This window comes from Puniceibacterium antarcticum, assembly GCF_002760615.1.
GTDB lineage: Bacteria > Pseudomonadota > Alphaproteobacteria > Rhodobacterales > Rhodobacteraceae > Puniceibacterium > Puniceibacterium antarcticum.
Genome location: NZ_AWWI01000121.1, coordinates 340,605 through 381,057, shown reverse-complemented (window position 1 = coordinate 381,057; position 40,453 = coordinate 340,605). Strand labels below are relative to the sequence as shown.

General features: G+C 61.7%; 34 protein-coding genes, 1 tRNA gene, 1 other RNA gene and 1 pseudogene (1 of these 37 running past the window's edge). 11 read left to right on the top strand and 26 right to left on the bottom strand.

Annotated elements, in window-relative coordinates; translation table 11 throughout:
• The 14 genes and pseudogenes from P775_RS18905 to acuI all read right to left on the bottom strand — a co-directional run.
• Positions 1 to 620, bottom strand: a 620-nt coding sequence (locus tag P775_RS18905; RefSeq protein WP_143520947.1) for a hypothetical protein, incomplete at its 3' end; no start/stop codon positions are given.
• Positions 621 to 660: 40 nt separating this feature from the next.
• On the bottom strand, positions 661 to 1,194 hold the full coding sequence (locus P775_RS28575; RefSeq protein WP_218967726.1) for a M91 family zinc metallopeptidase: 534 nt from the start codon (positions 1,192 to 1,194) through the stop codon (positions 661 to 663).
• 57 nt (positions 1,195 to 1,251) lie between these two features.
• Positions 1,252 to 2,112 carry an RHS repeat-associated core domain-containing protein gene (locus P775_RS28570; RefSeq protein ID WP_245875759.1) on the bottom strand — a complete coding sequence of 287 codons (861 nt, stop codon included), beginning with the start codon at positions 2,110 to 2,112 and terminating at the stop codon, positions 1,252 to 1,254.
• A gap of 66 nt (positions 2,113 to 2,178) precedes the next feature.
• Entirely contained in the window at positions 2,179 to 2,649 is a 471-nt protein-coding gene (locus tag P775_RS28180) for a hypothetical protein (protein ID WP_180287482.1), read from the bottom strand.
• 97 nt (positions 2,650 to 2,746) lie between these two features.
• Positions 2,747 to 3,010, bottom strand: a pseudogene (locus tag P775_RS29015) (Arm DNA-binding domain-containing protein); the annotation flags it as partial.
• A gap of 149 nt (positions 3,011 to 3,159) precedes the next feature.
• Positions 3,160 to 3,249: transfer RNA gene (locus P775_RS18890), tRNA-Ser, on the bottom strand.
• 143 nt (positions 3,250 to 3,392) lie between these two features.
• Entirely contained in the window at positions 3,393 to 4,115 is a 723-nt protein-coding gene (locus P775_RS18885; protein ID WP_099912428.1) for an alanyl-tRNA editing protein, read from the bottom strand.
• Positions 4,112 to 6,580 (bottom strand): DUF3772 domain-containing protein, encoded by a 2,469-nt coding sequence (locus P775_RS18880; protein ID WP_099912427.1) that lies wholly within the window; start codon positions 6,578 to 6,580, stop codon positions 4,112 to 4,114. Before P775_RS18880 ends, P775_RS18885 begins: the two co-directional genes overlap by 4 nt.
• A complete protein-coding gene (locus P775_RS18875) occupies positions 6,580 to 7,614 on the bottom strand; it encodes a cysteine synthase A (protein WP_099912426.1) in 1,035 nt (344 codons plus the stop codon). Before P775_RS18875 ends, P775_RS18880 begins: the two co-directional genes overlap by 1 nt.
• Before the next feature lie 54 nt (positions 7,615 to 7,668).
• On the bottom strand, positions 7,669 to 8,796 hold the full coding sequence (locus P775_RS18870) for an NUDIX domain-containing protein (RefSeq protein WP_099912425.1): 1,128 nt from the start codon (positions 8,794 to 8,796) through the stop codon (positions 7,669 to 7,671).
• A gap of 59 nt (positions 8,797 to 8,855) precedes the next feature.
• On the bottom strand, positions 8,856 to 10,064 hold the full coding sequence (locus P775_RS18865) for an SAM-dependent methyltransferase (RefSeq protein WP_099912462.1): 1,209 nt from the start codon (positions 10,062 to 10,064) through the stop codon (positions 8,856 to 8,858).
• Between the two features lie 81 nt (positions 10,065 to 10,145).
• The gene (locus P775_RS18860; protein WP_099912424.1) at positions 10,146 to 11,567 is read right to left on the bottom strand and encodes a cryptochrome/photolyase family protein; all 1,422 of its coding nucleotides are present in this window, start codon (positions 11,565 to 11,567) and stop codon (positions 10,146 to 10,148) included.
• A 276-nt stretch (positions 11,568 to 11,843) separates the two neighbouring features.
• Positions 11,844 to 13,487 carry a BCCT family transporter gene (locus tag P775_RS18855; protein WP_099912423.1) on the bottom strand — a complete coding sequence of 548 codons (1,644 nt, stop codon included), beginning with the start codon at positions 13,485 to 13,487 and terminating at the stop codon, positions 11,844 to 11,846.
• Between the two features lie 397 nt (positions 13,488 to 13,884).
• Positions 13,885 to 14,877, bottom strand: a complete 993-nt coding sequence (gene acuI / locus P775_RS18850) for an acryloyl-CoA reductase (protein WP_099912422.1) — start codon at positions 14,875 to 14,877, stop codon at positions 13,885 to 13,887.
• Positions 14,878 to 15,058: 181 nt separating this feature from the next.
• Between acuI and P775_RS18845 the strand changes: the two genes are divergently transcribed.
• The 9 genes from P775_RS18845 (at position 15,059) to P775_RS29595 (ending at position 21,137) form a co-directional block, all read left to right on the top strand.
• Positions 15,059 to 15,793, top strand: a complete 735-nt coding sequence (locus P775_RS18845; RefSeq protein WP_099912421.1) for a FadR/GntR family transcriptional regulator — start codon at positions 15,059 to 15,061, stop codon at positions 15,791 to 15,793.
• A gap of 163 nt (positions 15,794 to 15,956) precedes the next feature.
• Positions 15,957 to 16,307 carry a DUF4345 family protein gene (locus P775_RS18840; RefSeq protein ID WP_099912420.1) on the top strand — a complete coding sequence of 117 codons (351 nt, stop codon included), beginning with the start codon at positions 15,957 to 15,959 and terminating at the stop codon, positions 16,305 to 16,307.
• Between the two features lie 49 nt (positions 16,308 to 16,356).
• Positions 16,357 to 16,711: a transfer-messenger RNA gene (gene ssrA / locus P775_RS18835) on the top strand.
• A gap of 293 nt (positions 16,712 to 17,004) precedes the next feature.
• A complete protein-coding gene (chrA, locus tag P775_RS18830; protein ID WP_099912419.1) occupies positions 17,005 to 18,255 on the top strand; it encodes a chromate efflux transporter in 1,251 nt (416 codons plus the stop codon).
• A 120-nt stretch (positions 18,256 to 18,375) separates the two neighbouring features.
• Positions 18,376 to 18,867, top strand: a complete 492-nt coding sequence (locus P775_RS18825) for an SspB family protein (RefSeq protein WP_099912418.1) — start codon at positions 18,376 to 18,378, stop codon at positions 18,865 to 18,867.
• 86 nt (positions 18,868 to 18,953) lie between these two features.
• Positions 18,954 to 20,357: a class II fumarate hydratase gene (fumC, locus tag P775_RS18820; RefSeq protein WP_099912417.1), complete on the top strand. Its 1,404-nt coding sequence runs from the start codon at positions 18,954 to 18,956 to the stop codon at positions 20,355 to 20,357.
• Positions 20,354 to 20,539, top strand: coding sequence for a DUF4169 family protein (locus P775_RS18815; protein ID WP_099912416.1), 186 nt, complete (start codon positions 20,354 to 20,356; stop codon positions 20,537 to 20,539). Before fumC ends, P775_RS18815 begins: the two co-directional genes overlap by 4 nt.
• The gene (locus P775_RS18810; RefSeq protein ID WP_099912415.1) at positions 20,536 to 20,754 is read left to right on the top strand and encodes a ribbon-helix-helix domain-containing protein; all 219 of its coding nucleotides are present in this window, start codon (positions 20,536 to 20,538) and stop codon (positions 20,752 to 20,754) included. The genes P775_RS18815 and P775_RS18810 overlap by 4 nt, the downstream gene beginning before the upstream one ends.
• Positions 20,755 to 20,777: 23 nt before the next feature.
• On the top strand, positions 20,778 to 21,137 hold the full coding sequence (locus P775_RS29595) for an aspartate aminotransferase (RefSeq protein WP_342749669.1): 360 nt from the start codon (positions 20,778 to 20,780) through the stop codon (positions 21,135 to 21,137).
• Here P775_RS29595 and P775_RS18800 read toward each other — a convergent pair.
• Positions 21,122 to 22,024 (bottom strand): fructose bisphosphate aldolase, encoded by a 903-nt coding sequence (locus P775_RS18800; RefSeq protein ID WP_099912414.1) that lies wholly within the window; start codon positions 22,022 to 22,024, stop codon positions 21,122 to 21,124. The two genes, P775_RS29595 and P775_RS18800, sit on opposite strands and share 16 nt — an antisense overlap.
• Before the next feature lie 148 nt (positions 22,025 to 22,172).
• Entirely contained in the window at positions 22,173 to 22,925 is a 753-nt protein-coding gene (locus tag P775_RS18795) for a cytochrome c biogenesis CcdA family protein (RefSeq protein ID WP_099912461.1), read from the bottom strand.
• A 93-nt stretch (positions 22,926 to 23,018) separates the two neighbouring features.
• On the opposite strand from P775_RS18795, the gene P775_RS18790 reads away from it, so the two are divergent.
• The gene (locus tag P775_RS18790; RefSeq protein WP_099912413.1) at positions 23,019 to 23,243 is read left to right on the top strand and encodes a sulfurtransferase TusA family protein; all 225 of its coding nucleotides are present in this window, start codon (positions 23,019 to 23,021) and stop codon (positions 23,241 to 23,243) included.
• 101 nt (positions 23,244 to 23,344) lie between these two features.
• Here P775_RS18790 and P775_RS18785 read toward each other — a convergent pair whose 3' ends face one another.
• Together P775_RS18785 and P775_RS18780 are read right to left on the bottom strand one after the other, a co-directional pair.
• Positions 23,345 to 26,200 carry an Rne/Rng family ribonuclease gene (locus tag P775_RS18785; RefSeq protein ID WP_099912412.1) on the bottom strand — a complete coding sequence of 952 codons (2,856 nt, stop codon included), beginning with the start codon at positions 26,198 to 26,200 and terminating at the stop codon, positions 23,345 to 23,347.
• A 596-nt stretch (positions 26,201 to 26,796) separates the two neighbouring features.
• Entirely contained in the window at positions 26,797 to 27,732 is a 936-nt protein-coding gene (locus tag P775_RS18780; protein ID WP_281256106.1) for an NAD(P)-dependent oxidoreductase, read from the bottom strand.
• Positions 27,733 to 27,793: 61 nt separating this feature from the next.
• Here P775_RS18780 and P775_RS18775 point away from each other — a divergent pair, with 61 nt between their 5' ends.
• Positions 27,794 to 30,256 (top strand): penicillin acylase family protein, encoded by a 2,463-nt coding sequence (locus tag P775_RS18775; protein WP_099912410.1) that lies wholly within the window; start codon positions 27,794 to 27,796, stop codon positions 30,254 to 30,256.
• A gap of 244 nt (positions 30,257 to 30,500) precedes the next feature.
• Here the strand turns inward: P775_RS18775 and hflX are convergent, their stop codons facing one another.
• The 8 genes from hflX to P775_RS18735 all read right to left on the bottom strand — a co-directional run.
• Complete coding sequence (hflX, locus tag P775_RS18770; RefSeq protein WP_099912409.1) at positions 30,501 to 31,775, bottom strand: GTPase HflX; 1,275 nt, start codon at positions 31,773 to 31,775, stop codon at positions 30,501 to 30,503.
• A complete protein-coding gene (gene hfq, locus P775_RS18765; protein ID WP_089272563.1) occupies positions 31,772 to 32,011 on the bottom strand; it encodes an RNA chaperone Hfq in 240 nt (79 codons plus the stop codon). Before hfq ends, hflX begins: the two co-directional genes overlap by 4 nt.
• A gap of 137 nt (positions 32,012 to 32,148) precedes the next feature.
• Positions 32,149 to 33,663 (bottom strand): TrkH family potassium uptake protein, encoded by a 1,515-nt coding sequence (locus tag P775_RS18760; RefSeq protein WP_099912460.1) that lies wholly within the window; start codon positions 33,661 to 33,663, stop codon positions 32,149 to 32,151.
• Between the two features lie 3 nt (positions 33,664 to 33,666).
• On the bottom strand, positions 33,667 to 35,043 hold the full coding sequence (gene trkA / locus P775_RS18755; RefSeq protein WP_099912408.1) for a Trk system potassium transporter TrkA: 1,377 nt from the start codon (positions 35,041 to 35,043) through the stop codon (positions 33,667 to 33,669).
• A gap of 238 nt (positions 35,044 to 35,281) precedes the next feature.
• On the bottom strand, positions 35,282 to 36,691 hold the full coding sequence (gene ntrX / locus P775_RS18750; RefSeq protein WP_099912407.1) for a nitrogen assimilation response regulator NtrX: 1,410 nt from the start codon (positions 36,689 to 36,691) through the stop codon (positions 35,282 to 35,284).
• A 20-nt stretch (positions 36,692 to 36,711) separates the two neighbouring features.
• Positions 36,712 to 38,931 carry a sensor histidine kinase NtrY-like gene (locus P775_RS18745; RefSeq protein WP_245875762.1) on the bottom strand — a complete coding sequence of 740 codons (2,220 nt, stop codon included), beginning with the start codon at positions 38,929 to 38,931 and terminating at the stop codon, positions 36,712 to 36,714.
• 145 nt (positions 38,932 to 39,076) lie between these two features.
• The gene (locus tag P775_RS18740; protein WP_099912405.1) at positions 39,077 to 40,447 is read right to left on the bottom strand and encodes a response regulator; all 1,371 of its coding nucleotides are present in this window, start codon (positions 40,445 to 40,447) and stop codon (positions 39,077 to 39,079) included.
• On the bottom strand, positions 40,447 to 40,453 hold the 3' end of the coding sequence (locus P775_RS18735; RefSeq protein WP_099912404.1) for a two-component system sensor histidine kinase NtrB. The gene runs 1,076 nt beyond the window's last position; 7 of the gene's 1,083 nt are visible here — the last part of the coding sequence; its start codon lies off the right edge, out of view; its stop codon occupies positions 40,447 to 40,449. Before P775_RS18735 ends, P775_RS18740 begins: the two co-directional genes overlap by 1 nt.

Here is a 40,453-nt window from a genome sequence, read left to right as displayed (position 1 = left end):
AAGCCGTGATCGAAGGCCGTGGCGATAAAACCGGTGTCGGAGTTCAGCGACGACAAACCATCCCGCAGGTTGCCGTTCGCATCGAAGTAGCGTTCGCGGAAGGCCTCGCGGTCGAGCGCGGCATATTCCTTCTGGCGCGCGGGATCGACCCGGCGCTGGTCGAGCAGCGCCGCGTCGGTCGGCGCCGCGTCGGTCGGCGCCGCCGGGAAGCTCTCGCGCGAAAAATCCATGGCGGTGATCGAGGGGACGATGTTGGCGGGAAACAGTGTGACGCAGCGCACCGGTGCCTCGCCGGGCGGCACGACCACCAGATCGAGGTAGGGTGACTTGAGGCTCTGCGCCGCAAGATAGGCAAAAGCTCGGATCCGGTTGACGGCCTTCAGCGCGGGCAGGGTCTGCACCTCGAGTCCTTCCTTCGTCATCGCGACCTCGGCCCCGAACCCCATCCGCGCGAGCTCCGCGCCAAGCCACTCCGCGTCCTTGCCGGATCGCCGCAGAAAGTCGAGCGGCACGACCGCGGGGCGCGTGAGCCCGGGGCCTGTCATCTGCGCTGCCGCGGGGGTGGCGAGCAGACCCGCCACCAGAAGCGCGCGCAGTATCCCGTTGAGTGTCGGTCTCATGGTCGTGTTCCTTGCTGCATGGGGAAAGGGCTCGGCACCGTCACGGCACCGCGTAGTCGCTGTAGTTGTTGCGCAGGTCGATCCCGTTCTGCCGGCGCAGGTCGTTTTCGGTGATGTCATCGGCGCGCGGCGAGCCGCCGACCCCCACGGTCCGGGCCTCTTCATCGAACTTGGCCCGGTGCGGCGTGCCGTCAACCCCGGTGTAGTTCACCGGGCTGAGGCCAGAGATCTGCCCGGCCATGATATGCGTCGCATGGATCAGCTCATGCCCTATCGCGATCCCGGGATCGACCGCGACGTCGTTCACCTTGCCCGTCGCCGGGTTGAACTCGGGCAGCGACGGCGTGAACGCGGGGTCATAGGCCACCGTTGCATCGCCCTTGGTCGCCATCCAGTTCACCGAGGGATCGGCCCGGTCCGCCCCTGCCTGACCGGCCTCGAAGCTGATCGTCGTCTTCTGGGTGTCCGAGACCACGCGGTTCACGAGTTCGCGCCCGGTGTCGAAGCCTGTGCCGGGAACGAAGAAGCTCTTCACATCAAGAAAGACACCGTGCAGCCAGTTCTGCGAGATCACCCCCGTCTCCTCGTCCACCCGTGCGGTCGGGTCGATCCGCTGGAGGCTCTGCTCGACCTAGCGGCGATAGGCCTCGTCCCCTGCCACGACGCCCTCAAGCCCAGTCGGGTCGATAAAGGCCATTGGGTTGTTGTTCGCGTAGGCGAACAGGTTGCAAGCAACCGTATTGGTCGAGCAGCGTTCGGGGTCGCCCATGTAGAGCGGGTCGGGGGTGATGAAGCGCCCGAGCGCCGGGTCGTAGTAGGGCGCGCCGTAATAGTAGAGCCCGGTGCTGTCATCGAGATACTTGCCGGTAAAGCGGTGGTGCGTCCGCTCGCGCGGCAGGTCGGCCGCGACCACTGCGGCATGGGTGCCCCAGGCGGGGTTCAGCACCTCGGGAGCATGCTCGGTGCCATAGGCGGGGTAGAGCATCTGCTCGACCGGCACACCGTCCGAGGTCATCACGTAGTCGCTGCTGTCGAGATGGTCGCGCAGGTAGTAGAACCATCTGCCGGTGCCGTGCTCCATCCGCACCAGCCGGGCGGTGCCGATGTGCACGAAGCTTTCCTCGACCTTCGGCCCGACCTCGAAGCTCTGCATCGGAAAGAGCGAAAGCGCAGGCTCGCCGTCGGCCACCGGCCGGGTCTGCTTGTAGAGCCGCCGCCCGGTCTGGTCGTAGCCGAAGAACACGTCCTCGGTCGCGGTCTTCGCGCGGATCAGCCGCCCGTGCGCGTCATAGACGGTGCCGGTCAGCCGCGGCGACCTTGCAAGCTGCCCGAACCCGTCGAACGCATAGGGCTTGTCCGCGGTGCCCGCCGGGATCAGCCCCGTCGAGGCACCCGGCGGCGGGGCGATCGGGCCCGCCGCGAACTCGTCGTTGCGAATGAAGGCGCCGGCGGCAGAATAGTCGAAGGCCGCTGTCTCGCCGTAGCGCGTCATCTTGCGCACCCACCGTGTCCGCCGCGATCCGCCCACCCGACACGTAGAGATCCGAAAGGCACAGGTTCACACCGCGCTGCACCGGCCCGGCGGCACCGCACCCTCGCCGGGGGGCTGGTAGCGGGCGACATAGAGCGTGTCGCCGGTGCTGTTCTCGGTCAGGAACACCTCGAACCGATGAAGGCTCCAGGCACCGGGGCCACCCGCCACGGCGTCGGGCTCTGCCGGGGCCGCGGTACCACTGCCGCAGCCCAGTACGACCCGCGGCCTGCCGAGATCCGGCGGCGGCGCCATCGCCTGAAGCACGCCGGGCAGTTGCAGCCGCTCGCGGATCGCCAGCGCCGACTTCAGCGCGGTGCAGGCGGCGGGGAGCGCGTCGTAGCCGGTGCCGTCCGGTGCGGCCAGGTAGTAAAGTCCCGATCCTGCAACATCCGCCCAGATCGGCATCGTGGCGGGCCAGTCGGCGTCGAAGCCCGCCGCGGCACAGGGAAGCCCCGGGTGCATACTCAGCCAGCGTGTTGATCCACTGCTGAGCATGCTTTGGGTTCTTCCAGGTTGGCAGCCGTTCGACGTGAACGGTCCTGGCCACCTCCTCGAAGCAGGGCACCACCACCTCCTGATTGAACTTTGGATTGATGCCTTGCCGCGCGAGCCTTCGATATTCCAGAGCCCGGTCTCTGGCGACGTTCAGGGTGACGACATCCGCGCCCCCCAGCCCGAAGTCTGTCCGCAGGGGCTTCCCCATGCGATTGCGCTGACCTTTGACGGTCACGCGCACGATCCAACGTCGTGCGCCGGAAGGATCGACGATCAAGTAGAGGCCGTTTCCGTCACCATGACGGCCCGACCTCAGCGAGCGGACGAGATTCTTCGTCAGCCTGCCGCTGCTATAAGTCATGCTAGATACCTCATTTCGTACCACGGAATGAATAGCACCGAGCAAAACCGAATTTAGACGGTTGCAAACGATATTAGACGAAACGGTGCGTCTGTTCAGTACCTTAGAGGTTAGAACAGCACCGACGCTCAATCAACAAAAATGGTATGTGGCGGAGAGGAAGGGATTCGAACCCTCGAGACGGTTCCCCGCCTACACACTTTCCAGGCGTGCGCCTTCGACCACTCGGCCACCTCTCCGTCGACCGCTTTAGCGTGAGGCAACGGGGGGGTGCAAGGGGCAAGCTGGAGAATTCTTATAAAAAGCGATCAGATTTTCTCGACAAGCGGGTGAAATTCCACAAGCAAGAGGGGGGACGCAACGTCAACGACCCCAAAACGCCTCAAAGATCGAGGGCGATGTTCACGCGGCGGTTCTGCTGACCCTTGTTTTCGATCTTGCCAAGGCTCAGATGACCGATCTCGCCGGTGCGGGCCACATGGGTGCCGCCGCAGGGCTGCAGATCGACCTGCTCGGCCCCCTGCCCGATCCGCACAAGGCGGATGGGCCCGCTGCCGCGCGGGGGTGCAACCGACAGCGTCTTGATAAGGTTTGGGCTGGCATCCAGCTCGGCCTCGGTGATCCAGTCCTCGCTCACCGGCAGATCGCGGTCCACAAGGGCATTCAGCGCCGCCTCGATGCCATCCCGGTCCTCGGGTGGCTCTGGCATCAGGAAATCCAGCCGCCCCTTGCCCGCGCCGATCGCACCCCCCGTCACCGGCAGCGCAATCACAACCGTCAGCAGGTGCAGAGCGGTGTGCATCCGCATCATCCTGTGGCGCCGCTCCCAGTCCAGCTCCTGACGCACCAGACTCCCCAGCGGCGGCAGAGAGGCGGCTTCGGACGGGACAAGCACGCAGCTGTCACCCATGCCCTTCAGGGCGGTGGCAATGCCAAGCCGCTGACCACCCCAGCTGATCCAGCCGCTGTCGCCCGGCTGACCACCACCCGCCGGGTAAAACACCGAGGCATCGCAGATGACCCCGCCTTCGGGCGTGTGGGACAGGACGCGCGCCTCAGCTTCGCGCCGATAGGGATGGGTGAGGTACACCGGATTCGTATTCATCTGCCGCCGTCCCCTCCGTCTGCCCCGTCCGCATCGGACATGTCCCCCACACCATGCAGGGCCGCCCGCGCAGCGCCCTTGTCACGCGTGGGGCGTGGTGGCGTCGGCTCTGGCCGTGCCTGCGTCGTGTGATGCCGGTCCACCGCATTCTGATCGTGCAGCATTTCGGGATTGCGCAGCCAGATGTCGCGCTGCGCGAACGGGATCTGGATGCCCGCCGCCTTGAAGCGTTCGGCGATCTGGTGGTTCATCTCGGTGCGGATATCCAGCACAAGGTTGATGTCGATCAGAATCGCGCGGATCTCGAATTCCATCGCATTCTCGCCGAATCCCTTGAAGTAGATATAGGGTGCAGGGTTCATCATCACCTGCGGATGTTCGCGCGCAATGCCCAGCAGCACCGATTCCACCTGCCGCGTGTCCGTACCATAAGCCACACCCACCTGGACGATTATGCGGCCCAGCGAATTGCCCCGGGTGAAGTTGGTCACGTTGCCGGTGATCAGATCGGCATTGGGCACGATCACGTCGGTACGATCAAACGTCTCGATCCGCGTCGCGCGGACCGAGATATCCTTGACATAGCCCATCTCGTCGCCGACCTGAATCCAGTCGCCTTCGGAAATCGGACGCTCGATCAGCAGGATGATGCCGGATACAAAGTTCTGCACGATGGTCTGCAGACCGAAACCAACCCCCAGCGACAGACCACCCGCAACAAAGGCAAGCGATGTCAGATCCAGCCCAGCGGACGAGATGGCGAGCAACGCCGAGCCGATGATGCCGGTATAGCCCAGCCCAGCCACGATCGCATTGCGCCCACCGATGTCCAGCCGCGTCTTGGGCAGCACGGAACTGCGCAGCGCACCCTGCACGAGACGCGTGACGGCATAGCCTACGACAAAGACCATGATCACGCCCACAAAATCCATGGGCGCAACGCGCGTCTCGCCCACGGTGAACCCGGCACTGAAACGTGTCCAAAGTTCGGTTAGGTCTGCCACCCGTGCGCCCCAGATCAGCGACAGCAGCGGCATCAACGACAGGATCAGCAAAAAGCCCAGCAGCACCGGGATCAGGCTTTGGGACTCTTCGACCGTTTTGCGGGTGATCAGTTCGAACGCATCCGCGATGAAGCGCTGAATCACCATGCCCGTGCCGATCAGCAGTAGGGTCGCAATCGCCTGGAATACCAAAGCATCCGCAAGGTTGGCATAGCCGATCGCCGCCAGCACCGGTGCGGCCAGCGCCAGCAGCAGAATCAGCTTGCCAAAGATGCGCACGATGCGCAGCCGGAAATGCGTCTCGTCCTGCGGCTCTTCCCCTTCGGACACGCCCTTCAGCGACGCCACCCGCAGGATCTGCCCCACCCGGAACAGCAAAAGCGCGCTCAACACGATGATCGGAAAATTCAGAACTGCCTCGGTCTCAAGCCCGTAATCGTCCATGCGCCCCAGAAAGGTCAGCGCGGTCTTCAGCACCAGCATCAGCCCGATCAGCGTCACGTAATAGCGCGCCTGGGTGCGCAGCTTGCGCTCCATCGGCAGGGTCGCCACATCATCGTTGCGCGAAAAGGTCTGTTCCGCCAGCCAGCGCACGAACAGCGCCACACCGATCCAGATCGGCAGCTGCACCATCACGGTCTCGGCGCGGTCACCAACCAGGCCGCTGATCCGCACCGCTGTGGCAAAGGCATAGACACCCAGCAGCGGCAGGATGATCTGGCCCAGCGACAGCATGAACTGCCACACGCCGGTGCCCCGCCGCGTGCGCCGCCGCAACACGTTGACCGCCGCATGCACCCAGCGTGGCCCACGCAGGGTCAGCAGCAGCGACAGGAACATCAGCATCAGAAAGGATGGAAGCCTTGATATGAAATCCGTGCGCGCCCCGTCCGTGGTCAGCGCCGTTGCAGTATCGGACATCAGCCGCGTGGCCGAACGCACCAGATCCTGCGCCGCCCCGCCCCAATAGAGCGGCACCAGCGGGCTGGGCCCCAGGGCCAGCGCCTTTTCGGCGGCGCGGCTGCGAATGGTGTTGTCAATCTCGCGTATCAGCCCGTCCGCGCGGGTATAGGCCTCTTCTGCGGCCACCACCGGGGCGCGCTGCTGCGCCAGCTGATCGGTCAGCTCCTTGCGCCGCGCGGCGATGTCGGGCGCCTCGCTCTGCCCCTCCGCGGGGGCCGCCCCCAGCGTGTCCAACTGGGCCTGCAGGGTAGAGATACGCTCATTCTGGTCGGATTGGGCGGACTGGAACCGCTGGCGATAGCCCGCGATTTCACTGCGCAGTGAATCAAGCGCCCGGTCGGACGCCTGCCCACCGGCAAGCGCGGTTTCCGCACGCACCGCCGTGCTTTCCCAGCGCTGAGAATCCACATCGCGCGGCGGATCCGCCTGCGCGACAGCCGCGCAGGCGAACATCAGTAGAACCGTCAGCGCAAGACAGAGCCGGCGGATCAGAAACATCAGGCGTCCTCAAACACCCCGGGTATGCTGGCCGGAGCACGATCCAGCCAGCTTGGCACTGGCAGGCCCTTTGCGGTCAGGAACTCGGGGTTGAACAGTTTGGACTGATAGCGGTTGCCGTAGTCACACAGAATGGTGACGATCGTATGACCCGGACCCATTTCCTTGGCCATGCGGATCGCCCCGGCGACGTTGATGCCGGTCGAACCACCCATGACCAGACCCTCTTCGCTCAGCAGATCGAACACGATGGGCAGCGCCTCGTGATCGGAAATCTGATAGCTGAAATCGGGTGTGAACCCTTCTAGGTTGGCAGTGATGCGCCCCTGCCCGATGCCCTCGGTGATCGAATCCCCCTCGGATTTGAACTCACCCGTGGTGTAGAAGCTGTGCAGGGCCGCGCCCATCGGATCGGCCAGGCCGACCTTCACGCCCTTGGGCTGCAGCGCCATGCCGACGCCCGCAACAGTCCCGCCAGAGCCGGCCGCGCAGATAAAGCCATCGACCTTGCCGCCGGTCTGTTCCCAGATCTCGGGGCCGGTGGTTTCGATATGGGCCTGACGGTTGGCGGTGTTGTCGAACTGGTTGGCCCAGATCACACCCTTGTCCGACGTCCGCGCCATCTCCTCGGCCAGACGGCCGGAGTAGCGCACATAGTTGTTGGGATTCTTGTAAGGCGCCGCCGGAACCTGCACCAACTCGGCGCCAGCCAGACGGATCATGTCCTTTTTCTCCTGGCTCTGGGTCTCGGGGATGACAATGACCGTCTTGAAACCCATCGACGCCCCCACCAGTGCCAGACCAATGCCGGTATTGCCCGCAGTGCCCTCGACAATCGTGCCGCCGGGTTTCAGCAGGCCCCTTTTCACGGCATCCTGAATGATGAACAGCGCCGCGCGGTCCTTGACCGACTGACCGGGGTTCATGAACTCGGCCTTGCCCAGAATCTCGCAGCCCGTCAGTTCACTGGCTTTTCTCAGCCGGATCAGCGGTGTGTTTCCGACCGCACTGGCCAGATCGCGTGCAATGCGCATGAGGGTCCCCTTCCAGACATGTTTGCACCGATGTAGGCGTCACCGGGTGCGAACTCAAGTCGGCGCGCGCAACGCAGCGCGATGCCGCCCGAGCCAGAGCAGCATCATCACCAACGGGCCGACATTGATCTCTCCGCTGTCGACCAGCGCCATGGCGGTGTCGAACGGGATCACATGACTGCGGATATCCTCGTTCTCTTCGTCCAGACCGTTGATCCCCTCATCGCGTTTTTCCAGCGGGCACAGCCCCAGAAAGCAGTGAAAGAACTCCGTGGTATAGCCGGGTGAGGCATAGACCTTTGTCATTGCGCGCAGATCCCCCAGCGTCAGCCCCGCCTCTTCCACCGCCTCGCGCCGGGCGCAATCCGCCGGGTTTTCGCCCGCATCAACAAGCCCTGCGATCGGCTCCAGAACCCAGGGCGCCGGATCGCCGCGATGCACCGGCCCGTACCGCAGCTGTTCGATCAGCATGACCTGATCGCTCACCGGATCATAGGGCAGCACCAGCGCCGCATCATAGGCCACAAACGCCTCGCGCGTCACCACATCGCCCTGAGTGCCGTCAAAGCGTTTCCGCTGCACATCATATGTCCTGAGACGGAAAAATCCATCATATCCAGCATGATAGCGCAGGATCTTCACGTCATCCCGGGTCATCGAACTGCGCAGGGTCTGCGGTGCGCCCTCTGCTGCCAGCTCTTGCGCCCAGCCCCGCGCGCAGAAAAACGGCCAAAGCCCCTGCACCGCGTCCACCGGTTTCACCCCGAACTGCACCATCACCTCGGACGCCGCGCTCAGCGTCATTGCCGCCCAGCGCCCAGCCCAGTCGTTCAGATCCCAGCGCGCCCCGGCCTGCCAGCGGTCATTCGCCGGGAAATAGACCTGCGCCGGGGCCTGCCTATCGTCACACGTCACAACAACATCCCGCAGGGCATAATCGAACCCGCCTTCGTAATAGCTCAGCCGCGCCACATCCGTCTCACTCAGGCCGCGCACAAGCAAACCCTCTGCCTGCGCGCCCTCTTCCTCAGCGATCATCGGAAAGGCATGACCCGCAACCCACCAGACGCCATGCTGCCCCAGCACCGCCGGAACAGCATCTATCTCAGCCGCAGGCCGGGCCAGCACGACCTCAAGCAGCGGCGCATGGCACAGGGTGCCGTAGAAAAACACATCTGCCATGATGTCAGCCCCCCGGCACAGAGTCGGAGGAGCGGTACACGGCAGAGATGAACATCGGCTTATCCTGGTCTGGTAATAGTGATCTGAGTCACGTCGCAGTTACCGCTCTGGAACGTGGCTGCACAAGAGGTGAGGTAGAAATTCCACATCCGCCGGAACCGGTCGTCAAAGCCCATCTGCGCCACCTCGTCCCACCTCTCGTTGAACGTGTCATGCCAGCGCAGCAAGGTCTCGCTATAGCTCAATCCGAACTCAATGGATTTCGCCACCGCCAGCCCCGCTTTCAGCACCTCTTCGCGCAGAACCACCGGGCTGGGCAGCATCCCACCCGGAAAGATGTACTTCTGGATAAAATCAGGCCCCCGCCGGTACATATCCCAGCGTTTGTGTTGCACGGTGATGATCTGCAGCGTTGCCTGTTTTCCCGGCTTCAGCCGCTCGCGCACCGTCTTGAAATAAACCGGCCAGTATTTCTCGCCCACCGCCTCGAACATCTCGATGCTGGCAATCCCGTCATAGGTGCCCTTCTCGTCGCGGTAATCCTGCAGCTTGAACGTCACCTTGTCAGACAAGCCCGCCTTGGCGATCCGCTCCACCGCATATTTGTACTGTTCCTCGGAAATCGTCAGCCCCGTCACCGTCAGCCCGCGCTCCTTGGCGGCATATTCGGCAAAGCCACCCCAGCCACAGCCGATCTCAAGCACGTGATCCCCGGGCTGCACCCCCATCTGATCCACCATGCTGGCATATTTGGCGATCTGCGCCTTTTCCATGCTTTCCTGCCCGGTCTCGAACAGAGCGCTGGAATAGGTCATCGTCTCGTCCAGCCACAGCCCGTAAAATTCATTGCCGAGATCATAATGGTGGCTGATGTTCTTGCGCGCCTGCCGCTTGGAGTTGCTCTGCAGCCAGAACCGCAGATTTTCATAGGCCCGCACCAGCCCCGCCCCCGGAAAGCCGTCATAGATGTCGTCATTGTCCGCATGCACAAGCTGCATGAACGCCAGCAGATCCGGCGAGCTCCACCACTTGTCGAGATAGGCATCACAGAACCCCAGATCCCCCTCGCGGATCAGCCGGGCAAAGATATCCTTGTTGTGGATCTGCAGCTCTGCCACCGGCCCCGGATTGCGCCCCTCCGCCCGGAACACCCGACCATCCGGCAACACAAAGTCGATCCGCCCCTTGTTCATGTTCCGCGACATCTCGAACACCCGCGCGAAATAGCGCGGCAGGTCTTTCTGGTCCTTGGTGTCTGTCAGGATCATGCTTGCATCCCTGTCGGAAAATACATCGGCAAGGCTACAGCCTGCGGTGTCGACTCCACAAGCGTTAACGATTTTGTTCATTCAGAAGTCCCTGTTTTCATAGGCGTTCAATGCTCTCTTGCGCCCTTCAGCGGCATCCACGACCGGGTCGGGATATGGATCATCGGGCGATATGGTCCAGCTTTTCGGGATAGCCTCAAAGTAACGCAGCGCATCCCGCGATAGTTTCAATGTGCCCTCCGCGATCCAGCGGTGCATATAGGCATGGTCGGGGTCGAACTTCTCAAGCTGGCTCACCGGATTGAACACCCGGAAATAGGGCGCCGCATCCGGCCCGGACCCCGCCGCCCATTGCCAGCCCATGGCATTGCTCGCCGGGTCCCAGTCGATCAGCGTGTCCTCGAACCAGCGCAAGCCGATCCGCCAGTGACACATCAAATGCTTGGTCAGGTAGGACGCAACAATCATCCGTCCGCGGTTGTGCATCCGTCCGGTAACGTACAACTCCCGCATCGCCGCATCGACAAACGGAATGCCCGTGCGCCCTTGCTTCCAGGCGATCACCTCGGCGCGCTCTTCATCCTCGTTCCAGGGAAAGGCATCCCAGTCTTCCTTCCAGTTGTCGCTCAGGATGCGCGGCGTGTGCCACATCAGATGATAGGCAAACTCGCGCCAGACCAGCTCCTTCAGGAAGGTCTCCGCCCCCGCCTTGCCCGCCTCACGTGCCCTCAGACCCGCGTGCCAGCACTGGCGCGGCGTGATCTCTCCCAGGCTCAGGTTTTCGGACAGGCCCGAGGTGCCATCGACCGCAGGCAGATTGCGCGCCTCCACATAATCGGCCACCCCCTGCGCCATGAACGCCCCAAGCCGCCCCAATGCCGCCTCTTCGCCCAGCCGCACAAAGGGGCGCACCACCTCAGCCCCGCGCCGCATCTCCGCGCCCAACGCCCAGACGTCAAGGCTCTCACTCTCGGGCCAGTCCTGCGGTGCCGGGATCTGCGCAGGGCGCGCCAGCGGCTCTGCCACGATGCGATCCTTCACCGCCTTCCAGAACGGTGTGTAGACCTTGTAAAACCCACCGGTCTTGGTCTCGACAGTCCAAGGCTCGAACATCAGATGCCCTTCGAAACTCCGCGCCTCGACGCCACGATCCTTCAGCGCGGCCTTCACCTGCGTGTCGCGCTCCACCCCCTCGGGGTCATAGGCACGCATCCAGTAAACCGCCCCGGCGCCCACCTCCTCGACCAGCGCTTCCAGCACCTCTCGCGCAGGCCCCGACCGCAGAATCAGCCGACTGCCCGCAGCGCACAGCGCCGCCGCGTGATGTTCCAGCCCCAGCCCCAGACGCCACTTCGGCGCCGCCCCCAGACGGTCCACCGACGCATCTTGCACAAACACCGGAATCACCGGACAGCCGCTCTGCACAGCCGCCTCAAGCGCCGGATGATCACTCAACCTCAGATCCCGCCTGACCCACACCAGGACCGGTCTTTTCCCTGCCATTTCTCTCGCCATACCCCCGTTAACCTTTTGTCACATAGCGCGCCGAAACTGAGGTCAAACGTACAAAACCACTTTCCGGCTTCTTCTCTTCAAAAATACGCACAGACCACCTTGTAGCCAGCACCCCGGCCGGGTGCAGGCCGTTGCGCCTCAACACGCACCAGACACCAGCGCGCGCGGCACTCGCGCTCCGCAGGATCAAGCCATGAACATCCACCCCATGCAAAAGGCCCCGGACTCTCCCCCGGGGCCTTTCTACGTCACAAAGCAACGTACTTACATCGCGCGGCGTTCCGCCAGCAGGCCCTTGAAGATCGCCCAGCACATCACCAGCAACACCACCGTGAACGGCAGCCCGGTGGAAATCACCATGCTCTGCAGGGATTTCAGCCCCCCAGCGGACAGCAGCAGCACAATCGCCACAGCGCCTTCAAAGATGCACCAGAACACCCGCTGCGGCACGGGCGCATCGACCTTGCCCCCCGCCGTGATGGTGTCGATCACAAGTGAGCCGGAATCAGACGAGGTCACAAAGAACACGATGACCAGCACGATGCCGATAAAGCTTGTGATACTCGCCAGCGGCAATGCCGCCAACATCTTGAACAGCTGCAGCTCCAGCGCCGCGTCCTGTGCCACGGTATAGCCATCGGCCACCACCTGATGCACCGCAACGCCACCAAAGACCGCCATCCACAGCACGCAGACAAGGCTCGGGATCAGCAGCACGCAGGTCAGGAATTCCCGCACCGTGCGTCCGCGCGACACCCGCGCGATGAACATGCCCACAAAGGGTGACCAGCTGATCCACCACGCCCAGTAGAAGGATGTCCACCCCTGCACAAAGTTCACATCCGTCCGTCCGATCGGATTGGCCAGTGCAGGCAGATATTCCAGATAGGCACCCAGTGCGTCGACAAATCCGGTCAGGATCAGCATGGTCGGCCCCACGAACAGCACAAACACCAGCAGCAACGCCGCCAGCCCCATGTTGATCTCGGACAGGATCTTGACCCCACCGTCCAGACCGCGCAGCACCGAAATCAGCGCAATCGCCGTGATCCCGGAAATCAGCAGCACCTCGGTGGTCTCACCCACCGGAACGCCGAACAGCTCATTCAGACCGGCATTGGCTTGCGTGGCACCAAAGCCCAGCGACGTGGCCAGACCGAACAGCGTCGCAAACACCGCCAGAATGTCGATCAGATGCCCGGGCCAGCCCCAGACACGTTCCCCCAGAATCGGATAAAACGCCGACCGGATGGTCAGCGGCAGACCCTTGTTATAGCTGAACAGCGCCAGCGCCAGCGCCACAACCGCATAGATCGCCCAAGGGTGCAGACCCCAGTGAAAGATCGTCGCCGCCATGCCCAGACGTGCCGCAGCCTCCGCGTCACCTGCGGCCCCGCTCAGCGGTGCCCAGTCCGTGCGCACGCCATTCTCAAGGCTCGTGCCGCCCATCGACGTGGAAAAATGTGTCAGCGGCTCGGACACGCCGTAAAACATCAGGCCGATGCCCATGCCAGCCGCAAACAGCATCGCAAACCAGCCGATATAGGTGTAATCCGGGGTTGCATCCTTGCCGCCCAGCCGCACCTTGCCCAGCGGGCTCACGATCAGCACAAGGCAGAAGATCACAAACAGATTGGCCGCCGTGATGAAGAACCAGTCAAACCCCTGCGTCACAGAGTTGAACAGCCAGGTGAACACTGCCCCGGACTGTTCCGGCAGCGCCAGCGTGTAGAACACAAAGACGATGATGCTCAGCCCGGAAATCATGAAAACCGGGTTGTGAATGTCGAACCCGATGGGCCCGATCTTGCTTTCGATATTGTCCTGACCGATCTCGTAATCCGTGTCGATCAGAGCAGAGCGCCCCTCGGGGGCGGGTATGCCCTCGGCGCCTGTGGCATCTGTCATAGACTGTCCCCTTATCCTTGTTTTCTGCCGCGCTGCGCGGCTGCACAGGGCGCAACCCTGCGACCCCCCTGACTTGCACCAGCGCACCTCACACCGGGGTCGATCCCGACGGCATTTCTTAAAAACGACATGTTCAAAACAGAAAAGCCGCGCCAATTTCCGGTTTAAAAGGGAATTGCGCAGCACATCTTCAGAATATGTCGGTTCTGGAACAGTAGCTGAATAAGCAGGGCATGGCCACCCCACCCCCGGAACACCATCACAAGGCGGTCTGAAACACCGTCATCGCCTGCCGCATGCGTGACGCATCCGACAGGCAGACAACCAGCGATTTCCCCAAAGGGCGGAACGCCGCGAGCAGCAGACACAGCCCCCGGCTTGCCCGCTGCCGCAAGGCTCAGGCGTTCACATCAACCACAACCCGGCCCTTCACCTGCCCCTTGAGGATATCGGCCCCCAGCCCCGGCAGATCACTCAGCGTGGCGGGCTGCACCATGGCCTCAAGCTTGTCCATCGGCAGATCGCGCGCCACCCGCTCCCAGGCGCGCAGCCGGTTGTCATAGGGCTGCATCACGGAATCGATCCCCAGCAGGTTCACACCGCGCAAAAGAAACGGCACCACCGTCGCAGGCAGCGCCGCGCCCCCGGCCAGACCCACCGCCGCAACCGAAGCGCCATATTTCATCTGCCCCAGCACCCGCGCCAGCATCGCGCCCCCCACGGCGTCCACGCAACCCGCCCAGGTCTCGGCCTCCAGCGGCCGCTTCACCGTTTCCGCAATCTCTTCGCGCGCCACGATCCGCGTCGCCCCCAGCGATTTCAGATAGTCTTCCGTCTCGGGTCGCCCGGTCACCGCGGCCACGTCATAGCCCAGCGCCGACAGGATCGCCGTCGCCACCGACCCGACACCACCCGCCGCGCCCGTCACCAGCACCTCACCCTTCTCAGGCCTCAGTCCGTGATCCTCCAACGCCATCACCGCCAGCATCGCGGTAAAGCCCGCCGTGCCCACCGCCATCGCCTGACGCGTGTCCAGCCCCTCGGGCAGCGGCACCAGCCAGTCGGCCTTGACACGCGCCTTCTGGGCATAGCCGCCCCAATGGGCCTCACCCACACGCCAGCCGGTCAGAACAACCTTGTCCCCGGCTTTGTAGCGCGAATCCAAAGACTCCTCGACCACACCGGCAAAATCGATCCCCGGCACATGCGGATAATTACGTACCAGCCCGCCACCGGGGCCAACGCACAAGCCGTCCTTGTAATTCACCGTCGAATAGTCGACCGCGACCAGAACCTCGCCTTCTGGCAGATCCTCAACACCAATCTCCTTCACCGCCGCCGCAGTCTTGCCCGTCTCCGCATCCTTCTCGACCACAAGTGCCTTGAACATCGCATATCCTTTCCTGCGCAGGTCGCCCTGCTTCATCTGCCCTCAAATATCCCGGGGATCGTGAGGGGCTGGCCCCTCACTCCGTCTCTCACCCCCCGCGCAATCACCAGAAATCCGGCAGCGCCTTGACCACAGGAATGTCAGACAATTAAATAGCGATCAAATCCTAATTGTCAGACATATGAAAAACACCCCCGCAAACAGCTCAACCGACCTTTCGGCCCGGATCGCGCACTCCCTGCGCGACGCCATCCTTGACGGAAGCCTTATCGTGGGGGACCGCCTGCCCTCGGAATCCGACCTCTCAGAACAGTTCTCGGTCTCGCGCTCCACAGTGCGCGAGGCGCTGAAGCGTCTGGCCGCCCAGAACCTGATCCGCACCCAGCGCGGCGCCACCGGCGGCGCCTTCGTCAACCATCTCTCCTATGCAGAGGCGCACAACCAGCAGATCACCACCTCCACCCTTCTGCTGTCGATGAACGCCATCAGCTTTGATACCGCCTGCGAGGCGCGCTATGCGCTGGAACGTGCTTGCGCGCCCCTCGCCGCCCGGCGGCGCACAGCAGGTCAGCTGGACATCCTGCGCGCAGAAATCACCCGCCAGGGACAGCCGGATCTGACGGACGAAGCCTTCTGCGCCTCGGATGTCGCTTTTCACCGCGCGCTGGTCGATGCGGCGGGCAATCCGGTGCTGTCTTATCAGCTGGCCGGTGCGGTCGAGGCGATGCAGCCGCTGATGAACATGATCACCTTCACCGCCCGCTCACGTGTGCAAATCATCGCCCTGCACGGCCAGATCGCCGATGCGCTGGAACGTTCCGACGCCGCCGGAACCGATGCCGCCCTGGTGGGGCTGGAAAATTACACCCGCGATCTTGCCCGCACCGTGCTTGCCGCGCGCGCCGCTGCGCTCTGATCCAGACGCCATATCGTCAGCCATACGAAAACCAGACGCTTTCCATACGGGCTCCATATCGCGATCTTGCCAAAAATATCCTTGACCCTGCTAAGGAGTTTCCCGCCCTTTCCGGGGATCAGGACGGCGCTATGTCTGTTGAATCCCGCTTTGGAGCCTTCGCATGACCGATATTCTCAACCTCGCCTGTGCCCTGCTGACCGCCGCTTTCGGCCTCTTCGGCTTTCTCGCGCCGCGCTACACGGCGCAGGTGCTCGACCTCGCCCCGACAAGGACCAATATGGGGCTGAGCGAGATGCGCGCCTCTGCTGGGGGCCTGTTCCTCGCCCTCGGGCTGGGCTGCATCCTCATCGCCACCCCCATGGCCTATGCCATGATGGGGGTCGCCTATGCGGGCGCCGCCGCAGGACGCGCCCTGTCAATGACACTCGATAACCCGCCGCAGCCAAAGGCTTTTCTTTACTTCGCGTTCGAGGCGATCTTTGCCGTCTGGCTGCTTTACGCCAACCTCTGAACCGCGCCCTCGGTGCAGAACGTGCCTTTGCAACATCCCGCCAACCTTGCCCATTGAATTGCGCTGCGAACCCGCCTATATTGCGACTGTCTGGCAACAGACTATGGACATAAACGCGCTCGTAATACGCGGATCGGACCCGGGGGCGGTACCCGGCCACTCCACCATTACCCCCGTTCATTTGGCGGTCATGGGGTGGAAATAGGATCGACGAACGTCTAAAGGGGTTTTGCTTTGTCTCGGTGAGGTACCACCGTTATCGGTCCGAAAAGTACAATTGCAAATGACAATCGTGCTCCGATGGCTGTTGCCGCGTAAGCGGTACCAAACATCGAAAACTTAAGCCCTTGCGCTTAGCAGCGTAAGGCGGGGTTCGCAGGCACCTGGCAACAGAAGCCTGCACTTACCCCCAAATTTTCGACGACACGACGGCAGGATATGCGCCCGAGCCCAAGCCCGCATTACGCTTTTACTCTGCCGTCAAAATATACATAAGTATATGATATTATTATACATAAAACCCAATTCTCGAAACCCGTCCAGCCTCAATGCCCCCATCACACCCCAACAGACCTCACGCTCCTGCGCGCCAGCGGCGGACAAACATACTCTGGCGTTGACAGCCCCATGTGTCCTGCGCATTCCTTACGCCAAAGCCAACTTTGCTCCTTGATGATCCGCCTTACGGAGGCCCGGAATGACCCCGCCCCCCACATGGCCAGAGATGCTGCGCGTCTTTGGACGCATCGGCCTGCTGTCCTTTGGCGGTCCGGCGGCCCAGATCGGCGTGATGCACCGCGAACTGGTGGATGAACGCCCCTGGCTCAGCGAACAGCATTTCCTCAACTCACTCGGATTTTGCATGCTCCTGCCAGGACCCGAGGCGATGCAGCTTGCCACCTATGCCGGCTGGCGTTTGCGCGGAACCTGGGGCGGCCTTCTGGCGGGGCTGCTGTTTGTCATTCCAGGGGCCTTGGTCATTGCTGCGCTGGCGCTGCTCTATGCGCAATATGGCACCCTGCCGCAAACCGAGGCGCTGTTGCTGGGCATCAAAGCCGCGGTCATCGTAATCGTTTTTCAGGCCCTGCGCCGCCTTATGCGCAAGGGGCTGACCGGACCGGCCATGACCTGGGTTGCAGGATTAAGTTTTGCCGCGATCTTCCTGTTTCAAATTCCATTCCCTCTGCTGATCCTTGTCGCTGCCCTGTTCGGCGCCACCCGCGCCGCGCCCGGTGCGCCTCAGCCCGGCCTGCCGACCGGAACCTTCCAGCCGGGTGTCATCGCACTCTGGACCGCGCTCTGGCTGCTGCCGCTGCCGGTGCTGGCGCTGATGGGCCAAAGCCTGCTCTTTGTCCTTGCCGCGTTTTTTGCCAAGCTCGCCGTCGTGACCTTTGGCGGCGCCTATGCTGTGCTGGCCTATATGGCGCAGGAAGTGGTGACCGCGCGCGGTTGGCTAGACCCGCTGCAGATGATCGACGCCCTCGGCATGGCGGAAACCACCCCGGGTCCGCTGATTCTTGTTACACAATTTGTCGGCATGCTCACGGGATATGCCGCCGGTGGCCCGATGCTCGCACTGATCGCCGGGGCGCTGACGCTCTGGATGACTTTTGTGCCCTGTTTTTTATGGATATTTGCCGGGGCGCCCTATGTCGAACACCTGCAGACCCGCCCCCGCCTGCAAGCCGCGCTCGGGGCGATCACCGCCGCCGTGGTGGGTGTCATCCTCAACCTGTCGCTCTGGTTCGCACTGCATGTGGTGTTCGCCCGGGTCACACAGCAGCACCTCGGTCCGATGTCCCTGCCCCTGCCGGATCCGGCCAGCCTGCGCCCGGATGCGCTGATTCTGATCGCGCTCGCGGCCGTCCTCCTCCTTGTCTTGCGCCGGGGCCCGCTGATCACCCTGCCGCTGATGGCCCTTGCAGGCTGGGCTTTGTCGCAAGTCTGACCCGCCGGGACAGGTCTCTTGAGGAAGTTCCAAAAAAGACGTCGCAAAAATGCACTGGAGTCCTCTTTTGTTTCGCGGCAAATAGAATATGCTGACCTCACAACCATAAGGGATTGCGGCATGTCCCGCGGGATCGACTACGGAAACTTGATGCATCGGGCGATGCGTGGCCTCATTCAAGAGGTTCTGACATCTGTTCAGGCCAATGGCCTGCCCGGAGAACATCACTTTTTTATCACCTTCGACACGGCCCATCCGGACGTGGAAATCGCCGACTGGCTATCGGACCGCTATCCGGGCGAAATGACTGTGGTGATGCAGCACTGGTACGACAACCTTGATGTCACCGACGAAGGGTTCTCCGTTTCGCTGAACTTTGGCGATGCGCCTGAACTGCTATATATCCCCTATGACGCCATCAAGACCTTTGTGGATCCCTCTGTCGAATTTGGCCTGCGTTTTGAAACGCATGAGGAAGAAGACGAAGGCGAAGACGCCCCCACTGCCGCCATCAAGCCAACCGAACCCGCGGCGCGTCCCAAGCTTGGCAAATCCAGCCCGGCCGACAAAAAGGACGCTGATGTGGTCAGTCTGGACAGTTTTCGCAAATAAGCCGGACCCGATTCCGATCTTGACGATTGCCCCCTGACGTTGCGGGCGGTAAACCCGCGCGTATTGCACAGGACAGGAACGTTTTCATGGCCCCGACATCCTCAACCCGCACCGAAACCGACAGCTTTGGCCCCCTTGAGGTGCCGGGTGACAAGTACTGGGGCGCACAGACCCAGCGCTCGATCATGAACTTCCCCATCGGTTGGGAACGTCAGCCAGTCGCCATCATCCGCGCCCTCGGCGTGATCAAGAAGGCCTGCGCGACCGTCAACATGGCGCAGGGCGACATGCCCGCCGAGATCGGCAATGCCATCACAGCCGCCGCTCAGGAAGTCATCGAGGGCAAGTTTGACGACAATTTCCCGCTGGTGGTCTGGCAGACCGGGTCCGGCACCCAGTCCAACATGAACGCGAACGAGGTCATCTCGAACCGCGCCATCGAAATGCTCGGCGGCGAAATGGGCAGCAAAACGCCCGTTCACCCCAATGATCACTGCAACATGGGTCAGTCGTCGAACGACACCTTTCCGACCGCAATGCATGTCGCCATCGGGATGAGCGCGCGTGACACCCTGCTGCCTGGCCTGCGCAAACTGCAGGCCGCCCTCGCCGCGAAGTCCGAAGAGTTCAAGGACATCATCAAGATCGGCCGCACCCACACGCAGGACGCCACCCCCCTGACCCTGGGTCAGGAATTCGGCGGCTATGCGCATCAGGTGGCCAAGGGCATCGCGCGCGTGGAAATGTGCCTGCCCGACATCTATGAACTGGCGCAGGGCGGCACCGCCGTCGGCACCGGGCTGAACACAAAAAAGGGCTGGGACACCCGGGTCGCGGCAGAAATCGCCGCCGTCACCGACCTGCCCTTTGTCACCGCACCGAACAAGTTCGAAGCACTCGCCGCCCATGACGCCATGGTGATGTTCTCGGGCGCGCTGAAAACCGTGGCGGCCAGCCTGTTCAAGATCGCCAATGACATGCGTCTGCTCGGCTCTGGTCCGCGCTCTGGTCTGGGCGAATTGATCCTGCCGGAAAACGAACCCGGCTCGTCGATCATGCCGGGCAAGGTCAACCCGACCCAGGCCGAGGCGCTGACCATGGTCTGCGCACAGGTGATGGGCAATGACGCGGCTGTGGGCTTTGCCGGCTCTCAGGGTCACTTTGAATTGAACGTCTACAACCCGATGATGTCCTATAACGTGCTGCAAAGCATGCAACTGCTGGGCGACGCAGCGGGCAGCTTTACTGACAATATGGTCGCAGGCACCCAAGCCAACGTAGCGCGGATCGACCAGCTGATGAAGGAATCTCTGATGCTGGTGACGGCCCTCGCGCCGACCATCGGTTATGACAATGCCACCAAGGTGGCCAAGACCGCCCACAAGAACGGCACGACCCTCAAGGAAGAGGCGATCGCGCTGGGATTTGTCGACGCAGAAACATTTGACCGCGTGGTGCGGCCAGAAGACATGATCGGACCCAAAGAATGAGCACTCTCACCAATCTCAACAAGGCCCGCAAGGACCGCAAGCGCGATTCCGAAAAGCGGGATGCCAACATGCATTCCGCAAAATTCGGCCGCTCCAGCGCCGACAAGCAGGCGCTTGTCGCCAGGCTGAGCAAAGCCGCCAAGGCGCTCGACGGACATAAGATCGACGACAAGGACGCGTGAGCGCACGTCCCGTCAAACGCTCTCTGACCCTGCGCGGACATCGCACATCGGTGTCGCTGGAGGACGCCTTCTGGGCCGCCTTTCGCGACATCGCCACCGCGCAGGCCAAGCCGCTGAACCAGCTTGCCGCCGAAATAGACGCAGCGCGCGCGCTGGATGTGGGGCTTGCCTCGGCGATACGGGTATTTGTGCTCGAATGGTTCAGGGATCCTTAACCAAGCAAGGCGATGCTTTGGACATGAGCACGCGACACACATTCATTGCGCCGGATATCTGGGTTCGGCAGATCTTTTCCGCAAAGGCGGCGCGGGATGGCGGGATTGTCCGTCGCTCTCTGCGGGACATCGACCGCATGATCGGTCGCGATGCGTTCGAGAGGGAATTGCAAAGGCGTGGATACAGCGCGGTGTTCAATGCCGGACAGGTCGTTATATTTTGCAATAACGAACCAGTTCGCCTTCTGGTCGGACCTGCACCGCCAGCGCAAAAGTTTTCAGAAAACTTTTGCCAAGACTTTTCAGAAAAGTCTTGGTCCGACGGCAAGGGATCCCTCCGTATCCCGCCGGACCAAAATCCTTCAGGTTACAGAGACGCCTGATAGATCTTGTCGATATTGCCACCCAGGGCCGTGTTGAACTCGTCCTCGGATTGCTGCTTGCTCAAGCCTTCGGTCAGAGCCCGCGAAAAGCTCGCGATCATCTTGCGGTTGTGGGACAGCTTTGCGCAGGCATCGTCGGTGGAATATCCGCCAGACAGGGCCACAACCCGCAGCACCTTGGGATGGTCGGCCAGAACGTCATAGACATTGGCTTGGGTCGGGATCGACAGTTTCAGCATGACATCCTGCCCATCTTCCAGCGCGTCGAGATGCTTCAGGATCTCGTCGCGCAGCATCTCTTCGGCTTCTGCCTTCGTCTCTGAATGGATGTTCACCTCAGGTTCGATGATCGGCACCAGACCAGCGGCAACAACCCTCTTGGCAACATCGAACTGCTGCGCCACCACGGCGGCGATCCCGGTCGCATTGGCATGATGCACGACAGACCGTTCCTTGGTGCCGAAAATGCCAAAGCCGACCGCGTCAGCCAGGAGCGCCTCAAGATCCGGCATCGGCTTCATCAGCTGGACGCCATCCGCCTCGTCTTCCAGACCCTTGTCGATCTTCAGAAACGGAACGACACCGCGATCTTCCCACAGCAGCGCCGCTGTCGGCGTGCCGTTGATCTCTGCACGCATGGTCCGTTCAAACAGAATCGCACCCAGAACCTTGTCCGACGTGAAATCTGGGGCCAGAATGATGCGCGAACGCATCGCGTGAATTTCGCCGTACATCTCTGTGTCGCCGGAATAGCTGTCTTCTTCCACACCATAAAGTTTCAGCGCCTTTGGCGTGGAACCACCGCTCTGATCCAAAGCGGCAATAAAGCCTTTTCCGGTTTTTATACGCTCGGCCTGTGCCGAAAATACTGCGGAATCCTGTGCCATTTTTGATCCAATACCCTTGCTGATCACGTTCGCGAAAGTCCTAAGCGAAAGATCCGCACGATGGTAGAGACTCATCAGAGGTTTAGCGCTAACCGTCTGAAATTATACACGCTCCGCCCAAAGGTCGGCGCGGGATTGACCAAGGCGCTCAGCCCAGCGTGGCCAGTGTCGGAAAGGTTTCCAGCAGCCAGAAGGAAAAGCTGGAAAATGCGCCGGTCACCAGAGCAAGGCCCACCACAATCAGAAGCACACCCATCACCCGTTCGATCAACTTCATATGTCGCTTGATGCGGTTCATCAGCGTCATCGCCCGGCTCAGGAACAGCGCGGCGAAAAGGAACGGAATGCCAAGCCCCGCCGCATAGATGCCCAGCAGCAGCGTGCCCCGCGCAACCGATGCCTCGGAGGCCGCAAGTGACAGGATCGCGCCCAACTGCGGCCCGATGCAGGGGGTCCAGCCAAAGGCAAAAGCCAGGCCAAGGATATAGGCGCCAAAGGCAGATCCCCCGCCATCCCCTGCCTCAATCCGCGCCTCGCGGTCCAGAAACGGAATGCGGAAGATCCCCAGAAAATGCAGGCCAAAAACAATCACCACAACGCCGGAAATCTGCGACAAAAGCTCCTGATTCTGCAGGAAGAATGCCCCGAATATCGAAGCGGTGAACCCCAGAAGCAGGAACACCGTCGACAGCCCCATGACAAAGAACAGCGCAGCAATCACCGCGCGGAACCGGGCAGAGCCACCACCCTGCATCTCGGCCACGCTCACACCCGACATGAAGGCCAGATAAGGCGGCACAATGGGCAGCACGCATGGGCTCAGGAACGATACGATCCCGGCCAGCAGTGCGACAAACATGGCGGGCGCAAGCCCCGCGTCGATGATTTCGATTCCGAACATGCCCCTGACATAGGCCATCGCGAGGCTGCCGTCACGCGACCTGGCGTCACAACCCTGTGGACAGGCTGTAACACTGGGCCTAAATCACAGGACATGAAACATGACCTTGATGCCACCGGATTGCTCTGCCCCCTGCCCGTGCTGAAAGCGCGAAAGCGTTTGATGGCTTTATCCCGCGGCGAGGTGCTGTCGCTGCGCACCGACGATCCGGCCGCAGTGATCGACGTGCCGCATTTCTGCGCCGAAGCGGGGCACCACTTGCAGAGCTCTGCCGAGGATGGCACCGCCATGATCTGGACCATCTGCAAGGGCGGCTGAACCGCATCTGATCAGACCACCCCGCACCATAAGAAAAGCCCCGGCAGATCTGCCGGGGCTTTTACATTTCACTCTGTGGCCTGATCAGGACCTGTTATGCCTCAGCGCCCCATGGCCCACCAGCCGCGTTTCTTCGGCTTTGAATCGTCCTGCTCATCCGTCTCGGGCTGTGCAGCCTCGGCTTGTGCAGGCTCCAGTTTGCGCTCAGCCGAGGTCTCGGCAACCGGCTCTGCCTCTGCCGGGATGTCCGCCACAACAGGCGTCTCAGGCACAACGACAGCTTCGGGCTCTGCAACCACCTGAACCGTTTCTACCTCGACCGATGCCGGTGCCGGTTCCTGGCTCAGACTTTCAGGCTCCTGAACCGCTTCGAGTTCCGGCAGGGTCTCTGCGGCGATCACGGCGTCCACCGGGGCCGGTGTGGCCTCGGCGACCGGGGCTGCTTCGGGCGCCACAACCTCGGGGGCAGGCTCGGATACGGCTGCAGCCACCGCTTCCGCAGGTACTTGTGCGACCTCTTCCACCGGTTTGCGGCGTGCGCGGGTCCGCTTGGGCTTGGGCGCAACTTCCGCCGCGGCCTCACCCTCGGCCACTGCATCCGCCGCAGGCTTTCTGGAACGCGACCGGGTCCGCTTGGGCTTTGGTGCCGGCGCTTCTTCAGCAACTGGGGCCTCAGCTTCAGCCGCCTCTACCTCGGCCACGATCTGTGTCGGGGTCGGCATCGGCTCTGCACTCACCGCATCGCCAGACTCATCCGCATCAGTGGATCCGTCAGCCTCAGAAGAAGCGTCGGAACTGTCGTCCGAATCCCCGTTCTGATCGCCATTCTCGGACCCGTTGGACGATTTGCCCCGGCTGCGCCGACGCCGACGACGGCGTTTCTTTGGCTTGTCATCCTCATCCGATTTCTCGGCTTGCGGCTGGGCAGGTGCGTCACTGCTCTGCTGTGTCTCTGCAACGACGACTTCGGCTTCTGCCTCGTCCTCGTCTTCTTCCTCTTCGACATAGTCTTCGTCGACCTGATCCATCAGCGAAGTGTCAACCGACACCACATGCGCCAACACTTCGGGCACGGTGCGGGTCGCAGTCTTGAATTTTTCAAGGCTGAAATCCGGGCTGACCAGATGCGGATGCCCTTCGATCCGAATGGCCATGCCATAACGGATCTCGATCTGGGCGATATGCTCCCGCTTCATGTTCATCAGGTAGTTGGCAATGCCAACCGGCGCCTTGACGAGCACTTCAAGCGACCGTTTACGAACACCCTCTTCCTCGATCTCGCGCAGGATGGATAGGGCAAGGTTGTCGTCCGAACGTATCAGACCGGTGCCGTGGCAGGCCGCGCAGGGCGCGGTCGTCGCCTCGATCATGCCGGGACGCAGGCGCTGACGGGACATTTCGAGAAGGCCGAAACCACTGATCCGGCCCACCTGAATGCGGGCGCGGTCGGTTTTCAGCTTGTCCTTGATCTTCTTTTCGACAGCGAGGTTGTTCTTGCGCTCGTCCATGTCGATAAAGTCGATCACGATCAGACCGGCAAGGTCACGCAGACGCAGCTGGCGCGCCACCTCTTCGGCGGCCTCGAGGTTGGTCTTGGTCGCGGTATCCTCGATCGAGCCTTCCTTGGTGGCACGGCCCGAGTTCACGTCGATGGCCACAAGCGCCTCGGTCACGCCGATCACGATGTACCCACCGGATTTCAGCTGAACCGTCGGGTTGAACATCGAAGACAGATACGACTCGACCTGATAGCGCGCAAACAGCGGCATCTGTTCGGCGTAATGCTTCACGTTTTTCGCATGGGACGGCATGATCATCTTCATGAAGTCCTTGGCGATGCGGTAGCCGCGCTCGCCCTCGACAAACACCTCGTCGATATCGCGGTTATAGAGATCGCGGATCGACCGTTTGATCAGGTCGCCCTCTTCATAAATCTTCGCGGGCGCAATCGACTTCAGCGTCAGCTCGCGGATCTGTTCCCACAGGCGCTGCAGATATTCATAGTCACGCTTGATCTCGGTCTTGGTGCGTTTCGCCCCGGCGGTGCGCACGATCAGACCGGCGCCCTTGGGCACCTCGATGGTCTGGGCAATTTCCTTGAGCTTGGCACGGTCGACAGCATTGGTGATCTTGCGCGAAATGCCACCACCACGGGCGGTGTTCGGCATCAACACGCAGTAGCGCCCAGCCAGCGACAGGTATGTGGTCAGCGCCGCGCCTTTATTGCCGCGCTCTTCCTTGACGACCTGCACCAGCAGGATCTGACGGACCTTGATGACTTCCTGAATCTTGTAGCGGCGCGGACGCGGTTTGCGCACCGGGCGAAAATCTTCTTCGGTATCCTCATCGGCGACGGATTCGATGGTCTCGTCGCGTTCAGAGGCTTGCGTGCCATCCCCGGTATCGTCGTGGTGATCATCGTCGCCGTGATCATGATCGTGATCATCGTTGGGTTCTTCCACCGGCGTTGCCGCAACGGTTTCCATGGGCGACAGACCTTCGGTGTCCGAGGTTTCCTCGTCATCCAGGTCAATCGTCTCCATCCCCGACACTTCCTGCGTCGCAGTGGCATCGTCGGAACGGGTGCTTTCGGAGCGCGAGCGCGTGCGCGTCCGGCTGCGGGCGCGCTTGGGTTTGTCTTCCTCGTCCTCACGCTGCTGCGCTTCGGCATAGGCCTGCTCTTCGTCCATCAGCGCTTTACGGTCGGCGACGGGGATCTGATAATAATCCGGGTGAATCTCGGAAAACGCTAGGAAACCATGACGATTTCCGCCGTAATCGACAAACGCCGCCTGAAGCGACGGTTCGACCCGTGTTACCTTTGCAAGGTAAATGTTGCCAGCAAGCTGGCGTTTGTTTTCTGATTCAAAGTCGAATTCCTCGACCTTGTTTCCGTCAACCACCACAACGCGGGTCTCTTCCGCGTGGGTGGCGTCGATAAGCATTTTCTTAGCCATTTTATCCGTTTGCACGCCAAACGCGTGCTGGGCCCTAGCGGGTGCAGCACGGCTCGGGGGTGTCTTGTCAAGGCGAAGTACGGCGCGCAGGCACGCAAAGACCTTTGGTCTCTTGCGGGGTGCCTTTGTATGATCGCGCGCGTCATCGCGGTTCTTCTCCGACGCAAAAGCAGCTAAATCCGTTGGGATCCCGTCCGTTTGCGCCCATGTGATGCCCGACGCCATTGCAGCGCCCGGGCGAACTTGGTGGCCTTGCGGCCCTATCGGTCTGTCCAGTGCACGGGTAAAACCCGGGGCAAACTGTCCAGCGAAACTCGTGTGGCGTTTCGCTTCGCGCGAAAACGGCCTGACAGTCAGCATAAGACCACCCTGCCCATCCTGACAATGGGCAATCGTTGCGGGGACGGGTCTGCTGTGGATAAAGTTGTCACTGTGACCGGTTCAGGGCCAGAAAACAGTCTGTTTTGCAAAGGTTTGGCGCAGATGCCGCGGTGGTCCTGTCCGGCGCCTTTGGCGTCAGATCCGGGCAGGCCTTTCATTTTCAGCAGCTCCGGCGCGCGTTTTTCGACACCTCAGGCTTTTGCCTATCTGGCGCTTCAGGCTTCCATTGCCTGCAAGCGTTTGATCAGGCTGGAAGTGTCCCAGCGGCTGCCGCCCAGCTTCTGCACATCCTTGTAAAACTGATCGACAAGTGCTGTGACCGGCAGCGATGCGCCAACCTCGTCCGCCGCTTCAAGACAGATGCCCAGATCTTTGCGCATCCAGTCCACCGCGAAGCCGTGATCGAACTTGTCGTCCAGCATCGTCTCGGACCGGTTGTTCATCTGCCAGGATCCCGCTGCGCCCTGACTGATCACCTCGACCACGGCGCGCCCGTCAAGCCCGGCCTTTTGCGCAAAGTGCAGTGCTTCGGACAGCCCCTGCACCAGACCCGCTATGGCGATCTGGTTGCACATTTTTGTCATCTGGCCCGCGCCACTGTCGCCAATCCGCCGACAGATGCGCGCATAGGCGTCGATTACCGGCATCGCCGCCTCGAACGCTGCCGCATCGCCCCCGCACATCACCGACAGCGCGCCATTCTCCGCCCCTGCCTGCCCGCCAGAGATCGGCGCATCGACAAAGCACACGCCAAGGGCGCTCGCCGCTGCATAAAGCTCGGCCGTCACCTTGGCCGACACGGTGGTGTGATCGACAAAGACAGCACCCTGCGCCATGCCGGCAAAGGCGCCGTCTTCCCCCAGGCAGACCGAGCGCAGATCTGCGTCATTGCCCACGCAGGACATCACAAACGCTGCGCCGCGCGCAGCCTCGATCGGTGTCGCACCCATCGCGCCGCCATATTCCGTCACCCAGGCTTCGGCCTTGGCGGTGGTGCGGTTGTAGACGGTGACCTCATGTCCCGCCTTGGCCAGATGACCGGCCATCGGATAGCCCATCACGCCCAGACCCAGAAATGCGACTTTTGCCATGTTCAGCTCCTTCAGTTTCCTGTTCGCGCAATTGGTGACCTCTGGGCCGACCCTTGGCAAGAGGCGCAGGGCGGGTTAACCCGGGGACGACGCTCATCAGGCGCGAAAGACGGAGACATAAATGGGGTTTCTTTTCAGATGGCTGTTGCGCCTGGTCTCGGTGGCCATAACGCTGACAGTCCTCGGTGTGCTGGTGGTCTACTACCTAGGGTCCCGTTCCCTGCCTGACTATGACAAGACGCTGACCGTGGCGGGGCTGAGTGCGGATGTGGAGATTGTGCGCGACAATTCGGACGTTCCCCACATCATGGCAAAGACCGACCCAGACGCCTACTTTGGCCTTGGCTATGTTCACGCTCAGGACCGTCTGTGGCAGATGACCCTGCTGAGGCGCACCGCGCAGGGACGCCTTTCAGAGATGTTTGGAACGCGGACCGTCGAAACCGACAAGCTGCTGCGCCGCCTCGACCTCTACCCGCTTGCCGTGCAATCCGTCGCCGCGCAGGATGAACAGACACGCGCCGCACTCGAAGCCTATTCCGCCGGGGTGAATGCCCGCATCGCCGAAATCAACCGCGATTCGCTGGGTCGGGGCGCGCCGGAATTCTTTCTCTTCGAGGCGCCGCTCTCGCCTTGGCAGCCTGCGGATTCCATCGCCATCGTCAAACTGATGGCACTGCAACTCTCGGGACAGCTGCGCGACGAGGTGCTGCGCGCGCGGACATCCCTGTTGTTGCCCGATGCCAACCGGGTGGCAGATATCCTGCCGGACATGCCCGGACAGGGTATTGCAGCGCTGCCGGATTATGCCGCGCTCTTTCCCGCACTGCCGCGCTATGCAGCAGCCCAGACCCCTGGCAACGACATGCTGATGCCCGTCGCGCCCCGCGGTCTGGCCGGTGCATCCAATGCCTGGGCGGCAGCACCGTCGCGCTCTGCCTCGGGCGGGACACTGCTGGCCAATGATCCCCATCTCAACTTTACAGCGCCGTCGATCTGGTATCTTGCACGGCTGCAGCTCGGCACCGGCGGGGTTATCGGCGGCACCATCCCCGGCGTGCCCGCCATCATGCTGGGCAGATCGGAAAAGCTCGGCTGGGGCATCACCTCATCTTATCTCGACGATCAGGACCTTTATATCGAAGAGCTGAACCCAGACGATCCGGAACTTTACCGAACGCCAGACGGCTGGAAACCCTTCCGCACCCGCAAATCGATCATTGCGATCAAGGATGCAGCCCCGATCACGGTAACCCTGCGCTGGACCGACAACGGCCCGGTCCTGCCGGGATCCGATTTTGATCTGAACACCGTCACACCCCCGGGGCATGTCGCCTCGCTCGCCTGGACCGCGCTGTCGTCGCAGGACACCTCGATGTCTGCGGCCATCGGCCTGATGCAGGCGCCATCGGTGCAGGACGCAATCACGGTCTCCGAAGGATTTGTCGCACCGTCACAGAACCTGACCCTGATCGACAAGAAGACCATCGCGATGCAACTGGTCGGCGCCATGCCGCGCCGCGATGCGCGCCATCAAAGCCTGGGCCGCCTGCCCAGCCCCGGCTGGCGGGCTGAAAACCGTTGGCAGGGGATGCTGCCATTTTCCGAAAACCCGCAATTCATCGCGCCAGAGGGCGGCATTGTCGGCAACACCAACAACAAGATCATTGATCGCCCCTTTCCGCTGCATGTCAGCTTTGACTGGGGGGATTCACAGCGGATCATGCGCTGGCAAGGTCTGATGCAGGGACGGCAGGTGCACACCCGCGACAGCTTTATCGAAGCGCAGCTGGATACGGTGTCGATCACCGCGCGCACGCTTCTACCGCTGATCGGCGCGGATCTGTGGTTCACCGGAGAGGCAGCCCCCGAAGGCACGCCAGAACGTCAACGCCAAAGGGCGCTGGAACTGCTGGCAGACTGGAACGGTGAGATGAATGAACACATGCCGGAACCGCTGATCTATGCCGCATGGGTGCGCGCGTTGCAGGAACGGCTGATCCGTGACGAATTGGGCCCGCTTGCCGAGGAATTCGACCATGTGGAGCCGCTGTTCATTGAGCGCGTGTTCCGCAACGTCGATGGCGCGGCCGTCTGGTGCGATATCCTGCGCTCAGCCCCGGTCGAAACCTGCACCCAGATTGCCCAGATGGCACTAGACGACGCGCTGGTGTGGATCAGCGAAAACTACGGCTCCAACCTCGATTCCCTGCGTTGGGGCGAGGCGCATCAGGCGACCCATGACCATACCGTGCTGGGTGACATGCCGCTGCTGCGCTATTTCGTGAACATCCGGCAAAGCACCTCCGGCGGCGACAACACTCTGCAGCGGGGCATGACATCGGGACAGGATCCAGCCCCGTTCCAGAACGTGCACGGTGCGACATATCGCGGGGTCTATGATTTTGCAGACCCGGATTCGTCGGTCTTTGTCACCTCGACCGGGCAGTCAGGGCATTTCCTGTCCCGCCATTACGACGATCTGGGCCAGCTCTGGCGGCGGGGTGAATACATCCCGATGTCGCTAGATATTGATCTGGCCCGTGCGGCGGCAGTAGGTGTGACGCATCTGGTGCACGAATAAGGCGAGAAAGTAAGGGTCTATGGTCGCGCCGGCCAAAGTATGTCGCTTTCGATGAAATCAAAGCATTCGTCGGCCGAGCCGAGGCAGCGTTTGCGTTCGCAAATGCGGTCGGGCCGGTAGATGAATCCAATTTGGCGCGAGACGCTCTAAAGTGAGGGGCCAGCCCCTCACACTCCCCGGGATATTTACGGGCAGATGAAGGGCTGGTTTTCAGTACTGTGCGGCGTAGCAATGATCTGAAAGATCAGATTCTGTCGAAGCTGCGCGCTTCCTGAGCTGTCCAGCGAACGATGATGTCAAAACCACCTTCGCCTTGGGTTTCTTCCTCGATCAGGCCCTTTTCGTGCAGCCAGGCACGGCGCTTTCCCTGATCAAAGGGGATATGCAGCTCTTGCACAGTCTTGGCGACCTCAAGCAGGCTGGTCAGGGTGGCAAGGAAATCCGGCAACCCCTCCCCCGTCAGGGCAGAGACGGCATGGATGTTCGGATCCCGGTTTGCACGGTTGATGGCAGCCTCATGCGCCTCGCCCTGCAACAGATCAACCTTATTCCAGAGTTCGAGCAGCGGGGTATCATCCTTTGCACCCAGCGATTTCAGGATGGTGCGCACATCCTGTGCCTGCTCTTCGGTGTTGTCATGCGCGATGTCGCGCACATGCACGATAAGATCGGCGGCGAGCACCTCTTCCAGCGTCGCACGGAAGGCGGCGACCAGTTCGGTCGGCAGATCCGAGATGAACCCCACCGTGTCGGACATGATCAGATCCAGCCCGCTGTCCAGCTTGATCGAGCGCATGGTCGGATCCAGCGTGGCAAAGAGCATGTCCTTGGCCATCACATCCGCCCCTGTCAGACGATTGAACAGGGTGGATTTGCCCGCGTTGGTATAGCCAACCAGCGCCACGATCGGATAGGGCACCTTGGCGCGCGCTTCGCGGTGCAGAGTACGGGTCTTGGCCACCTTGTCGATCTGGCGGCGGATACGCACGAGCTGGTCATCAATGGCGCGGCGGTCCGCCTCGATCTGCGTCTCGCCCGGACCGCCGACAAAGCCCAGCCCGCCACGCTGACGTTCCAAGTGGGTCCAGGCCCGCACAAGCCGGGTGCGCTGATAAGACAGCGCCGCCATTTCGACCTGAAGCACACCTTCACGCGTCGCCGCGCGGTCGGAGAAGATTTCAAGGATCAGTCCGGTGCGGTCCAGAAGCTTGACGTTCCATTCCTTTTCCAGATTGCGCTGCTGCACAGGGGTCACGGGACCGTCCACCAGCACAAGCTCGACCTCGGCCTCGGCCAGAATCTCCTTCAGCTCTGCGATCTTGCCCTTGCCGAACAACTTGCCCGCATGGGGCTTTGGCAACGGCACAACGTTTGTGCCCACGACATCCAGGTTGGGCAAAGCCGCCGCAAGCGCCACCGCCTCATCCAGAGCGATGGCGGCGACACGGCGGTTCCGGTCGGATTTGATGTCAGGATGCAGAACCCAAGCGCGTGTTACATGCGTATCGTGTTCGTTCAATTGTTGTCTTCGCCGTCATAAAGATTGATGGGCTGCGCCGGCATGATGGTCGAAATCGCATGCTTGTAGACAAGCTGGGATTGTCCGTCGCGACGCAGAAGAACGCAAAAATTATCGAACCATGTGATCACGCCCTGCAGTTTGACGCCATTGATCAGGAAGACTGTGACCGGAACCTTTGTCTTGCGCACATGATTTAAGAATGCGTCCTGAAGGTTCTGTTTGTCGGAAGCCATTGAAATTGCCTTTTTTTATTGTTCACGCCTCTGTTCGGCGCGCCCTCGTTACATCAAGTATGTAATGTGGACATGGGAACTTCCAGCGAAAATTCCATCATTCTTTCCAGTAGCGGCAGAGTTGTCGCGGTGCACCGCTACTCTGACCAAAGCTCCGGAGTAAGGATGACGATCAGCGCCAGCATCTCAAGACGGCCCAAAACCATGGCCAGACACATGAGCAATTTGGCCTCTGGCACCAGCGCGACAAGGTTCAGTGCAATCTCATCCGCGATCCCGATCAGCGGTCCGGTGTTGGACAGGGTTGCGATGGCAAGGATCAGCGCGGATTCGAAATCGACGTTCAGCGCGGTAAACCCGAGGGTCATCGCCGCCAGAACAAGCGCGAAAAGCATAAAGAAAACCCAGGCGATGAACGCCCCCTCGCGGCGGATCCGTGCGGACAACAGACCCGAGCGACCAATGGAATTGGGATGGATCAGCTTTTCCAGTTCGCGCACGCCGTTGAGGTAGAGCAGGAAGACACGCAGCAGCTTGACCCCGCCCGCTGTTGTCGCAACACCCCCACCGATCAGCGCCAGCGCCATCAGGATCAGCCCCGGCGTGCCCAAGCCAGACCAGCCCTGTGCCGTCGCCCAGTCGACGCTGACGAAACCGGTGGTTGTCAGGAACGACAGCGTTGTAAAGATCGCGCCCCAGAGTGCATGCAGCGCTGCGATCAGGTTCTGTTCATCACCAACTTCGAACGAGGCGAGGAAGTGGCGCAGGAACAGGATTGACGGCACCAGAACGATAAGGGCAAGACCCATGCGGAATTCGGGGTCATAAAACAGCCGGTTGTGCGAGGCGTGTCCAGTGTCGCCGGAAAAGGTCAGGCGCGACAGGGCAAAGAACATGAAGCAGAACAGGATCAGCTCACCTGCCAGACCGCTTTGCGTGCCGATCATGCCGCCAACCGGCGAGATGCCAGAGGTCGCCATGATCGACATGGCATGGCTGATCGCGACCAGCGGCCTGTCGCCCGCCACCAGCAGCAGGATCCAGGCCGCCAGCGTAAGACCGGCATAGATCGGGACCAGCGCATGGGTGGTGCGCGACAGGCGCCGCGCGGCTTCGGACACATTATCGCGGCGCTGCCCGATGGGGGTGGGCTGGCCCGGCTCGCCACTGGCGGTCACCTCGAAACCGCCGAGGGTCAGCGGCGCAAGGATCGCCGCCGCCGAAATCCACATCAGCAGACCACCCATCCAGCCGACCAGCGCCCGCCACAGATGTTCCGGCCCCGACAGGCGCGCCGCATCGAACAGCGTGGCCCCCGTGGTGGTCAGGCAAGACACCATTTCGAAATAAGCGTTCAGAAAGCTGGTGTTGCGCACCGCGCCAAAGAACGGCACCGCCAGGATCAACGGCAGCACGGCAAAGGCAGCCAGCAGCGACAAAAGCTGGCGAAAGGCGCTTTGATGATGCGGCCTCGTGCTGACGGCGATGCCGATCATCGCGCATAGCACGAGGCCGACGATACCCGGATAGAAAAAGCTGCGCGCATCGTTGAACTCTTCGATCGCCAGCGCATAAGAGGCCGGTAGGACCATAGCAGCGCAGGCAATGCCCGCGAGCAGAAGAAAGAACGGCAGGGCAAGCAGGCGGTTCATCATTCAGAAAAAATCGATCGAGACCTGAAGCAGGCGCTCTACCTCGGCCACATCCTTGGCAAGGGCAAAGATCACGATCTGATCGCCCTCTTCGATCTGCAGCGCTCCGGTCAGCTTGACGACCTCTCCCTGTTTCAGCACCGCGCCCACCAGCACGCCTTCGGGGAAATCAATGTCGCGCAATTTCTGCCCGGCGATGGGGGATGTGGACAGGACCTCTGCCTCGATCACCTCGGCCTCGGCATCACCGATGGAATAGACGGCACGCACACGGCCATGGCGGATGTGGCGCAGGATCGAACTGACGGTTGTCGAACGCGGGTTGATATAGGCGTCGATCCCAAGCGGTTCGAGAAGTGGAATAAGTGTGGGATCGTTGATCAGCACGATGGACATCTTGCAGCCCGCCGCCTTGGCCCGTACGGCGACCAGCATGTTGGTCTTGTCGTCATCGGTCACGCAAAGGACCGCATCGGCCTTTTCGATATTCGCCTCGGACAGCAGCCCCGCATCCAGCCCGTCGCCATGCAGGACGATGGTCTTCTCCAGCGCCTCTGCGGCGCGTTCGGCGATCACGCGGTTCTTTTCGATAACCTTGGCGCGGACGCGCTCGGCCCGGGATTCAAGCTCCTTGGCGACGGCCAGGCCGACATTGCCCCCTCCGACCAGCACAATGCGTTCCTGTTTGCGATGCGCCTTGCCAAAGATTTCCACCGTGCGCCGGATGTCGTCAGAGTGTGTGATGACATAGGCCGAATCGCCCACGAACAGCTGATCACGCGGTTCAGGTGCAAACAGCGTGCCGTCGCGCCGGATCCCCACAACAACCGACCGCAACGTCGAGAACAGATCGGTCAACTGGCGCAGCGGCGTGTTGATGATGGCGCAGTCTTCCTCGATGGTCAGGCCCAGCAGCTTGGCCTTGCCATCAAAAAAGATCTCGGTGTCAAAGGCGCTGGGGATGGCCAAACGCTGCAATGCAGCCTCTGCCACCTCGCGTTCCGGGCTGATCACCACGTCGATGGGCATGTGGTCGCGCCGGTAGAGGTCGGAATAGATCGCCGTCAGATAACTTTGCGACCGCAGTCGGGCGATCTTGCGCGGGATGGCAAAGACCGAATGCGCGACCTGACAGGTCACCATGTTGACCTCATCCGAATAGGTCGCGGCGATGATCATGTCCGCGTCGCGCGCCCCTGCCCGGTCAAGCACATCGGGATAAGAGGCGAAACCGGCAATCCCCTGCACATCCAGCGTGTCGGTTGCACGCCGCACCAGATCGGGATTGTTGTCGACCACGGTCACATCGTTGCGTTCGCCCGAAAGATGCCGGGCGATCTGCCAGCCGACCTGACCCGCGCCGCAGATGATGACTTTCATGCCGAGATCCCTGAGCAATTGCCTGACGTGCATGGCACGACCGGCGCAAAGGGTCAATTCGGCATGACACCAAAGCGCTACCCCTGCGGGTCCGGGACGCAGCGCGCCAGACCCTTTCAACGTTCCAGGTTAAACTTGGATCGGATAGTCGCGGTCTCTCCCTTTGGTCGAACGCAAAATCCGATGCCCCTTGTCTGCGCTTAAACCCGAAACGCCTTAGGCGCCCCGGCGCTTCAATTCAGTCGACGGATTCTTCCTCGAACAGGGCGATGCGCGCCCCACCTTTGGCCCCGGTCACCACCCCCAGCGACTTGAGCTTGCGGTGCAGCGCCGAGCGTTCCATACCGACAAAGCTGGCCGTGCGGGAAATGTTGCCGCCAAACCGGTTGATTTGCGTCAGCAGGTATTCCCGTTCAAACGCCTCGCGCGCCTCGCGCAGCGGCAGGGTCGCAAGGATGCCGGACAGCACGATGCGGCCCTCTTCCTCGCCCCCCGTGGCGGCGTCCTGCGGCAGTTCGCGCGCCTCGATCTCACCGGTGCCATCGCCAAGGATCAGCACACGTTCCACCAGATTCTTGAGCTGACGCACATTGCCCGGCCAGACCATGGTCTGCAAAAGCGCCACCGCATCCTCCGACAGTTCGCGCAGAGTCAGGCCTTGGGTCTTGTGGCAGTGTTCGATGAAATAGCGGGCCAAAAGCGGGATGTCTTCGCGGCGATCCTCAAGGCTTGGCACAGCGATCGGCACCACGTTCAGGCGATGATACAGTTCCTGACGAAAGCGGCCCGCCTCGATTTCCTCTGCCAGATCGCGGTTGGTCGACGATATGACCCGCAGATCGACACGCACCTTGTCGCCCCCGCCGACGCGGGTGAACTGCTGATCCACAAGAACGCGCAGGATCTTGGACTGGGTGCCTAGCGGCATGTCCGCCACCTCGTCGAAATAGATCACGCCGCCATGGGCCTGTTCCAGCAGCCCGGGTTCGATCCCGCGGTCGGCGGTTTCCCGGCCGAACAGCATCCCTTCCATGGATTCGGGTGCAACGCCTGCGCAGTTCACAGTGACAAAGGGGGCATTCGCCCGGGCGGAATGCATGTGAATATAGCGCGCCGCCAGTTCCTTGCCTGCGCCCGCAGGCCCTGCCAGCATCACGCGACCATTGGATTTGGTCACCTTGTCCAACTGCCCCAGAAGCACGCGGAAGGCAGGACTGTCGCCCTTCATCTCCGCGGCGACGGTTTCACGCCGCTTGAGCTTCTGGTTCTCATGGCGCAGGCGGCTGGCTTCCATCGCGCGGCGGATCACCACAAGCAGCTGGTCGATGTTGAACGGTTTTTCGATGAAATCATACGCGCCCTGCTTGATCGCTGCGACCGCAATTTCAATGTTGCCATGACCAGAGATGATCACCACCGGCACATCCGGGTTGTCGCGCTTGACGGTCTTGAGGATGTCGATCCCGTCCATCTTGCTGTCCTTTAGCCAGATATCAAGGATCAGCAGCGCCGGGGGCGCGGCATTGATTTCCGCCATCGCCTCGTTCGAATTGCCCGCCAGACGGGTGGTATAGCCTTCGTCCTCAAGAATATCGCCGATCAGCTCGCGGATATCACGTTCGTCGTCGACGATCAGAATGTCACTCATTGTGCTCTCCTCACCTCTTTTTAGGCCGTTTCTTGTTCAAGCGCTTGTGGCGCATCTGATTCCCCGATCAGCGGCAGACGTATGACCGCCATCGCCCCGACATGATCTGCGCCGTCAAAAACCGGCGCGTCTTCGAGGGTAAGACTGCCGCCATGTTCTTCGATGATCTTCTTGACGATGGGCAGGCCAAGGCCTGTGCCCGACGACCGCGTCGTGACATAGGGTTCGAAAAGACGTGCACGGTCTTCGGGCAAACCTGTGCCATTGTCCATGATGCGGATCTCAACTTTGCCATCCACCTTTGCGGCGCTCACCCGGATTTCGGGAACATAACCGGCAGGAGCACCCTTTTCGAGCAGGGTTTCAATCGCTTCTCCCGCATTCTTGATCAGGTTGGTCAGCGCTTGGCCGATCATCGCCTGATCGACGCTGGTGTCGAGCGGATCGGCGCCGAGATCGGTGACAAACCGCACATCGGGCTGCCCGCTTTCCTGCAGCGACACGGCATCGCGCAGAAGAGTGACCAGATCCTGATGTTTGCGGTCCGGTTCCGGCATCCGCGCAAATTTCGAGAATTCATCGACGATACGGCGCAGGATATCGGTCTGGCGCACAATGACCTCGGTCATGTGGTTGAGGCTGGCCGCCTGTTCGGCGTCCAGCTGTCGGCCGAACTTGCGGGTGATCCGCTCTGCCGACAGTTTTATGGGTTGCAGCGGGTTCTTGATCTCATGCGCGATGCGACGGGCGACATCGCCCCAGGCCGCCATGCGCTGCGCACTGACAAGGTCGGTGACATCGTCAAAGGCCACCACATATCCCTCAAGGCTCGCGTCCTGACGACGGCGGGTGGCGACACGGACCAGCAGGTTTTCCAGCTGCCGCGACCGGCTGACCTTGATCTCTTCCTGCAGGGTCTCGACCCCGGTATCGCGCAGTCGGCTGAACAGCGCCGCGAACTCGGGCACAGCGACCGAGATCGGCACCGCGCGCCGGATATCTGATGATCCCAGCAGCTTTTCGGCTGAGCGGTTGACGAATGTCACCTCGCCATCAGCATCCAGCCCCACAACACCCGAGGTGACAGAGCCCAGCACCGAATCAAACAGCCGCTGGCGGCGTTCGATCTGGCGCGTGTTGTCCACAAGTGTCTGGCGCTGCGCCTTGAGTTGCCGGGTCATCTGGTTGAAATAGCGCCCGAGCATCGCGATTTCGTCATCGCCCTCTTCCTCGATCACCTGCACATCCAGATCGCCCGTCCCGACCCGTTGCGCAGCCCCAGTCAGGCGGCCCACTGGCTGGCTCAGCCGCTCGGCGAACCACAAGCCAAGCCAAGTGGCGGCAAGAATCAGCAGGACCGCAAAGCCGAGGTAAAGCAGCGCAAAGTCGAAAAGCCGCCTGCCCCGTTCGCTTTCCTGCTGCTGATAGAACCTGGCGGTCTGCTGCGTGTCGTCCAGAAGGCTCAGGATGCCGCCGTCAACCTGACGGCTGACATAGAGATAGCGATCCACAAAGGCCTTCAGCGGCAGCAACGCGCGAAATTCGTTGTTTTCCCAGTCCTCAATAACGGCGATGCCGTTTTCGGTCGCCTCGGTGATTTTGGCAGCGCCCGGGTTTTCGAAATCAAACAGGTAGGACCGTTCGCCCCGCGCCCGGATCTCGCCCGCGCTGTCGATCACATAGGCCTCGCGCAAGCCTCGCTGGATCTGGGATTGGCCCTGACTCAGGATCTGGCGCAGCTCGCCATCGTCAAGGATAAAGGTCGCGCGGCGGTTGGCATCCAGAAAGTCGCCCAATGCCCGCGCGTCCTGCATCAGGCCATCGCGGTGTTCCGCCTCATAGGCCTCTGCCGCAGAGAGCGAAGCGCCGACCACGTTGCGCACGCGATCGGAAAACCATGTCTCAAGCCCTATGTTGATGGTGAGCACGGCAAAGACCGCGACGGTGATCGTCGGCAGCAGCGCCATGAGGGCAAAGACACCAGTCAGACGCAGGTGAAGCCGTGAACCGGCGGACTTGGCGCGCCGGGCCGCGATCATCTTGGCCACACGCTGCAGCACCAGCGCTGCCAGCAGCAACACATAGACCAGATCCGCCAGCAGAACGAGCCGCAGGTTCAGCTGGGAACTGCCCCCCGGGTCAAACGGACCGAGGACAAGAAAGGTCGCCACGGCAAGCGTCGGACCAAGAAGGACCAGACCCAAGGTCGCGACATTCTGCAACCTGCGCAGGCGCCGCATACGAACCAGTCGTGACCAGTTCCAAGAACGTGTCCAGGTGGCCACAGCCAAACCTCTTCTCGATGTGCTGCACGGGGCAGCCGACCGCAACATCCTGTGTCCGGCTTTCCGCAAGATGCGGTATGGCCACAGGTATGTGGCCCTTTTACATCAATTTTCGGCGGCGTGTCACGCGGATATCAAGATCGGTAATCTTCTTGCGCAAAGTATTGCGGTTGATTCCCAGCAGATCGGCACATTTTGCCTGATTCCCGCCGGTGGCATCCAGCGCGATCTCGATCAGCGGCGCCTCGATCTCGCGCAGGATGCGCGTGTACAGACCCGGAGGTGGCAACATGTTGCCATGCAGGTCAAAATACCGCCGCAGATGGCGCGCCACGGATGTTCCCAGCTTTTCGCCATCCCCGCCCCGCAGAACCGGGCCGGTGTCGGGCTGGTTGCCCAGCACGGCCTCGACCTCGGGCCGGGTGATTTCTTCTGCGCGGCTGGTCAGCGAAAGACGCCGAACGGCGTTTTCCAGCTGGCGCACGTTGCCGGGCCAGCTGTATGCACGAAACAACTCATTCGCATCCTTGGACAGCCAGCGTTTCGGGCCGCCTTCGCGTTCGGTACGGGCCAGGAAGTGATCGGTCAGCAGTACGATATCCTCGACCCGTTCGCGCAAGCTGGGAACAAAGATCGTGGCACCGCCAAGGCGGTAGTAAAGATCCTGACGGACATGGCCGTCTTCCATCGCTTGGGACAGGTCGGTCTGACTGGTGGCCATGAAGCGTGGCAGATGTTCGCCCGGCACATCCATCATGCGCACGATGCGGGCCTGCACCTCGTCATCGAAATCGGTGATCTCGTCGATCAGCAGCGTGCCGCCCTTGACCCGCGCCAGCACCCGCGCCGGACCTTCGAGGTCTGACAGATCCGAACTGGTCACCGTGACAAACGGCAGGTTGCGGCGGTCTGAAAAGTCGTGGACCGCGCGGGCGATCAGCGATTTTCCCGTACCGGATTCGCCACAGATCAACACCGGCAGATCGGTGTTCATCACCCGCGCCACCAGCCGGTAAAGCGCCTGCATGGCGGGTGTCTTGCCCACCAGTGGCAATTCGTCCGGGCCGTCGGCATGTTCGATCCGCTCTTCGCGCCGGGGCGTCAGATTGCGCTTTTCCAGCGCGCGCGCAGTGCGCTTCATCAGATCGGGCAGATCGAAGGGTTTAGGCAGATAATCGTAGGCTTCCGCCTCGGCCGCCTGAATGGCCGTCATGATCGTGTTCTGCGCCGAAATCACGATGACAGGCAGGCCGGGACGGTCAAGCGCGATCTTCGGGAGCATCTCAAGCCCGTTGCCATCGGGCATGACCACGTCAGAGATGACAACATCCCCTTTGCCTTCGGCCACCCAGCGCATCAGCGTCGTCAGCGACGATGTGGCATGTACCTTGCAGCCCGCGCGGGTCAGTGCCTGCGTCAGAACCGTGCGGATCGTGCGGTCGTCATCGGCGACCAGAACCGTGCCATCCATCAGTCT

Excerpts from the sequence above, each read along its gene's own strand:
- P775_RS28570 (WP_245875759.1), bottom strand. The coding sequence starts at position 2,112 with ATGACGCGCTACGGCGAGACAGCGGCCTTCGACTATTCTGCCGCCGGC.
- P775_RS28180 (WP_180287482.1), bottom strand. The coding sequence starts at position 2,649 with ATGCTCAGCAGTGGATCAACACGCTGGCTGAGTATGCACCCGGGGCTT.
- P775_RS18885 (WP_099912428.1), bottom strand. The coding sequence starts at position 4,115 with ATGAATACGAATCCGGTGTACCTCACCCATCCCTATCGGCGCGAAGCT.
- P775_RS18880 (WP_099912427.1), bottom strand. The coding sequence starts at position 6,580 with ATGTTTCTGATCCGCCGGCTCTGTCTTGCGCTGACGGTTCTACTGATG.
- P775_RS18875 (WP_099912426.1), bottom strand. The coding sequence starts at position 7,614 with ATGCGCATTGCACGCGATCTGGCCAGTGCGGTCGGAAACACACCGCTG.
- P775_RS18870 (WP_099912425.1), bottom strand. The coding sequence starts at position 8,796 with ATGGCAGATGTGTTTTTCTACGGCACCCTGTGCCATGCGCCGCTGCTT.
- P775_RS18865 (WP_099912462.1), bottom strand. The coding sequence starts at position 10,064 with ATGATCCTGACAGACACCAAGGACCAGAAAGACCTGCCGCGCTATTTC.
- P775_RS18860 (WP_099912424.1), bottom strand. The coding sequence starts at position 11,567 with ATGGCAGGGAAAAGACCGGTCCTGGTGTGGGTCAGGCGGGATCTGAGG.
- P775_RS18855 (WP_099912423.1), bottom strand. The coding sequence starts at position 13,487 with ATGACAGATGCCACAGGCGCCGAGGGCATACCCGCCCCCGAGGGGCGC.
- acuI (WP_099912422.1), bottom strand. The coding sequence starts at position 14,877 with ATGTTCAAGGCACTTGTGGTCGAGAAGGATGCGGAGACGGGCAAGACT.
- P775_RS18845 (WP_099912421.1), top strand. The coding sequence starts at position 15,059 with ATGAAAAACACCCCCGCAAACAGCTCAACCGACCTTTCGGCCCGGATC.
- P775_RS18840 (WP_099912420.1), top strand. The coding sequence starts at position 15,957 with ATGACCGATATTCTCAACCTCGCCTGTGCCCTGCTGACCGCCGCTTTC.
- chrA (WP_099912419.1), top strand. The coding sequence starts at position 17,005 with ATGACCCCGCCCCCCACATGGCCAGAGATGCTGCGCGTCTTTGGACGC.
- P775_RS18825 (WP_099912418.1), top strand. The coding sequence starts at position 18,376 with ATGTCCCGCGGGATCGACTACGGAAACTTGATGCATCGGGCGATGCGT.
- fumC (WP_099912417.1), top strand. The coding sequence starts at position 18,954 with ATGGCCCCGACATCCTCAACCCGCACCGAAACCGACAGCTTTGGCCCC.
- P775_RS18815 (WP_099912416.1), top strand. The coding sequence starts at position 20,354 with ATGAGCACTCTCACCAATCTCAACAAGGCCCGCAAGGACCGCAAGCGC.
- P775_RS29595 (WP_342749669.1), top strand. The coding sequence starts at position 20,778 with ATGAGCACGCGACACACATTCATTGCGCCGGATATCTGGGTTCGGCAG.
- P775_RS18800 (WP_099912414.1), bottom strand. The coding sequence starts at position 22,024 with ATGGCACAGGATTCCGCAGTATTTTCGGCACAGGCCGAGCGTATAAAA.
- P775_RS18795 (WP_099912461.1), bottom strand. The coding sequence starts at position 22,925 with ATGTTCGGAATCGAAATCATCGACGCGGGGCTTGCGCCCGCCATGTTT.
- P775_RS18790 (WP_099912413.1), top strand. The coding sequence starts at position 23,019 with ATGAAACATGACCTTGATGCCACCGGATTGCTCTGCCCCCTGCCCGTG.
- P775_RS18785 (WP_099912412.1), bottom strand. The coding sequence starts at position 26,200 with ATGGCTAAGAAAATGCTTATCGACGCCACCCACGCGGAAGAGACCCGC.
- P775_RS18775 (WP_099912410.1), top strand. The coding sequence starts at position 27,794 with ATGGGGTTTCTTTTCAGATGGCTGTTGCGCCTGGTCTCGGTGGCCATA.
- hfq (WP_089272563.1), bottom strand. The coding sequence starts at position 32,011 with ATGGCTTCCGACAAACAGAACCTTCAGGACGCATTCTTAAATCATGTG.
- P775_RS18760 (WP_099912460.1), bottom strand. The coding sequence starts at position 33,663 with ATGAACCGCCTGCTTGCCCTGCCGTTCTTTCTTCTGCTCGCGGGCATT.
- trkA (WP_099912408.1), bottom strand. The coding sequence starts at position 35,043 with ATGAAAGTCATCATCTGCGGCGCGGGTCAGGTCGGCTGGCAGATCGCC.
- ntrX (WP_099912407.1), bottom strand. The coding sequence starts at position 36,691 with ATGAGTGACATTCTGATCGTCGACGACGAACGTGATATCCGCGAGCTG.
- P775_RS18745 (WP_245875762.1), bottom strand. The coding sequence starts at position 38,931 with ATGCGGCGCCTGCGCAGGTTGCAGAATGTCGCGACCTTGGGTCTGGTC.
- P775_RS18740 (WP_099912405.1), bottom strand. The coding sequence starts at position 40,447 with ATGGATGGCACGGTTCTGGTCGCCGATGACGACCGCACGATCCGCACG.